A 55,923-nucleotide genomic window follows, 5' to 3' on the forward strand; every position below is an offset into this window, starting at 1 on the left:
GAACGTGCTGGGCTTTTTGCTTTTCTGTGCGCGGAGATTGAGGGCGGCGTCATGGGCTGGCAGTGCATAGGTGGCGATATTGAGCCATTTACCTCACGGCAATTCAGCATGAGAATGGATGCGCACGCCTTTCAGCCTGGAACGCCTCTCCAGCCCCCAAGCCTTAGCAACGGATATCAGCCTCTAAGCGGACCCCCGGCTCGCCCGGCTCAGCAGCTCCTGTGGCTCCTGAGCTTTAATAGGTTCTCGCCTGCCCAGGCTCCTGCGCTGCTCGGGTTCCTTCTCAAGCTACTCACACGCCGCGGCTACACATTTCGATCGACGGGCCCGCGACGCGCTATGCATTTCGCAATCGACCGTCGTGCCTGCTCGCCGCTGACGCCTGCACGAGTTCGTCGGCGAGTTGCCTCACCCAGGCGTGCCAGGGACGGGGCGCGAACCACCGCTGGTGCAGAAGCTGGAAATACGGCGTTTCGGCAGTCCACCGCAGCAGCACCGCTTCGTCAATTTCCTGCCATTCGAGCAGCTTGAACTTGAGCAGCACCTTTGCGGCGTAGCGGGCGTGGCGCAGCGGGTCGTTTCTGAACCCCTCCAGGCGGCTTCGTGCCCGGTGCAGGGCGTCGGTGACATCGGTGAACGCCGGTCCGTGCCCGGGCAGCACGACATGCGGATGCAAGCGTTCGATCAGGTCCAGAGTGGCGGCGACCTCATCGAAGGCGGCAACGCCGTCCAGTTCAGGGAACACCACTCCGAAACCATTTCCCCACAGCGCATCCGCGGAGATGAGCATTCGGTTGTCCGGTTCGAACAGGACTACCGAATGCGGATCGTGCCCCGGCGCAGAATGCACCTCCCAGCGGTGCGCGCCGACGGAAAGAACGGTGCCTGGTTGCAAGGCGCCATCGGCAGCGAAGGGTGGGCACCCCTGTCCCGTCGCGACGTAGCTGAGTGCGGCCGTGTCCCACTGCACGACAGCTTCGAACTCTGCTGCGGGCACCCACGTCCGTACGCTGGAATAGCGTTGCTGCAGGGCGGCATTGCCTCCGCAGTGGTCGCTATGCAGGTGTGTGTTGACGATCATGTCGAGGTCTCGGCCTGCCAGCGCGGTATCGACCAGCCGCAGCGTCTGGTCCGAGTGGGTGTGATAGCCGCTATCGACAAGGGCCAGCGGTCCCTTCCCGCCGGTGAGCAGCACACAGTTGGAAGATAGCCAGCCGCGCTCGAACAAGGTGACGCCGTCTGGCAGCACAAACCCGGTCATTGGAGGCAATCAGCGTCCGGTGCGCAGTTCCCGCCGAAGGATCTTCCCTACGTTGCTCTTGGGGAGTTCGTCGCGGAACTCGATGTGCTTGGGAATCTTGTATCCGGTGAGGTTCTGCCGGCAGTAGCGCGCGACGTCATCTTCCGTGAGCAGCGGGTCGGTCTTCACGACAAATACCTTGATCGCCTCGCCCTGTGCCGTATCCGGAACCCCGATCGCGGCGCATTCGACGACGCCAGGGCACAGTGAGATCACGTTCTCGAGCTCGTTGGGAAACACGTTGAACCCGCTGACAAGGATCATGTCCTTTTTGCGGTCGATGATGCGGGTGTAGCCGTGCTCGTCCATGATGCCGACGTCGCCGGTCCGCATGAACCCGTCGGCCGTAAAGGCCCTGGCGGTCTCTTCGGGCTGGTTGTAGTAGCCCTGCATCACGTTGGGGCCGCGGATACAGATCTCGCCAGAGGCACCCTGCGGCAACGTCTGGCCGTCGTCGTCCTTGATGGCGATGTCGATGCCGGGCAGCGGCAGCCCGATCGTGCCGGAGAACGACGTGGCGGTCACCGGGTTGTTGGTGCCGATGGCGCAGGTTTCGCTCATCCCCCAGCCCTCGACCATGGTGCAGCCGGTGGCCTGCTGCCACTGACGCGCCGTCCCTTCCGACGCGGCCATGCCTCCAGCCTGCGAGACGCACAGATGCGAAAAATCGACCGAGCGGAACTGCGGATGCGTCATCAGCGAATTGAATAGCGTATTCACCGCCGGCAGCATGTGGAAGGGACGCTGTTTGAGGACCTGCACGAACCGGCCGATGTCGCGCGGATTGGGCACCAGCGAGAGCCGCGACCCCGATCGGATGGCCAGCAGGCACAGCGTGAGCGCGAAGATGTGATAGAGCGGCAGCGCCATGATGGTGTTCGTGTGGCGCGCCTCGCCCACGCGCGACAGGGCGGGCGTGAACCATGCCTGGGCCTGCAGAATGGCCGCGACGATATTGCGATGCGTGAGCACCGCGCCTTTGGACAGTCCCGTCGTACCGCCGGTGTACTGCAGAAAGGCGATCGAATCGGGTCCCTGCCCGCCCGGGCGCAGCGTGAGGGACGCACCGGCGCGCAGCGCCTCCCTGAAGGCGGTGACCGTGCGTCCTTCATCCAAAGGCAAGCGGTAGGCGGGCACCATCTTGGCCAGGTGGCGCACCGCGAAAGTGGTCCAGTGCTGCCGCCAGTTGCCCAGCAAGTCACCGAAAGCCGTCATGACGACGTGCTTGACCGGCACCCGCTCGATCACCTTCTCGAGCGTATGGGCGAAGTTCTCGAGGATCACGATGGCCGTGGCGCCCGAGTCCCGCAGCTGGTGCTCGAGTTCGCGCGCGGTATAGAGCGGATTGACGTTCACGCAGGTGAAGCCGGCACGCAGGACGGCAGCCATCGTGACCGGGAACTGCGGAATGTTGGGCAGCATGATCGCAACACGCGCGCCAGGCTCAAGCCCCTGCTGCTGCAGCCATGCGCCGAGTGCGGCCGACCATGCATCGAGTTGGCCATAGCGCATGGAGCTTTCCATGCAGTAGGCGAAAGTCTGTGCTGCGTGCGTGCGAAAAGACTCCTCGAGCAGTTCGGTCACCGAGCGGTACTGGTCCGCATCGATGTCGTGCGGCACCCCGTCCGGATAGCTCTTGAGCCAATACCTGTCCATTGTGGTCTCCATGGCTGCGGATTGTCGAAGGCCATGCAGAGCTCCTGTGACCGGGCTTGTCCTAGGTAGGCACGCGTTCCGTCCCCCACGCGACATCGCAGCGGGCTACCTGTGCGCGACTCATCCAAGGGCGTCCGGGCGAGAGCCTCGCCCGGCCCTGCCGGCCCGGCCGGCAGGAAGTGCCGCAGCGGCAAGAAGGAGGTCCGGGAGATGGCGCGTACAGCGCGAGCTGCTCGGCGGCGGTTGTCGCGCGTTTCTCGCTACGCACAAACTACAACACCATCTGTTGCGACCAGTCGCTGTTTCTCGGTCCGTCGGGGGCGAGGGAGCCCGTGCGTGCCGTAGCGGAGCGCGAGGTGCGGAGCGCGGGGTGCAAGGGTGCGAGCCCGTGACGCCCAGCGCACGCACCGCGCCTGCGTCAACGGTCCGCCCGATGCGGCGTGATACTGCGCGTATGCCCCTTCGCAAGCATTCAAGCGTCGCGCGACTTCAGCAGTGCGTGGTGGCGCTGACGGTTCTCGCGGCCGTTGGCTGGCTGATCGCCGTCTGGCCGCGCTCCCCCAGTTGGGCCGTGATGGGCGCCGCGGCACTGCTGGTCGGCCACGCCTGGTTCCTGGCGGCCGAGCTCCTGCTGCTGCCGCATGTCGCGCGAAATGACCCTGCACCGCTTGCCTCACGCCGCCAGCGCCTGGCGGCCTGGGCCGCCGAGACGCGCGTGGCGCTGCAGGTGTTCGCCTGGCGGCAGCCTTTCCGCTGGCGATCGGAAGCCGACTGCCTGGACGACGCGCGCGGCGCAGGACGCACGGGCGTCGTCCTCGTGCACGGCTTCCTCTGCAACCGAGGCTTCTGGCGACCGTGGCTGCGGCGCCTGCGGGCCGACGGGCGCGCCTTCGTGGCAGTGAACCTGGAGCCCCCGTTCGCGAGCATCGACGACTATGCGCCGGCGATCCACGAGGCGGTGCATCGGGTTCGTCGGGCGACGGGCCGGCCACCGCTGCTGGTGTGCCACAGCATGGGTGGCTTGGCCGCGCGTGCATGGCTGGTGAGCTGCGGCCATGCGCCTGCCGGCCTTGTGCGGCATGTGGTCACGATCGCCACGCCGCATCGAGGCACATGGCTGGCCCGCTTCAGCCGACGCGAAAATGGCCGCCAGATGTCTCCGGACAGCGCCTGGTTGGCGTCGCTGCACGCCGCCACGCCGTGCTCTGCGGCGGCGCACTTCACCTGCTGGTGGTCCAACTGCGACAACGTGGTGATGCCGCCGAGCATGGCTACCCTCGAGGGCGCAGACAACCGCCTGTTGCCGGGGGCCGCCCACGTCGATCTGGCCTTCCGGCCCGAGGTGATGGAGGCTACTTTCGCGCTGCTGGAGCAGGCCGCCGAGTAGCGCGCGCGAGCCAGACGCGCCACGTCTGCGCTCAGGGCTGCGATTGCGTGGCGAGCACGCCTCGGCGCATCTGATCGAGCTCCATCGTTTCGAACAAGGCCTTGAAATTGCCTTCGCCGAAGCCTTCGTTGCCCTTGCGCTGAATGAACTCGAAAAAGATCGGGCCCAGCTGGTTCTCACTGAAGATCTGCAGCAGCAGCTCTTCGGAGTTGCCGTCCACCAGGATGTTGCGCTGCTGCAGCCCTGCGATGTCTTCCCGCAGGTCGGGAATGCGCTTGGGCAGGAGTTCGTAGTAGGTTTCGCTGGTGGTCAGCAGCTTCACGCCGGCCATCTGCAGCGCGTCCACCGTGTCGTACAAGTTGGTGGAGCCCAGCGCGATGTGCTGGATGCCCTCGCCGTGGTACTTGTCCAGGTACTCCTGGATCTGGCCGGCCTTGTCGTTGCCCTCCTCGTTGATCGGGATGCGGATCTTTCCGCAGGGGCTGGTCATGGCCTTGCTCTTGACGCCGGTTGCCTGCCCCTCGATGTCGAAGTAGCGGATCTCCCGGAAGTTGAACAGGCGCTCGTAGAAATCGGCCCACTCGGCCATCCGCCCGCGGTGCACGTTGTGCGTGAGGTGGTCGATGTAGGTGAGCCCGTAGCCCACCGGATTGAGTGCGCCCGCGCCTCGCGCATCGGGAAGCGGTTCGAAATCGACATCGAAGAACCCGATGTTGCCGATGTCACCTTCCTGCGCGCCATTCTTGCCGCGCCAGCGATCCACCAGGTAGATCAGGCTGTCACCGATACCCTTGATCGCGGGAATGTTGAGTTCGCCCGGCCCGGCCTGACCGGCGTAGCCCCAGGCTCCGAGCGAGACGGCGCGCTCGTACGCCGCCTTGGCGTCCTGCACCCGAAACGCAATGGCGCAGATGCTGGGGCCGTGCATCCGGGCAAAGCGTTGCGCGAACGAGTCGGGCTCGGCGTTCAGGATGAAGTTGATGCCGCCCTGGCGATACAGCACGACGTTCTTGTGCCGGTGGCGCGCGATCGGCCGAAAGCCCATGCGCTCGAACAGCGCGCCCATCGCGTCGGGGTCCGGCGCGGCGTACTCGATGAACTCGAAGCCGTCCGTTCCCATGGGGTTGTCCCAGGCCCCCGGCTGGGAGCTTGAGCGCGTGGCGGTATCGGGCAAGGGTGCGTTCATGGCGGCAATCTCGATGTGAAAGGCAATGGTGCACTTTATGCGGCGCGGCCAGCACGTTTATTGCGCTCCGTTGCCGAAGTTGCGAGCACCTTCGCAGGAAACCTGCGTCGTGTGAGAATTCCGTGCACACGCCCCAGCGGCGCACCATGCCACGCACATGCAAGCCCCCTCTCTCGACCGCCTCGACACGTCCATCCTGCGCTGCCTGCAGCACAACGGGCGCGAAACCTACGACGTCATCGGCGAGCAGGTGGGGCTGTCGCCCAGCGCGGTGCTGCGGCGCGTCAAGCGCCTGGAGGAGGCGGGGGTGATCGACCGCTACGTGGCCCTGGTGCGGCCCGAAGCGGTGGGGCTGGGGCTCACCGCCTATCTCAACGTGCGACTTGAAAAGCACACCGAGAGCCACAAGCGCAACCCCATGGACCTGTTCCGCGCCAGCGTGCAGACCTGGCCCGAGGTGGTCGAATGCGCGGCCCTCACGGGCGAGATGGACTACCTGCTGCGCGTGGTCGTCGAGGACATGGCGCACTACAGCCGCTTCATCATGGACACTCTCCTCAAGCATCCCAGCGTGCAGGACTGCAAGACGAGCTTCGTGCTCGACCGCGTCAAGACCACTACCGCGATGCCGATCTGAGACGGCGCATGCCACCGCGACCCATGCCCTTCATCGTTCCGATCCGCTCGCTCGGCCCAGGGCACCGGGAGCGAATCGCCGGGCATCTGCTGTCGCTGGACGCGCACGACCGTTACCTGCGCTTCGGCTACATGGCCACCGACGAGCAGGTGCGCCGCTATGCGGATCAGCTCGACTTCGAGCGCGACGAAATCTTCGGGATCTACAACCGCAGACTCGAACTGCTGGCCGTCGCCCATCTGGCCTTTGCATCGGACGCGCGCTTTGCAGGCTGCGCCGAGTTCGGCGTGTCCGTGCTGGCCAGGGCACGCGGACGCGGCTTCGGAGCGCGGCTGTTCGACCGTGCGGTCATGCACGCGCGCAACGAAGGCGTGGACATGCTGTTCATCCACGCGCTGAGCGAGAACGCCGCCATGCTCAAGATTGCGCGCAAGGCCGGCGCAATCCTGGAGCGCGACGGCAGTGAGACCGAGGCCCACCTGCGGCTGCCGCCGGCCACGCTCGACAGCCGGCTGAACGAAATGGTCGATGAGCAACTCGCCCGCGGCGACTACCGGCTCAAGCGGCAGGCGCGCAGTTTCTGGGACTTTCTCGACGGCGTGCAGGAAGTGCGCCAGGGCGTGCGCGAAGGGCGTCACAAGTCCGGCTCCTGAAGCGTCGCGCCGCGGCGCGGCCGTTCGGTGCGCCGCGTGATTGGGCTATCCTCGCTTTCCCCCAACTACCGCACGTCCTGCACACACGGCTGTGTCCGACCCGCACCCTGCGCGCACTTCCCTCGAAAAAGAAGACAAGCGCACCTTCCTGCAGAAGCTCGCTGAGTTCATCCACCCCGGCCCCGATTCGCGGGCCCAGCTGATCGAGACGCTGGCCGACGCCGAAGACAACGAGATCATCGGCGCAGACTCCAGGATCATGCTCGAAGGCGTCATCCGCATGGCCGATCTCACGGCCGGGGACGTGTTGGTGGCCGCTCCGCGCATGGACATGGTCAACATCGACTCGCCCTACGAGGACATCCTGCACCTGGTCATCGAGACGGCCCATTCGCGCTTTCCGGTGTTCGAGGGCGATCGCGAGAACATCATCGGGATCCTGCTCGCCAAGGACCTGCTCAAGCTGCAGCGCGCTCCCGAGCTGAACATCCGCGCGCTGCTGCGGCCCGCCGCCTTCATACCCGAGAGCAAGGGGCTGAACGACCTGCTGCGCGAGTTCCGGGGCAACCGCAACCACCAGGCCATCGTCATCGACGAGTTCGGCCGCGTCGCGGGGCTGATCACCATCGAGGACGTGCTCGAGCAGATCGTCGGCGACATCGAGGACGAGTTCGACGTCGCCGAGGACGAGGGTGACATCTTCGCGTTGGCCGACCGCACCTACCGGGTCAGCGGCGACACCAGCGTCGAGCGCGTGAACGAAGCCTTCGACGTACAGCTGCAGCCGACGGCGCACCATGACGCAGAAGAGGAGCCCCACCGCTTCGAAACCATCGGCGGCCTGATCGCCCACGAGATGGGACACGTGCCGCGCCGCGGTGAGTTCACCACGCTGGGCGGGCTCAACTTCATCGTGCTGCACACCAAGGGCGGCGCGGTGCGCTGGTTCAAGGTGTCCCCGGCCGTGGAACACGACAACACCGGCTGATGGCCTGGTTCCCGCGCACGCTCCCCTGGCTTCTGGCGGCGCTGGCCGGACTCGGCCAGGCGCTCTCGATTGCCGCCTTCTGGAACGGCCAGCCGCTGTGGTGGCTGCAGCTGCTGTCGCTCGCCGTGCTCGCCGCGGTGTTGCGGCGCCAGCCCTCGTGGCCGCGCGCCGCGCTGTGCGGCTGGCTGTTCGCCACCTGCTGGCTGACCGGGACCTGGTGGTGGCTGTTCATCTCGATGCACGTCTACGGGGGATTGCCGGCGCCTCTGGCGGCACTTGCCGTGCTCGGGCTGGCGGCCTTCCTCGGCAGCTACTACGCCGTCGCGGCCGCCACCTACTGGCGCCTCGGCCGCCACACGGTGCTGCCGGGTGCGCTCGTTTTCGCTGCCGCCTGGCTGCTCGCCGAGCTGATGCGCGGGGTATTCTTCACAGGCTTTCCCTGGGGCGCCGGCGGCTATGCACACGTCGAGGGCCCGCTGGCCGCGCTCGCGCCCTGGATCGGCGTCTACGGGATCGGGCTGGTTGCGGCGCTGGTGGCCGGCCTGCTCGGCGCACTGGACCGCAGTGGCCAGGCCGCCTGGCGCGGCGCGCTTGCGGTGCCCGTGCTGCTGCTGGCCATTGTCTCGCTGCCCACGGTCGAGGCGAACCAGCCGGGAGCGCGCCTGTCCGTGGCGCTGCTGCAGGGCAACATCCCGCAGGAAGAGAAGTTCCAGGGCAACTCGGGCATCCCGCAGGCACTCGCGTGGTACGCGCAGGAGCTCACGCAGGCACGCGCCAGCCTCGTCGTCGCACCCGAAACCGCCATTCCCCTGCTGCCACGAGACCTGCCCGAGGGCTACCTCGACGCGCTCGTGCGGCGTTTCGGGCAGGGCAACCAGGCAGCCCTGTTCGGCATGCCCCTGGGCAGCTTCGAGGGCGGCTACACCAATTCGGTCGTCGGCTTGCGCCCGGGCGCGGACTCCTACCGCTTCGACAAGCACCACCTCGTCCCGTTCGGCGAGTTCATTCCGCCGCTGTTCCGCTGGTTCACCGACCTGATGCACATTCCGCTCGGCGACTTCAACCGCGGCGAGGTCGGGCAGCCTTCGTTCGTCTGGCAGGGGCAGCGGCTCGCACCCAACGTCTGCTACGAAGACCTGTTCGGCGAGGAGCTGGGCGCGCGCTTTGCAGACCCTGCGTCCGCGCCCACCATCTTCGTGAACGTGAGCAACATCGGCTGGTTCGGCGATACGGTGGCGATCGACCAGCACCTGCACATCAGCCGCATGCGCGCACTCGAATTCCAGCGCCCGGTGATCCGTGCCACCAACACGGGTGCCACGGCAATCATCGACCACCGCGGCGTCGTCACGCGAGTCCTGCCGCGCCACACCCGGGGCGTTCTCGAGGGCGAAGTCGAAGGGCGGGACGGGCTCACGCCGTTCGCCCGCTGGGTCTCGGCGTTCGGGCTGGCTCCCCTGTGGATCCTGGCGCTCGCGGTGCTTCTTGCCGTGGCACTTGCGCAGCGCCGCAGGCCGCCACGCTGAGGGGAGGGCGGCCCCGGAACGGCCGAGGCCCGCCCGTAAAATCCCGCGATGCTCACCTTCCAGCAAATCATCCTGAAGCTGCAGTCCTATTGGGATGCACAGGGCTGCGCACTTCTGCAGCCCTACGACATGGAGGTCGGAGCCGGTACCTCGCACACCGCCACGTTCCTGCGCGCACTCGGGCCCGAGCCCTGGAAGGCGGCCTATGTCCAGCCCAGCCGCCGTCCCAAGGACGGTCGCTACGGCGAGAACCCGAACCGCCTGCAGCACTACTACCAGTACCAGGTGGTGCTCAAGCCCGCGCCGTCCAACATCCTGGAGCTGTACCTGGGCTCGCTCGAAGCCCTCGGCTTCGATCTGAAGAAAAACGACATCCGCTTCGTCGAGGATGACTGGGAGAACCCCACGCTGGGTGCCTGGGGGCTCGGCTGGGAGGTCTGGCTCAACGGCATGGAGGTGACGCAATTCACCTATTTCCAGCAGGTCGGCGGCATCGACTGCAAGCCCATCACCGGCGAGATCACCTACGGCCTGGAGCGCCTGGCCATGTACCTGCAGGGCGTCGATAACGTCTACAAGCTGCAGTGGACGCATGGCCTGAGCTACGGCGACGTCTATCTGCAAAACGAGAAGGAGCAGTCGGCCTACAACTTCGAGCACAGCGACGCCGACTTCCTCTTCACCGCCTTCGCGGCGCACGAGAAGCAGGCCAAATACCTGATGGAGCAGCAGCTCGCGCTGCCCGCCTACGAGCAGGTGCTCAAGGCGGCCCACAGCTTCAATCTGCTCGACGCGCGCGGCGCCATCAGCGTCACCGAACGTGCTGCCTACATCGGGCGCATCCGCAACCTGGCGCGCAGCGTCGCCCAGAGCTATCACGACAGCCGCGAGCGGCTGGGCTTTCCGATGGCCCCGCCCGAATGGGTGGCCCAGCTCGAGAAGAAGGCCGCCTGAAGACCATGAAGAAGACAGACAACCTGCTCGTCGAACTGCTCGTCGAGGAACTGCCGCCGAAGGCGCTGAACAGCCTGGGCCAGGCCTTCGCCGACACCCTGTTCGAGCAGCTGCGCACGCAGGGCCTTGCGACGCCCGAGTCCTCGCCCACCGCCTACGCGTCCCCGCGGCGGCTGGCCGCCCACGTCACCGCGCTGCTGGCGCAGGCACCCGACCAGGCCGTCTCGCACAAGCTCATGCCGGTCTCCGTCGGCCTCGACGCCAACGGCAACCCGACCCCCGCGCTGCACAAGAAGCTGCAGGCGCTCGGCTGCGATGCCTCCGCCGTGGGGCAGCTGCGCCGCGCCGGCGAGGGCAAGGCGCAGGCGCTGTTCCTGGACACCCAGGTGCGCGGTGCCACGCTCGCCGAAGGCCTGCAGAAGGCGCTCAGCGAGGCCCTCGCGCGGCTGCCGATTCCCAAGGTCATGACCTACCAGCTCGCCGACGGCTGGACCGACGTGAAGTTCGTGCGGCCCGCCCATGCGCTGGTGGCGCTGTACGGCAGCGAGGTCGTGCCGGTGCGCGCGCTGGGGTTGGCGGCGGGCGACACCACGCAGGGGCACCGCTTCGAAGCGGCATCGCGCACCGTGCGCATCCGCCACGCCGACGCCTACGCCGAGGTGCTCGCCGGCGAGGGCGCGGTGATCGCCAGCTTCGCCGCCCGCCGCGCCGATATCGTGCGCCAACTGGCCGAGGCGGCGGCCGTGGTCGGAGGTGGCGCCCGGCCCATCGACGATCCGGCGCTGCTCGACGAAGTCACTGCGCTGGTCGAGCGGCCCAACGTGCTGGCCTGCAGTTTCGAGCCCGACTTCCTGCAGGTGCCCCAGGAGTGCCTCATCCTCACGATGAAGGCCAACCAGAAATACTTCCCGCTGCTGGACGCGGCAGGGCGCCTGACCAACCGCTTCCTGGTGGTGAGCAACATCCGCCCCGAAGACCCGAGCGCGGTGGTCGAGGGCAACGAGCGCGTGGTGCGCCCGCGCCTGGCCGACGCCAAGTTCTTCTTCGAGCAGGACCGCAAGAAGCCGCTGTCTGCGCGCGTCGATGGGCTTGCGCGGGTCGTCTATCACAACAAGCTCGGCACGCAGGGCGAGCGCAGCCAGCGCGTGCGCCAGCTCGCCCAGGTGATCGGCGCACAGCTCGGCGACGACCACCTCGCACGCCAGGCCGACCTGGCGGCCAGCCTTTCCAAGGCCGACCTGCTCACCGACATGGTCGGCGAGTTTCCGGAGTTGCAGGGAACCATGGGCCGCTACTACGCCCTGGCCGACGGTCTGGACGCTGAGATCGCAGACGCGATCGAGGACCACTACCGGCCCCGCTTCGCCGGCGACCAGCTGCCGCGCGGACGCACCGGGCTGGTGGTGGCGCTGGCCGACAAGCTCGAAACACTGGCCGGCCTGTTCGCCATCGGCCAGCTGCCTTCGGGCGACAAGGACCCGTTTGCCCTGCGCCGCCATGCACTCGGCGTGGTGCGCATGCTGATGGAGCGCGATCTGCCCCTGTCGCCGTCCGAACTCGTCGTCGAAGCAGTTGGGCTGTTCCCGCAGGCGCCACCCGAGACGGCTTCGCTGCTGTCGGACTTCATCTACGAGCGTCTTGCCGGCTTGCTGCGCGAGCAGGGCTACAGCGCCCAGGAGACCGAAGCCGTGCTGGCACTCAAGCCGGGCCGACTCGGCGAGGTGGCGCGGCGGCTCGCAGCGGTGCGGGCCTTCGCCGCGCTGCCCGAGGCGCCCACGCTGGCCGCGGCCAACAAGCGCATCGCCAACATCCTGCGCAAGGCCGAGGAGCCGGTGCAGCCCCAGGTGGACGAGGCCTTGCTGTGCGAGCCCGCCGAGCGCGAGCTGCACGCCCAGACCCTGCGCATCGCCCGCCAGGCGAATGCGCAATTCGACGCCGGCGACTACACGGCCTCGCTGCAGACGCTTGCCGCGCTTCGCCAGCCGGTCGATGCCTTCTTCGACGGCGTGATGGTCAATGCGCAGGATGCAGCCCTGCGCCGCAACCGGCTCGGGCTGCTGTCGGTGCTGCATGGCGCCATGAACCGCGTGGCCGACCTGTCGCGCCTGGCCACCTGAAGATGCTCCGATGAAACTGGTCATCCTCGATCGCGACGGCACCATCAACGAAGACAGCGACGAGTTCATCAAGTCGCCCGAGGAGTGGCAGCCGCTGCCCGGCGCCCTCGAGGCGATCGCGCGCCTGAACCATGCGGGCTGGCACGTCGCTGTCGCCTCCAACCAGTCGGGGCTCGGGCGCGGTCTGTTCGATCTCTCCGCGCTCAATGCGATGCACGCCAAGATGCACAAGATGCTCGCGGCGGTGGGCGGGCGCATCGACGCGGTTTTCTTCTGCCCGCATACGCCCGACGACCGCTGCAGCTGCCGCAAGCCCCTTCCGGGCCTGTTCGAGCAGATCGGCGAGCGCTTCGGCGTGGAACTGCGCGGCGTTCCCGCCGTCGGCGATGCCCTGCGCGATCTGGAGGCCGCGGCCGCCGCCGGCTGCGAGCCCCACCTGGTGCTCACCGGCAAAGGCGCCGCCTGGCGCGGCCAGGCCCTGCCGGCGCATGCCCCCGCCGGAACCCGCGTGCACGCCGACCTCGGCGCCTTCGCCGACCACCTCGTCGCGCGCCCCGTTGCGCCTCGCTGAGTTTCCGTTTTCCTTTTTGTCCATGCTCGACTTCCTGCGCTCCGTACTGCACGCCCTCTGGATGCTGGTCACCGTCATCCCGTGGGCCTTGATCATGCTGGTCGCCTCGCTCTGGCGCAGGGGCGTGCCGCTCTACTGGATGGCCGTGCGCTGGCTGCGCTGGGCGACCGACGGCGCCCGCGTGCTGATCGGCATCCAGGTGCGCGTCACCGGCATGGAGCACCTGCCACAGGGCGAAACCAGCCCGGCGATCCTGCTGGTCAAGCACCAATCGACGCTCGAGACCTTCCTCATGCCCACGCTGATGCCGCACCCGCTGGCCTACGTGTTCAAGAAGGAGTTGCTGCACGTGCCTTTCTTCGGCTGGGCCATGGGCCGGCTCGACATGATCCACATCGACCGCAAGCAGCGCACCCAGGCCTTCAGCAAGGTGGTGGCCCAGGGCAAGCGGCTGCTGGCGCAGGGCATCTGGATCATCATGTTCCCCGAGGGGACGCGTATTCCGCGGGGCCAGGCCGGCGTCTACAAGTCCGGCGGCACCCGCCTGGCCATCGAGACCGGCGCGCCGGTGATCCCGGTGGCCGTCACGTCCGCGCGCTGCTGGCCCCGCAAGGCCTTCATCAAGCGCCCGGGTATCGTCGATGTCTCGATCGGCAAGCCGATTCCCAGCCAGGGCCGCGAGCCTGAAGAACTGATGCGCGAAGTCGAGACCTGGATCGAAGCCGAAATGCGGCGCCTCGACCCCGAGGGCTATAGCGAGGTGAAGCGCGATGCGCCGGCTTCTGCAGCTCACCCTTGACCTTTTCGATCCGCCGCCGACGGCCGCACCGGCACAGCCGCCGCAGCCGGAGCCGGCGCCGCTGATGCCACCGGGCTCGCCGGGCGACGGCGCGCCCGCCGAGCCGCTCACCCGGGTCATCGCCGCTCCCAGCTTCGTCCACCCGCGGGCGAGCCGCCAGACGATGCTCGGCGAGGTCCGGGTGGGCTTCGAATTGCGCCGCGCGCGCAGGCGCCACATCGGCTTCGTGGTCGATGACGACGGGCTCACCGTGAGCGCCCCCAAGTGGGTGCCGCTGTACGAGATCGAGGCGGCCCTGCAGAAGAAGGCCGCATGGATCGTTCGCAAGCTGGCGGAGGCACGCGAGCGTGCACAGCGCCGGGAGGCGAGCCGCATCGAGTGGCGCGAAGGCGCCACTTTCCCCCTCCTCGGCGAGCAGGTGATCGTGGTGCTCGACCCGCGCCATGCCTTCGACGGAGTCGGTGCCGTCCTGGACAGCAGTGCGCAGGCCCTGCCGGGTGTGCCGCGGCTCGTGCTGCGGGTCGGTCTGGCGCACGACGCCGGTGCGGCGCAGATCCGTGATGCGGTGCAGGCGTGGCTGATGCGCCAGGCCACGCGCATCTTCACCGAACGCCTGGACCACTATGCACCGCAGCTGGGGGTGCGCTGGCGCAAACTCAGCCTGAGCAGCGCCAGTACCCGCTGGGGAACGGCGCGGTCGGACGGCTCGATACGCCTGAACTGGCGCCTCATCCACTTCGGCCTGCCGGTGATCGACTATGTGGTCGCGCACGAACTGAGCCATCTGCGCGTGATGGACCACAGCCCCCGCTTCTGGGACACGGTGAGCACGGTGGTGCCCCAGTGGCCGCAACTGCGCGAGCAACTGCGCACCCAGCCGCTGCCGCCCTGGTAGGCCGCTGTCATCCTCGTGGGCTGGCGCCATCGCGGTGGGCCGCTGCCCCGCTCATGCGCGCCGCTGCACGGCGGTGCGCTGCTGCGCAGCGGGCAGGCGTCGCGGGCGCATGACCGCGCCGAGAGCCGTGTCGCGTCGGGCCGCGCGGCCCGCGTCCATTCGACCAGACAGACCCGCGTGAACGCATGGTGGAAAAATGCGTCGCGCCGGCGGCGCCCGGGGCCGCGCGCGCAGTCCGGCGCAGGAAGCTCAGGCCGCCACGAAGCGCCAGACGCCATCGTCGCCGCGCCGCCGCAGCAGGCGGCGCTCGAACCACAAGGCGTGCAGATGCGCCACCGCCTCGCCCATCGCGAACGTCGTCTGGTGCAGATCGAGCGGCCGCTTGAACATCACCGGCAGCATGTCGGCCGCGCTGCGTGGCGCGTCGGCGCAGGCGGCGAGCACCTCGTCGAGGCGATCCCGGTGATGCTCCTGCAGCTGGCCGATGCGCGTGTGCAGGCCGCAGAAGGGCTTGCCGTGCGAAGGCAGTACCAGCGTCCGGGCGGGCAGCGCACCCAGCGCGGCGATGGAGGCGAGGAACGCAGCGAGCGGGTTGGATTCGGGCTCGACGTCGTGCACGCTGATGTTGGTGGAAATGCGCGGCAGCATCATGTCGCCCGAGATCAGCACGCCCAGCGCCTCGCAATACAGGGCCATGTGCTCGGGCGCATGGCCGAAGCCCGCGATGCAGCGCCACAGGTTGCCGCCGATCGCCACCTGCAGTCCGTCGGTCAGGCGGTGGAAGGCCGGGGGCACGGAGGGCACCATGCTTGCGTAATAGCCCGAGCGAGCGCGCACCTTCTCCAGGGACGCGGGGTCGGTGAGCCCGTGCGAGGCGAAGAAGCCGGCCGCTGCCTCGCCGCCGTAGCCGGTGGTGCTGCCGCTCGCCACGCGCGCGGCGTAGTAGTCGGTTGCGCTGATCCACAGGCGGCAGTTCCAGCGTTCGCACAGCCATGCCGCCAGCCCGATGTGGTCGGGGTGCATGTGCGTGACCACCACCCGCAGTATCGGCAGACCCTGCAACTCGTCCGCAAACACCTGCTCCCACTGCGCGCGGGCCTCGTCGCGCGCGATGCAGCAATCGACCACGGTCCAGCCCTCGCGGCCATCGAGCCGGTCGCGCAGCAGCCACAAATTGATGTGGTCGAGCGCGAAGGGCAGCGCCATGCGGACCCAGCGCACGCCGGGCGCGACTTCCAGGGTAGTCCCGGGCGCAGGCAACCGGTCGGCGAAGGGGTAGGCGAGCTGGCTTTCCAGGGGAGTCATGCGGCGCGTCCGGTGGGGTGGGTCAGGTCCGGGATGGGTCTGCGATTGACGTTGACGTAAACGTCAGATGTAATGCGCCCATTCTAGGTGCCGGCCGTACGGAGGCTGTCGCCGGCAGCACATACCCGCACATGGCCACACCCGTTACCTTCACCATCAGCGACCTTGCCCGCGAGTTCGACCTCACCACGCGGGCAATGCGCTTCTACGAAGACATGGGCCTGCTGCAGCCCCAGCGCAGCGGCCCGGGCGGACGCAACCGGATCTACAGCGCGCGCGACCGCACCCGCCTGAAGCTGACCCTGCGCGCCAAGCGGCTGGGCCTGTCGCTGTCGGAAGCGCGGGAGATCATCGACATGTACGACAGCCCGCGCGACACCGGGCCGCAGCTCAAGAAGTTCCTCGCCATCCTCGCTCAGCATCGCAAGCAGCTCGAGGAGCAGATGGAGGACCTGCAGGCCAACCTCGACGAAGTGAAGGTCCACGAGAAGGAAGCCCGAACCTTGCTCGCGCGTACCGAAAAGGCGCCTCGCCGCAAGGTCAACGGAAGCTGAAGGCCACGAATGCCACCCACCGCGACGTCCTGCCACTGCAACCTCATCGGGACACCATTTTCATGAACGCCGCAGCGAGATTCGAGCCCCGCGACCCGCACTTCGAGCAGCGGGTGCGCGCCAGTTTCGCGCGCCAGGCGGCGATGGCCACGATCGGCGCCAGCCTCGAATCGATCGAGGCCGGCCGCGTCGTGATCGTGCTGCCCTACGCAACGGCGTTGACGCAGCAGCATGGTTTCCTGCACGCCGGCATGCTGGCCGCCGCCCTCGACTCGGCGTGCGGCTATGCCGGCTCCACGCTCATGCCTGCCGATGCCGGCGTGCTCACCATCGAATTCAAGATCAACCTGCTGGCTCCGGCCCAGGGGCAGCGCTTCCGGATGGTGGGCGAGGTGATCAAGCCGGGACGCACCGTGACGGTGGCCGAAGGCCGCGCCTGGGCCATCGACGACGCCGGGCGCGAGCGGCTGGTGGCCACCATGGGCGCCACGCTGATGGCCGTGACCGGCCGCGACAACATCCTGCACTGAAACCAAGGGGAGATGCACACCATGAACCTGCCAGGCCTGAACTTTCAGCTCGGCGAAGACATCGACGCGCTGCGCGACGCCGTCAGCGATTTCGCACGCAGCGAGATCGCGCCGCGGGCCGCCGAGATCGACCGCAGCGACCAGTTCCCCATGGACCTGTGGCGCAAGATGGGCGAGGTCGGCGTGCTCGGCATTACCGTGCCAGAAGAGTACGGCGGCGCCGGAATGGGCTACCTCGCCCACATGATCGCCATGGAGGAGATCTCGCGTGCCTCCGCGTCGGTGGGCCTGTCCTACGGTGCGCACTCCAACCTGTGCGTCAACCAGATCAAGCGCAACGGCAACGAAGCCCAGAAACGCAAGTACCTGCCCAAGCTCATCTCGGGTGAGCACGTCGGCGCCCTGGCCATGAGCGAGCCCGGCGCGGGCTCGGACGTCATCTCCATGAAGCTGCGCGCCCAGGACAAGGGCGGGTTCTACGTGCTCAACGGCACCAAGATGTGGATCACCAACGGCCCCGATGCCGACACCCTGGTGGTCTACGCCAAGACCGAGCCCGAGCTCGGGGCGCGCGGCGTCACGGCCTTCCTCATCGAGAAGGGCATGCCGGGCTTCTCCATCGCCCAGAAGCTCGACAAGCTGGGCATGCGCGGCAGCCACACCGGCGAGCTGGTGTTCGACAACGTGGAGGTGCCCGCCGACAACGTGCTGGGCAGCGTGAACGGTGGCGCCAAGGTGCTGATGTCCGGCCTCGATTACGAGCGTGCGGTGCTCGCCGCAGGCCCCGTGGGCATCATGCAGGCGGTGATGGACAACGTGGTGCCCTACATCCACGAGCGCAAGCAGTTCGGCCAGAGCATCGGCGAGTTCCAGCTAATCCAGGGCAAGGTCGCCGACATGTACACCGTGCTGCAGGCCGCACGCGCGTTCTGCTACACGGTCGGCAAGAACCTCGACCTGCTGGGCGCCGAGCATGTGCGCCAGGTGCGCAAGGACTGCGCCTCGGTCATCCTGTGGTGCGCCGAGAAAGCCACCTGGATGGCCGCAGAAGGCATCCAGGTCTTCGGCGGCAACGGCTACATCAACGACTACCCGCTCGGGCGGCTCTGGCGCGACGCCAAGCTGTACGAGATCGGAGCCGGTACCAGCGAAGTGCGGCGCATGCTCATCGGGCGGGAGCTGTTCGCCGAAACCATGTGAAGTGTTCGCTGCCTTGGTCCGGGGCAGCACTGCCGCACCGCCACGTGCCGCCGCGCGGCTGCCGCCCGGCACGTGCGGCAGCAGGACCCCGGCACGGCAACGGTCACCGTCGTGCACGTGCGGCAGGGCGCCTGCGCCACCACGTGCCGCTGCCGTGCACGCACGCAGCCGAGCCGGTGGTGCCCTGCCACCGTTGCCGGGCGCGCCCTCGCCATTCGCTATCTGCTATTCGCCACACCACAATCGATGCCATGACCGCCGAGCTCAAGGACCTCTTCGAACACAACCGCCGCTGGGCCGCCGAGATGGAGCGTGAACGCCCCGGCTTCTTCACCCGGCTGAAGGCGCAGCAGAAGCCCCGCTACATGTGGATCGGCTGCAGCGATTCGCGCGTGCCCGCCAACCAGATCACGGGGCTGGAGCCCGGCGAGGTGTTCGTGCACCGCAACGTGGCCAACGTGGTGGTCCCCACCGACCTGAACTGCCTGTCCACGGTGCAGTACGCCATCGACCAGCTGCGCGTCGAGCACCTCATGGTGGTCGGCCACTATGGATGCGGCGGCGTGCTCGCGGCGCTGCAGGGGCTGCGCGTCGGCCTCGCGGACAACTGGCTCAGCCACATCCGCGACGTGATGCACCTGCACCGCGGGCTGCTCGACCAGGTGCCGCCCACGCACCGCGGAGACCTGCTGTGCGAGCTCAACGTGATCGAGCAGGTGGTGAACGTCGCGCAGACCACGGTGGTGCAGGACGCCTGGGCCCGGGGCCAGTCCGTCACGCTGCACGGCTGGGTCTACGGACTCTCCGACGGGCTGCTCAAGGATCTGCACATGAGTGTCGATGCGGCCGGTGCGGTGGAGCAGGCCTACCGCGCAGCGGTCGAGCGGGCCGGCTCCGCCCGCCGCAGCTGAGAGACCCGCACCGCACGCGCATGGCCACCTTCCCGCAGCGCCTCGACTCGCCCCTGGCCTACGGCATCGCCGAGGCCCTCATGGACGGCTTCGACCGGCACTACCGGCTGTTCCGCCTCGAATCGGCTCGCGCCAAGCAGCGCTTCGAGAAAGCCGACTGGCACGGTCAGCAGCGGGCGCAGCGCGAACGCATCGAGTTCTACGACCTGCGGGTGCGCGAGGCCTCGCAGCGCCTGGAGACCGAGTTTCGCGCGCACGAGCAGCCCATGGAGGTCTGGCACCAGGTGAAGCTGCACTACATCGGCCTGCTGATCGACCACCACCAGCCGGAGCTGGCCGAGACCTTCTTCAACTCGGTCACCACCAAGATCCTGCACCGCACCTACTTCCACAACGACTTCATCTTCGTGCGCCCGGCCGTCAGCACCGAGTACATCGAGAACGACGAACCCGCCTCCGCCGCCACCTACCGCGCCTACTACCCCACGCGGGAGACGCTGCACGAGACGCTGGTGCGCATCATCGACAACTTCCGGCTGCAACACCCCTTCGAGGACCTGCAGCGCGACACCGCCTGCGTGCTCGAGGCGATGGCGCAGCGCCTGGCGCAGGTGCGCCTGCGCGCCAATTTCCAGATCCAGGTGCTGTCGTCCCTGTTCTTTCGCAACAAGGGCGCGTACGTCGTGGGCAAGATCATCAACGGCTTCAACGAGGTCTCGTTCGCACTGCCCATCCTGCACTCCGAAGACAGCGGCCTGCTGGTGATCGACACCTGCCTGTTCGGAGAAGACGAGCTGCAGATGCTGTTCTCGTTCGCGCGCGCCTACTTCATGGTCGATATGGAAGTGCCCTCGGCCTATGTGCAGTTCCTGCGTTCGCTGATGCCGCGCAAGCCGCGTGCCGAGATCTATAACGCGCTGGGCCTCGCCAAGCAGGGCAAGACGCTGTTCTACCGCGACTTCCTCTATCACCTGCGCCACTCCAGCGACAAGTTCCGCATCGCACCGGGCATCAAGGGCATGGTGATGCTGGTGTTCGACCTGCCGTCTTTCCCCTACGTCTTCAAGCTGATCAAGGACCACTTCCCGCCGCAGAAGGACACCACCCGCGAGCAGGTCAAGGGCAAGTACCTGCTGGTCAAGCAGCACGACCGGGTCGGGCGCATGGCCGACACCCTGGAATACAGCGAGGTCGCGTTCGCCCGCGAGCGCTTCGAAGACGACCTGATCGAGGAGATCCGCCGCCACGCGCCGAGCCAGCTCGAGATCTCCGACCGCGACGGCGACGGACAGGAGGAGGTCATCATCAAGCACCTCTACATCGAGCGCCGCATGATCCCGCTCAACATCTATCTGCAGGAGGCCTTCGACGCCGGTGCCGCCGAGCAGGTCGAGCGCGCGGTGGTCGAGTACGGCAACGCCATCAAGGACCTGGTGGCGGCCAACATCTTCCCTGGCGACATGCTCTGGAAGAACTTCGGCGTCACCCGCCACGGCAAGGTCGTGTTCTACGACTACGACGAGATCGAATACCTCACCGACTGCAACTTCCGCAGCGTGCCGCCGGCCCGCAATGAAGAGGAAGAGCTCTCGGGCGAGGTCTGGTGGCCGGTCGGCCCGCGCGACGTGTTCCCCGAAACCTTCGGTCCGTTCCTGCTGGGCAACCCCTCGGTGCGCGAAGTGTTCCTGCGCCACCATGCCGACCTGCTCGACGCTGGCTTCTGGCAGAGCCACAAGGCGCGCATCCAGTCGGGCCACGTGTTCGACGTGTTCCCCTACGATGCCACCAAGCGGTTCGCCCACACGCGCACACCCGCCCCCGCGGAGGCCCCAGCATGATCAGCATCAGCCGCGAAGACTGGGAACTCGCCAGCTTCATCGTCACTGCCCTGGGCCTGCCCCTGGCCATCGCGTTCTTCGCGTGGGAGCAGCACAAGGAGCGCGACAACGAGGAAGAGGCCGCCTACCAGCTGCTGTCCGACGCCTACAACGAGTTCCTGCGGGTGGTGCTGGAGCACGCCGACCTGCAGCTGCGTTCGGCCGCGCCGCTGCCCGACCCCACGGCCGAGCAACGCGAGCGGATGCTGGTGATCTTCGACATGCTCGTCTCGCTGTTCGAGCGCGCCTACATCGTCGCCTACCGGCCCCGCATGCGCGAGACCGAGCGGCGGCGCTGGAACAGCTGGGACGACTACATGCACGAGTGGTGCCGCCGCGAAGACTTCCGCAATGCCCTGCCCCTGCTGCTGCGCGGCGAGGACCCCGAGTTCCAGGACTACCTGCGCCGTGTCGCCGAGGAAGAAGGCGGCGCGCTGATCTTTCCCCACCGTTTCACTGAAGGAGCCTCACATGCCTGATTCCATCGTCATCGTCGGTGCCGCCCGTACGCCCATGGGCAGCTTCCAGGGCGACTTCGCCACGCTCGCCGCGCACGACCTGGGCGGCGCCGCCATCCGCGCCGCGGTCGAACGCGCCGGCGTGCCGTCCGACGCCGTGGGCGAAGTGCTGTTCGGCAACTGCCTGATGGCCGGACAGGGCCAGGCGCCGGCTCGCCAGGCCGCATTCAAGGGCGGGCTGCCCAAGAGCGCCGGCGCCGTCACGCTGTCCAAGATGTGCGGCTCGGGCATGAAAGCCGCCATGATGGCCCATGACATGCTCCTGGCCGGCAGCCACGAGGTGATGGTCGCCGGCGGCATGGAGAGCATGACGAACGCGCCCTACCTGCTGCTGCGCGGCCGCGGCGGCTACCGCATGGGCCACGACCGGGTGTTCGACCACATGATGCTCGACGGCCTGGAGGACGCCTACGAGCCGGGGCGCTCGATGGGCACCTTCGGCGAGGACTGCGCGGCCAAGTACCAGTTCACGCGCGAAGCCCAGGACGCGTTCGCCATGGCCAGCGTGCAGCGCGCGCAGGCCGCCACGCAGTCGGGCACTTTCGCCCGCGAGATCACGCCGGTCACCGTCACCACCCGTGCGGGCGAGCAGGTGATCTCACAGGACGAGGGCCCCGGCAAGGTCAAGCTCGACAAGATCCGCACGCTCAAGCCGGCTTTCAAGAAGGACGGCACCATCACCGCCGCCTCCAGCTCCAGCATCAACGACGGCGCCGCCGCCCTGGTGCTCATGACCGAATCCACCGCCGCGCGCATGGGCGCGAAACCGCTCGCACGGGTGCTGGGCCACGCGATGCATGCACAGGAGCCGAACTGGTTCGCCACCGCCCCCGTCGGCGCCACCCAGAAGCTGCTGGGCAAGGTCGGCTGGAAGGTCTCCGACGTCGATCTCTGGGAAGTCAACGAGGCGTTCGCCGTCGTGCCGATGGCGCTCATGTCCGAGCTGAAGCTGTCGCACGAGATCGTCAACGTGCACGGCGGCGCCTGCGCGCTGGGCCACCCCATCGGCGCGTCGGGTGCGCGCATCGTGGTCACCCTGATCCACGCGCTGCAGGCGCGCGGCGGCCGGCGCGGCGTGGCCACGCTGTGCATCGGCGGCGGCGAAGCCACCGCCATGGCGGTCGAGCTGGTCTGAGCCATGGCCAGGGTGCTGGTGATCGGCGCCTCGCGCGGCATCGGCCAGGAGCTGGTGCGCCAATACGCCGCCGAAGGCGCGCGCGTCATCGCCACCGCGAGGTCCGACGAGGGCCTCGGGCGCATCGCTGCGCTGGGCGCCACCGCGCTGCCGCTCGACGTGGCCGACCCTGCCAGCCTGGGCGGACTACGCGAACGGCTGGGCGGCGAGCCGCTCGACCTCGCCTGGTACGTTGCCGGTGTCTACAGCACCGCAGGCGCGACCGAGGCTCCCAATGCCGATGCGTTCGACCGCGTGATGCACGCCAACGTGCTGGGGGCCATGCAGACCATCCCGCAGGTCGCGCCGCTGGTGCAGGCGGCAGCCGGCCGCTTCGCCTTCATCACCAGCCAGATGGGCTGCATCGGCGAGGTGCATTCCAGCTTCGGCTGGACCTACCGCGTGAGCAAGGCGGCGCTCAACATGGCGGTCGCCGCCGCCCGCCACGACTACCCGCGCGCCACCTTCTTGGCCATCAGCCCGGGCTGGGTGCGCACCGACATGGGCGGGCCGTCTGCGCCGCTGTCGGTGCAGGACAGCGTGGGCGCGATGCGCAGCACGGTGGCGGCGCTCGCACCGGGGCCCGAGGGCTTCGCCTTCATGAACTACGATGGCCGGCCCTTCACGAGCTGGTGAACCATGCTGCTGACCCCTGACCAGGAAATGATCCGCGAGGCGGTGCGCGCGTTCGCGCAGGAACAGTTGTGGCCCCATGCGGCGCGCTGGGACCGCGAGCACACCTTTCCACGCGAAGCCCACCGGGGCCTGGCCGCGCTCGGCTGCTATGGCGTGGTCGTACCCGAATCGCTGGGTGGCGCGGGGCTGGACTACGTGAGCCTCGCCCTGGTGCTCGAGGAGATCGCCGCGGGCGACGGCGGCACCAGCACCGCCATCAGCGTCACCAACTGCCCGGTCAACGCCATTCTGATGCGCTACGGCAGCCCCGCGCAGCAGCAGCGCTGGCTGGTGCCGCTGGCGCAGGGCGAACTGCTCGGGGCCTTCTGCCTGACCGAGCCCCACGTCGGCAGCGACGCCTCGGCCCTGCGCACGAGTGCCGTGCGCAAGGGCGACGAGTGGGTCCTCAACGGCGTGAAGCAGTTCATCACCTCCGGCAAGCACGGCCAGGTCGCCATCGTGATCGCGGTGACCGACCGGGGCGCGGGCAAGAAGGGCATGAGCGCCTTCATCGTTCCCACCAGCGCGCCCGGCTATGTCGTCGCGAGGCTGGAGGACAAGGTGGGCCAGCACTCCAGCGACACCGCGCAGATCCGGCTGGAAGACTGCCGGGTGCCGGCCGATCATCTGATCGGGCAGGAAGGCGAGGGCTACCGCATAGCCCTGAGCGCGCTCGAAGGCGGGCGCATCGGCATCGCCGCCCAAAGCGTGGGCATGGCCCGCAGCGCCTTCAAGGTCGCCTTGGCCTACGCGCGGGAGCGCGAGAGTTTCGGCACCGCCATCGTCAATCACCAGGCGGTCGGATTCCGGCTCGCGGAATGCGCCACCCAGATCGAGGCCGCCCGCCAGCTGATCTGGCATGCAGCGAGCCTGCGCGACGCCGACCGGCCTTGCCTCAAGGAGGCCGCGATGGCGAAGCTGTTCGCCAGCGAGATGGCCGAGCGGGTGTGCAGTGCGGCCATCCAGACGCTGGGCGGCTACGGCTACGTGAGCGACTTCCCGCTCGAGCGCATCTGGCGCGACGTGCGCGTCTGCCAGATCTACGAAGGCACGTCCGACGTGCAGAAGATCATCATCCAGCGCGCCCTATGAGGATCGTCGTACTCGGGGCCGGCCGCGTCGGGGAGAGCGTCGCCGAGAGCCTCGTATCCGAGAACAACGACATCACCGTGATCGACCCGGACCCGCAGCGCCTGCGCTGGCTCGAGGAGCGCCTGGATCTGCGCGGGGTGGCCGGCAACGGGATCCTTCCCGAAGTCATGGAGCGCGCAGGCATGCGCGATGCCGACATGCTGGTGGCCTGCGCCACCCGCGACGAGACCAATCTCGTGGCCTGCAAGATCGCCCACGACCGCTTCGGGGTGCCCTCGACCGTCGCCCGCCTGCGCTCGTCCGAGTTCGCCGAAGGCGACCCGCTGCTCGGGCCCGAGGGCTTTGCGGTGCAGCATGTCATCTGCCCCGAGGAATCGATCGTTGGCTACATCCAGAAGCTGATCGACTACCCCGAAGCGCTGCAGGTGCTGGAGTTCGGCAGGGGCCGGGCGCACCTGGTGGCCGTGCGCGTGGTGCCGGGCAGTGCCTTGGCCGACGGCAGCATCGCCGACTTCCGCCGGCGCTTTCCCGACGCGCCCATGCGGGTCGTCGCGATCTACCGCAAGGAAGCCGAGGTGGGCTGCACCGCCGACACGCGCATCCGCGTGGGCGACGAGGTCTTCCTGCTGGCAGAAAAGGGCAAGCTGCGCGACGTGCTCAAGGCCGTGCACGGCGGCGACCAGCCGGTGCGCCGCATCATGATGGCCGGCGGCGGCAACGTCGGCTCGCGCCTGGCGCAGCGGCTGTCCGGGCAGGTGGAGATCAAGCTGATCGAGCGCGACGCCCGCCGCTGCGAATTCCTCGCGACGCAGCTGCCCGGCGAGGTGCTGATCCTGCAGGGCGACGGCACCGACGAGGAGCTGCAGGCCGACGAAAACGTCGCGCGCATGGACCTTTTCCTCGCGCTCACCAGCGACGACGAGGACAACATCCTGTCGTCCATGCTGGCCAAACGCCTGGGCGCGCGCAGGGTGGTGTCCCTGATCAACCGGCGGGCCTACGCCGACCTGATCCAGGGCAGCACGATCGACATCGCGATCTCGCCGGCGCAAACCGTCATCGGCGAGCTGCTGGCGCACGTGCGCCGCGGCGATGTGGTGGCGGTGCACAGCCTGCGGCGCGGCGCGGCCGAGGCGCTGGAGGGCGTGGCCCGGGGCGACGCGCGCACCTCGCGCCTGGTGGGGCGCACCATCGAGCAGATCGAGACCGCGCTGCCGCGCGGCGTGCAGGTGGGCGCCATCGTGCGGGGCGAGGAGCCGCGCATGCAGGTGCTCATGCCCACGCACGATCTCGTCATCGAGACCGACGACCACCTGGTGCTTTTCATTCCCAGCAAGCGCCAGGTGCGCGAAGTCGAGCGCATGTTCCAGGTCAGCGCCACCTTCTTCTGAACGCCCGCACATGAACACGCTCGCACCGGTACTGGTGCTGGTCTCCCGGGTGCTGGTGGGTTTCGCCTTTGCGTTCCTGGTGCCCCTTGTCTGGGCCGTCGCCCTCGACGAGCCGGCGCTGCGCCGGGTCTGGATCGGCGGCTTCCTCGCCACGGCTACCGTGGGTCTGGTGCTCGCGCGCGTGGTGCGGCGCCACGCGCGCGAGCTGCAGCCGAAGGACGGCTTCCTGCTCGTCGCGCTCGTGTGGGTGCTGCTGCCCGCTTGCGCCGCGGTACCGCTGCTCTACACCGTGCCCGACATCACGGTCGCCAAGGCCTATTTCGAATCCATGAGTGCGCTCACGGCCACCGGGGCCACCGCGATCGCCGGCCTCGACGCGCTGCCGGTGTCGGTCAACGTGTGGCGCTGCTTCCTGCAGTACATCGGCGGCCTCGGCATCATCCTGCTGGTGGTCGCGGTGCTCCCGCTGCTGGGGCTGGGCGGCATGCAGCTGTACCGCGCCGAGGCGCCGGGGCCGATGAAGGACACCAAGCTCACGCCGCGCATCGCCGAAACCGCGCGGGGCTTGTGGACGGTCTATTTCCTGCTGTCGGGCCTGTGCCTGCTCGGCTACCGCTTGGCCGGCATGAGCTGGGCCGACGCCTTCATGCACATGTGCAGCACCATGGGGCTGGGCGGCTTCTCCTCGCACGATGCGAGCTTCGCCTACTGGGATTCGCCCGCCATCGACACCGTGGCTATCGTCTTCATGGCGCTCTCGGGCGTGAGCTTCGCGCGCTATTTCATCGTCTGGCGCAACCGCTCGCTGACCACCCTGGTGCGCGACCAGGAGGTGCAGGCGTACGCGGCGGTCCTGGCGCTGTCCGCGCTCACGCTCACCGTGCTGCTGCTGCAAAACGGCGTCTACGAAGACTTCTGGCGGGCGCTGCGCATGGCCACCTTCCAGGTGGTCTCGCTCGCCACCACGACGGGCTACGCATCCACCGACTACACGCTGTGGCCGGTCTTCGCGCCGATCTGGCTCATCTTCCTGGGCTGCTTCGCTTCCTGCGCGGGCTCCACGGGCGGAGGCATCAAGATGATCCGCATGATGCTGCTGGTCAAGCAGGCGCGGCGCGAGCTGGTCCGCATCCTGCACCCGCGCGTGGTGAACCCGGTCACCGTGGGGCACACCATCATCGCCCCGGTGGTGATCGCCAACGTGCTGGCCTACATGCTCATCTATGGCGCCAGCCTGGTCGGGCTGACCATGCTGCTGCTGTTGTCGGGGCTCGACCTGGTGACCGGCTTCTCGGCGGTGATCGTCTGCGTGAACAACATCGGCCCGGGGCTCGGCCTCGTCGGACCGGCCGGCAATTTCGCCGAGCTCACCGGCTACCAGCTCTGGGTGCTCAGCTTTGCGATGCTGCTCGGCCGGCTCGAACTGCTCTCCGTTCTGGTGCTGTTCACCGCCGCGTTCTGGCGAAAATAGCGCGTGCCTTCCGCTCCCGCGTCCCTTCCCGCCCGAACAGCGCCTGATGCGCCCGATGCCAGCTGCCCCTGCGGGCGACGTGGCGCGGGAGGCGCGCCGCTGGCGTTCGCACGCTGCTGCGGCCCCTGCCTGCACGGGGAGGTCGTCGCCGCCGACGCCGAAGCCCTCATGCGCTCGCGCTACAGCGCGTTCGTGCGCGGCGACGCCGACTACCTGCTCTCAACCTGGCACCCCCGCACCCGCCCGGCGCAACTGACGCTGGAGCCGGCGGTCAAGTGGCTGGGCCTGGACGTGCGAGCGCACTACAGCGGCCCCGCCGGCCGCGCCGAGGTGGAGTTCGTGGCCCGCTCGCGCGGTGCGGGCGGGCGCGCCGTGCGGCTGCACGAGCGCAGCCGCTTCGAGCAGGACGCGAGCGGCCGCTGGCTCTATGTCGATGGGGACATGCTGTGAGCTCCGCGCCGCGATTCGATGCCGTGCTGTTCGACTGCGACGGCGTGCTCGTGGACAGCGAGCCCATCACCAACGGCGTGCTGCGCGACATGCTGCAGGAGGCGGGCTGGACGCTCACGCCCGCCGAATGCATGCGCATCTTCGTGGGCAAGGCGGTGCGCGACGAGCGCGCACGCATCGAGGCCCACACCGGACGGCCGCTCACCGAGGCGTGGATGGAGCAGTTCCGCGCGCGCCGCAACCGCGGCCTCATCGAGCGGCTCACCCCGATCCGCAACGCCCCCGAGGCGGTCGCCGCGGTGCACGCACGGATGCACGGCCGCATTGCCTGCGCCTCCGGGGCCGACCTGTTCAAGGTGCGGCTGCAACTCGAGAAAACCAACCTGATGCGCTGGTTCGAGGGCCATGTCTTCAGCGGCCACGACCTGCCCCGCTCCAAGCCCTTCCCCGACGTGTACCTCGCGGCGGCCGCCTCGCTGGGCGTTGCGCCGAGCCGCTGCGCGGTGGTCGAGGACACCGTCACCGGTGTGCGCGCCGGGGTCGCCGCCGGTGCGACGGTGTTCGGCTACAGCCCGCCCGAGATGGGGCACCACGCCCCCGACGCCCTGCGCGAGGCCGGCGCTGTCGAGGTGTTCGGCGACATGGCGGTGCTCGCGCGCCTGCTGGGGTAGTGGTGCGTATCGCCGGGCTCGGACAGCGGCTGCGGCAGTGGGCGGCCCGCATCAAGCGCGATGGCGTCACGCTCTGGTTCGCCTTGCGCCACCCCGACACGCCCTGGCCGGCCAAGGCGCTCGCGTTCCTGGTGGTGGCCTATGCGCTCAGCCCGATCGACCTGATTCCCGACATGATCCCGGTGCTGGGCTACGTCGATGACGTCCTGCTGCTGCCGGTGCTGATCTGGCTGGCCGTGCGCCTGGTGCCGCCGCTGGTGCTGACGCAGTGCCGCGCACGTGCCGACGAATGGCTGGTCCTGACCGGACGCACGCCCACGATGTGGCAGGGTGCCCTGCTGGTGTTCGCCGTCTGGCTGGCGCTCGGGTTGGCCCTGTGGTTCTGGCTCGAGCCAGGCCGGCTCGGCTGGTGGGGCTAGGAGCGGCGGACTGCGCGTGCGCGCGCGCAAACGGCAAACGGCAAGCGGCAAGCGGCAAGCGGCAAGCGGCAAGCGGCAACCAACGGCACGTCGCCAGCCGCCGGCCACAAGCCGGCAACCGCTACGTGCCTGCGTTCGAATGGAACCCCTTCTTCCAGTCGTCCACCGGCCGGAAAGCGGGGTCTGCACGGCAGGCGGCCTCGGTCTCCTCCCACAGCTGCTGGTCGCTCTTGTCCAGGTCCAGCGGATCGCCATGCGGCTGGGGCACGTACCACGGGGTGTCCAGGTAGACCTCTACGGTGTTGCCTTCGATGTCGGAAAAGTAGATCGACAGCGCGTTGCCGTGGTTCATGCCGCGCATCTGGGTGGCGCCGGCCGCCAGAGCGCGCGCTCGCACCTGGCGCAGGTGGTCGATTTCCGCCACCTTGAAGGACAGCTGCATCACGGTGCTGGGCGCGTCCGCTGCACGGCCGCTGGCCAGTACCAGCTGGTGGTGCTGCTCGGGCGATCCGCTCAGGAAATGCAGCTTCACCTTGAAGTTCCGGCCCTCGCCCTGGTCGGTCAGGCGCAGGCCGAACACCTCGGTGTAGAAGCGGGTCATCGCATCGATGTCGCGCACGTAGATACCGAAGTGCGAAAGCTGGGGAACGCAGTCCAGTTGCATGGAGACCTCAGGGGTGAAGGATGATTTTTCCGAGCGTGTCGGGCGCGTCGAGCAGGCGATGCGCCTCGCGCGCCTCGGCCAGCTTCAGCACGCGGGCTGCGGGGGCCTGCACGCGGCCGCCCGCCATCGCCTCGATGCTGCGGCTCATGAGTCCGCGGCGCAGCGCCGGGTCGGCGTCGAAGGTGTGCATCGAGAACACGCGCACGCCCAGGCTCTTGCCCAGGTGGTGGCGCAGCGCGGCGAAGACGTCGCCCGCCGGGGGGCCCCCCACGACGTTGTAAGAAACCGCGGTGCCCAGCGGCGCCAGGCAGTCGAGGCACTGCATCAGCAGCGAGCCGCCGACCGGGTCGATGGCCAGATCGACGCCCCGGCCGTCTGTCAGCCCGTGCACCTGTGCGGCGAGATCGCCGGCGGCGGGGTCGAGCGCCGCATGCGCCCCGTTCGACATGGCGAACGCGCGCTTGGCCTCGGTGCTGGCCGTGACGATCACCTGCAAGCCACTGGCCCGCGCCAGTTGCACCATGGCCGACGCCACGCCGCCGGCAGCGCCGGTCAGGAGCACGGAGCGCGGCTCGCGGGTTCCTCCGCAATGAAAGAGCAGCGCCTGCGCCAGCTGGAAGTTCGGCAGGCTCACCGCCTCGTCGAAACCGATGCCCTCGGGCAGCGGGTAGAGGGCCGCGGCCGGGGCGCAGGCGTACTCGGCGTAGCAGCCGCCGCGCTGCGGCAGCTCGCGCGAACTGAGCAGCACGCGCTGCCCGGCCTGCAGCTCGGTCACGCCTTGACCCAGCGCATCGACAATGCCGGCCATCTCGTTGCCGGGAACCGCCGGCAGCGGCGGCATCCACTTGTAGCGACCGGTACGGATCAGCGCATCCGGCCGGCCCACCCCGATCGCCATCGCGCGCACCCGCACCTGCCCCGGGCCGGGCTGCGGCAGGGGCAGGTCCTGGAGCTCCAGGACCTCGGGGCCGCCCGGAGCCCGCAGCACGATTGCCTGCATAGCGCCGGCCTCAGCCCATGCGCGGAATTCGCGCGTCGGCCACCACCTGCGTCCATTTCTGAAGCTCGGCACTCATCATCGAACGCATCTCCTGCGGCGTGCCGCCGCGTGCCTCGCCGCCCATCTCCTCGAGGCGGCTCTTGACTGCCGGCACCTGCAGCGCCTTCTGCGTCTCGGCGTTGAGCCGCTGCACGATGGCTGCGGGGGTGCCCGCCGGCACCAGCCAGCCGGCCCACGAGCGCACGTCATAGCCGGCTACGCCTTGCTCCGCCACTGTCGGCACCTCGGGCATGGCGGCCCAACGCTCCGGACCCGTGGCGGCGATGATGCGCACCTTGCCGGCGCGGGCATGGGCGAGCACCGCCGTCGGCGGCGCGATCACCAGCGGGATGCTGCCTCCCAGCAGCGCCGGGATCGAGCCGGCGTCGCCGCGATAGGGCACGTGCATCAGCCGGACGTTGGCCATCTTCGCGAGCAGCTCGCCCACCAGGTGGTGCGTGGAGCCCACGCCGGCGGTGCCGTAGCCCACCGTGTTCGGCGCGGCGCGGGCGGCCGTGAGCACGTCCCCGAGGTTGCGGAACTTCGAGTCGGCCGGCACCGCCAGCAGGAACGGGAAGAACGTGATGGTGGAGACCGGCTCGAAACTCGCGATGGTTTCGTACGGCAGCTTCTCGAACAGCGCGCCGGCGACCACGTGCCCGCCGGTGGCCAGCAGCATCGTGTGTCCGTCGGGTGCGGCGCGCGCCACGGCGGCGGACGCGAGCGTGCCGCCGGCGCCGGTCACCGCCTCCACCACGATCGGCTGGCCCAGGCCCTTGGCCATCTCGTTGCCAACCAGGCGGGCGATCGCGTCGGCGTTGCCGCCGGCTGCGAAACCCTGCAGCGCCCGGATGGGGCGGTCCGGCCAGGCCTGTGCCGATGCGGCGGCGGGGATGCCGCCGGCAAGCAGGGCGCCGAGGCCGCCCGCCATGAAGTCACGTCGATCCATTTTTGTCTCCTTGCTCTCTTTGGGGGAAGGTGTGTGTGCCGCTGCGGCCGGCTCAGGCCTGCGCCACCACCGGATTGCGCAGGACACCGATGCGCTCGATCTCCACTTCCACCGTGTCGCCGGGCTTCATGAAGCGCGGCGGCTTGCGGCTCCAGCCGACGCCGGCGGGCGTGCCGGTGACGATCACGTCGCCCGGCACCAGGGTGAAGATGGTCGAGGCGTAGCTGATCAGGCGCGCCGTGGGGAAGATCATGTGGCCGGTGTGGCTGTCCTGCACCACCTCGCCGTTCAGCCGCGTGACCAGCTTGAGCGGCTCGGCCGGCGCGATCTCGTCGGCGGTGACCAGCCACGGGCCGAAGGCGCCGGTACCTTCGAAGTTCTTGCCCGAAGCGATCTGCTTCGCGTGGAATTGCCACTCGCGCACGCTGGCGTCGTTGTAGATCGAGTAGCCGGCCACGTGTTCGTAGGCGCGGTCTTCCGGGATGTCGCGGCCGGCCTTGCCGATGACGACGGCAAGCTCGCCTTCCCAATCGAGCGACTCCGACACGTGCGGCCGCACGATGGGCTGGCCGTGTGCGACCTGCGAGCGCCACACGCGCAGGAAGATCGGCGGCTGCTCCGAGAGCTCGCGGTGCATGCCCGCCGCGAGGACTTCCTGGTGGTGGTCCATGTAGTTGCGCACCGCGCAGACGATTTTCTCGGGTCTCGGAATGACGGGCAGCAGCGTCACCGCCGACAGCTCCAGAGCGCCCGTGGAACCCTGGGCCCACTGGCCGCGTTGCTGGAACTGCTCGCTGCCCAGGAACGACGCCAGGTCGGGACAGCCGGTGCGCTCGGCCAGGGGCGTGATGCGCTCGCCGTCGATGGCGCCCCAGCCTTCACGCCCTGCGTGAACATACGAAACGAATCTCATGATGACCTCTTGCGAATTGAGCGGTCACAGTATGTTTTGTGCACAAAACGCGATATAGGCACAAACACCAATTCGCGCGCGGTTCGATGCGGCACAATCGCGACCGTGAAATCCGCCCCTTCCGCCGCCGCCGCTTCAGCCGAGCCGCTTGCCGAGCACGTCTATCGCGAACTGCGAAAGGCCATCGTGCGCTGCGAGTTCGAGCCCGGCACCCGGTTGCGCGTCGAGGAGCTCACGCGCCGCCTGGGCGCCAGCAGCAGCCCGGTGCGCGAGGCGCTGAACCGGCTGGCCGAGCAGGGCATGGTGCGCACCCTCGAAAACCGGGGCTTCCGGGTGGCGCAGCTCACTGCCGAAGGCGTCGAAGACCTCGTGCGCGTGCGGCTGCTGGTCGAGTGCGAGGCGCTGCGCGACTCGATCGCGCACGGCGACGACGCCTGGGAGGCCGGAGTGGTCGCGGCTGCCCACTCGCTCGGCTTGGTCGAGCGCCGCCTGGGCGAGGGGCCGCGCGCCCTCGACGACGACTGGTCGGCGCGACACCGCGCCTTTCACCTGAGCCTGTACGCCGGCTGCACGTCCGAGATCCTGCGCGGCCTGGTCGATGTCCTGTTCGACCGCGCCGAGCACTACCGCCGCTGGACCGCCAAGCACCGCCAGGCGCCCCGACGCAAGCACGACGAGCACCAGAAGCTGATGGCGGTCGCCCTCGCCCGCGACGCTGACAAGGCCTCGGAGCTCCTGCGCCGGCACATCGCGCGCACGAGCCAGCTGGTCACCTCGGTCCTCAACGGCGATCCGCCCGAATGGGTGCAATGAAGCTGGAGCACGCGAACGCCATGGAACACAAGATCCGCAAGTCCTTCTACTGCGAAGAAACCCTGCACCACGACGGCGGCGCGCCACAGTCTCAGCCGCTGCGCATCGGCGTTGCCGCGGTGGTCATGGAAAACCCCTTCGCCGGGCGATTCGAAGGCGACCTCATGCCCTTCATGAACTCGCTCAAGCCGGTGGCGGTGTCCCTCGCGCAGCAGCTGCTGCAGCGCCTGGGGGTGGAGAAGTCCGCGATCCAGGTGTTCGGCAAGGGCTCGATGGTGGGCACCGACGGCGAGCTGGAACACGCGGCGATGTGGCATGCGCCGGGCGGCGCCGGGGTCAAGGAGGTGCTGGGCGCCAAAGGCTTCGTAAGCGCCGGCAAGATGGTCGCGACGCTCGGGTCGCGGCTGCAGATCCCGCTCATCTACGTGAATTCGCCCTGGGTGCGCAGTCACTACAACACCACCGAGCTGTGCATCCACGACGCCCCCAAGCCCCGCGAGCTGGTGTTCGCCCTGGCGATGGGAACCGGGCCCCGGGTGCACGCGCGCCTGCAAGGCCTCACCCGCGAGCAGGCAGATGCGGGGCAGGGTCCGGCGTTCTAGAAGCGACGAGTCGGGGGGCGGGTCCGCGCGCTGGCGCTCGCTCGCGAGCTGCGGCTAGCCGGCGCCCGCGGCGATGGCGTCGGCGACGTCCTGGTGCCGCACCGCCGGCAGCACCACCTCGAAGCGACTGCCCTGGCCGACCCCGGCGCTGTGGGCGCTGACCGCACCGCCATGCGCTTCTACGATCGACTTCACCACCGCCAGGCCCAGGCCCAGGCCCCCGCGCGGCTGGTCGGGCCGCGACGGCGACTGGTAGAAGGGCTCGAAGATGCGACCGAGCGTCTGCCGCGACATGCCTTCACCGTCGTCCTCCACCGTGACGCGCACGCGCTCTGCGAGCTGCTCGAGCCGCAGCCGGATGGGCTTGCCGGCGCCATGGCGCAGCGCATTGCTCAGGAGGTTGGTGAAGACCTGGGACAGGCGCCGGGCATCTCCCAGCACCCAGGCCTGTTCGCCATCGCTCTCCAGGACGATCGGCGAGGCCGCCGGCGCCTGCGCCTGGCGCAGGTCGTCCAGGATGGCCGCGAGCTCGCGCGCCAGGTCCATCGGGCGCGGCTGGATCTGCACCTTGCCTCGGGTGAGCCGGGCCACGTCCAGCAGGTCATCGACCAGGCGGCGCATATGGTCGAGTTGCCGGCGCAGGATGGTGCGTTCACGCAGGGAGGACGGGTCCGCCCGCGCATCGAGCAGGTACATGGCCGAAACCATGGGCGCGAGCGGGTTGCGCAGCTCATGGCCCAGCATGGCGAGGAATTCGTCCTTGGCGCGGCCCGCCTCGCGTGCCTGATCGAGCGCGGCGGACTGCGCCGACTGGGCAGCGTGCAAGCGGCGGCCGGCATCGCGCAGAGCCCGGCCGAGGCGGTCTATTTCGGCGATGCGGCTCGATGCGGGATCGATCGGCTGGCCTTCGCCCAGTACCGCCGCCGCGTCCGCCGCCCCACCGATGTCGGTGCTGATGCGCCTGGCCAGGCGCATTGCGAGCACGACGCAGATCAGCATGGAGCCGACGGCGCCCACCATGTACAGGGCCAGCGTGGGCGTGAAGAACGTGGCCAGGGGCGTCGTCGGCGCGCCCACCGCAACGGTCCAGCCGAACTCCGGCGTGCGGCTGAAGCCGGTGACCACCTGTGCGCCCTCCTGGCTGAGCGACACGCCCGTGCCTTCGGCGGCAGCCGAGCGGGCCATGGCCATGAGCCCGGGCGTGGCCGGCCGCAGCAGGAAGTCGGCATGGCGACTCGAGCGGGCGAATATCTGCAGTTCGTGATCCAGGATGGCGATCACCCAGCCGTCCGGCACGCGCTGGCGCAGCAGGATCGACAGCAGCCGCTCGGGCGTGATGGCCGCCGAGAGCACATAGCGCAACTTGCCTGCACCGTCCGCGACGGGGTAGCGCACCGCTACGGCCGCGCGGCCGTTGGGGCCGCGGGTCGCCTTTCCGATCAACGGCTCACCGGTGCGCACCGCCGCCTCGAGGCTGTCGATATCGGCCGGCTCCAGACTGGGCGCCGGAAAGGGGTAACTGCTGCTGAACACCATGCGACCCGTGGCATCGCTGAGCGTGATGGCCAACCATTCAGGCTGGATTTCCATCAGGCGCTGCGCCCGCTCGTGGAACGCGGCGATGTTGCCCGTCGCCAGGTCGCTCGAACGGGAAAGGCCCGCAAGGCTCATCAGCGTGCCGTCGAACTCCGACTGCACCGCGCTCGCCACCGCCCGGGACAGATCGATGGTCGAGCGCTCCAGTTCGGCCCGGTGCGCCTGCGCAGCGTAGGCCAGAGCCAGCGCGGCGAAGATGGCCAGCGGAACCAGGCCCAGCAGCGTAAGTTGGAAAAGGTGGTGACGCAGCGGCCGGACAGAGGGGCGAAACATGTGTCGGGGATGCTAACTGAGGCGCATGTCCACGCTGTGATCCGGCTTTTCCGGCAGGGCCATAAGGCGACGTCCTACAAACCGACGCGCTGCGCGCTTCTAGTATGGATGAGTCGCATTCCTGCTCAGCTTCTGGAGATCGCCCGATGAGGCTTTCGCAACCGCGCAGACCCGCTGGAGGCGGCGGGCACTGCGTGCAGCCCGCCGCAGGGCTCGTACAGACCGACGCGCAGGGACAGGTCTGGTTGTGCGAGGCGGTGATCCGCAATGGCGAAATCGCAGACTGGTACCTGGTGCGGCTGTCGCGGCTGGAGGGAAGCCAGCCGGTAGGCGAGCCAGTCGTGCTCAGCCGCACCGAGTACGAGCGCTTCAGCACCAGCCGCGGGCTGCAGGCCGTGCTGCTATAGCAGCCCTCGCATCAGCCGAAGCGCAGCTTCATCGCCAGCACCGCGCAGGACAGCGACAAGGTGATCGCGTTGGCCACGACGATCGGCCAGGCGCCGTTCAGCAGGCCATAGACCAGCCAGCCCGCCACGCCCACGGTGAACGTCGCATACATCCCGAGCGAGATGCCGCTCACGTCGCGCGAGCAGAACGTCTTCCAGACCTGCGGCACGAACGACAGAGTCGTGAGGGTCGCGGCACCGAAGCCGATGAGTTCTGACCAGGGAAGGGGCATGTGAAAGGGCATTCTGTACGGCTCTCAACGCTGCTCGATCCGCTCGACCAGCAGGTCCACGAAGTCCTCTTCGCCCATGCGCACGCGGATACGAACCGGCAGGTACTGCAGGCTCGGGGCGAACCAGATGTCGGCAGTGAAGTTGCCCCGTGGCTTGTTCAGTCGGCGCGGCGTGAGCCGGAAGGCTTCCACCGTCCCGTGCTGCTGCAGCGTGAGCGTCTCGCGCTCGGCCACGTCGTAGGTCCAGAGGTCGATGCCGCCCGGGCGTGCCAGCCACACGGAGATGCTGCGGCCCACCTCGAGCGTGTCGCGCCCGGTGGCGAAACGGTGCCCCAGGTCCACGAACTGGCTGGCCGTGTCCTGCAGGTCCGGCGGACGGCTCGCGACGCCGCCGCCCTCCAGCTGGACCGTCTGCGGGTCCATCCGCACCGAGCGGCGGCTGCCGCGCCGGGTTTCTTCGTAGACGCGCGGCACCAGGCCCTGCGGCGTGACCTGCCCCTGGCTGGTCAGCACGCGGGTGCCGGCCAGGCTGACATCGATCGCCACACGCGTCTGGTACTGCTCGCCATCGCGATGCCATTGCACCTGCGCGCCGCCATACAACGGACCGCCGCGGTACTGACCGGTCAGCGCATAGCTCAGGCGTGAGTCGCCAGGCCAGCGGTCGATGGGTCCCGAGCCGCCGTCTTTCGCACCGGATTCCGGCGCCTGGCCGAGCGACGGCGCCTCTTCACTCGGGGCTTGTCCCGCCGGCGGCTGCGGGGTGGTCGGGGCACCCTGCGCACCCGGGGTGGCAGGAACTTCTTCGGGCATCGCAGGCACGGCAGCGCTGTTGGGCTGCAGCTGCGGCGTCAGCGCGGCCACTGCGGGGTCCGCAGAGGGCGCAGCCGGGGGCTCCGGCGGCGTGGGGGCGGGGGGCACGGCGGCTGTTTCGAGCTCGTCGGGCCGGGAAGGCGGATCCGCCGGCGTTGGCTCGGCGCGCGTCAGTTCCGGTGGCGGCTGCGGCGGCTCCGGCTGCGGCGGCTCCGGCACTACGGTGTCCGTGTCGGTGTCCGGCGCGGAAGCGACTTCGGTGTCGCGCTCGGGTGCCGAGGCGGGCGGCACCGCTTGCGGCGGCAGCATCGTGATGGTGGGGCGGGGCGCGGACGCCGGCGCTGCCGTGGCGGCGGCCGCACCGGGTCCGGGTGGCGGCGGCGCCTCGGGGGCCAGCAAACGGGTGAACATCGGCTCGGCCACCTGCTGCAAGGCGCTGGGCTGGCGGTGCTGGCGCGCGACCCACTCCAGCGCCAGCGCATGCACCAGCAGCACCAGTGCCACCAGGGCCACCCTGCGCAGCAACGGGCGGCGCGCCCTCAGGTGCGTGCGTCGAGCCATGTCTGGGCGAGCGCAGCATCGCGCAGCACCAGCCGCCAGGTGGACGCTGCCGCGGGCAGCTGCACGTCCAGCCGCAGCAGCCGGCGATCACGCGCGACCAGCGCAGTAAAGCGCCGGTGGTTGCCGCAGTACAGCAGCACATCGTCCAGCTTGACCAGTCGCCAGCCGCTTCCCGCAACCTCGACTCCCAGCCACTCGTCGCCCGCCGCGAAGCCCGCCTGTTCGGCGGCTCCGCCGCGCAGCACCGTCTTGACCTGCACGCTGCCGCCGGTCTCGCTCGCGCGCAGGCCCAGCCGCTGCGAAATCGCAGCGGGGTCCTGCGCCACGCTCACCCCACGGCTCGCAAGCAACTCCTCCAGCGGCAAGTCGCGCGTGCCGTGCACCCACGCGGCGATCTCGCGGGAGAAGCTGCGCCCGCCTAGCTCCTTGAGCACCGCGGCGAAGTCGGCCTCGGTCATGGGCCCGCCCTTGCAGCGCGCCCACAGCCCGCGCATCACCTCGTCGAGCGTCGTGCGGCCCTCGGCGCGCAAGGTGAGGTCGAAGCACAGCGCGACCAGCGAACCCTTGGTGTAGTAGCTGATCGTCGCGTTGGGCGTGTTCTCGTCCTGCCGGTAGTACTTCACCCAGGCGTCGAAACTGGCCTGCGCGACCGACTGCAGCTCGCGCCCCGGTGACTGCAGCACCTGGTTGATCGCCTTGCCCAGCAGCTTCAGATAGACGGCGTCATCGACCAGGCCGCAGCGGCGCAGGAACAGGTCGTCGTAGTAGCTGGTGAAGCCCTCGAAGAACCACAGGAGCTGGGTGTAGTTCTCATGCGCGTAGTCGTAGCGGCTGAACTCGGCCGGGCGCAGGTACTTGACGTTCCAGGTGTGGAAATACTCGTGGCTGATCAGACCCAGCAGGGTCGTGTAGCCATCGTGCTGGCGGGCGTCGCCCAGGCGGGGCAGGTCGCGCCGCGAGGCGATCAGCGCCGTGGAGTTGCGGTGCTCCAGGCCGCCATAGTTGTCGTCCACCACGTTCAGCATGAAGAGGTAGCTGGCGTGGGGCGGCTTCTTGCGGTCGTGCCAGAAGCGGATCTCGGCCTCGCAGATGCGCTGCGTGTCCGCCACCAGGCGTTCGCCATCGAAGGACTCGGGCGCGCCGGCCACCACGAAGCGATGCGGCACCCCGCCCGCCTTGAACTCGGCGCTCCAGAAGGCGCCCATCTCCACCGGGCAATCGACCAGTTCGTCGTAGTTGTCGGCGTAATACGTGCCGAAGCCGCGCTTGAGCGGCTTGTGCGGCGCCAGGCCGGTGGCGGCCTCCCAATGGGCAAGCGGCGCCACCAGCTCCAGCAGGTGGGGCTGAGACTCCTGGCCGTGCACCCGCAGGCACAGGCTGGTGCCGTTGAAGAAGCCACGCTGAGCATCGAGCCAGGCAGTGCGCACGGAGTTGTCGAACGCATAGACCTCGTAGCTCAGCGTCAACGGGCTGCTGGCCATGCACTCGGCCATCCAGGTGGCCTTGTCCAGCTGGTGCAGGGCGACGGGGCGCCCGTCCTGGCGGGCGCTCAGGCGCTGCAGGTTCTTGGCGAACTCGCGCACCATGTAGCTGCCGGGGATCCAGGCCGGCAAGGACAGGCGCTGCGGCGCCGCCGGCTGCTCGATCACCAGGGTCACGCGAAAGAGGTGGGCATGCAGGTCCGCCGCCTCGACCCGGAAGGCGATGGACGCGGGGCGCGCCGGGCTCACTTGCCGGCGCCGGCCAGGTGCTTCTCCACCTGCGCTGCCGTCAGGGCACCGGGCACGCGGCTGCCGTCCGCGAAGATAAGGGTCGGCGTGCCGCTGATCTTGTACTTGCGGCCGAATTCGACGTTGCGCCCCAAGGCGGCGGCATCGCAGCTGCCCGCCGCCTCGGGCGGCAGCTGGTCGCGCACCATCCAGTCGGTCCAGGTCTTGCCCTTGTCCTTGGCGCACCAGATGTTGCGCGACTTTTCCGTGCTGTCGGCCCCGAGGATGGGGTAGAGGAACATGTGGATGGTGACGTTGTCGACCTTCTGCAGGTCGCGCTCGAAGCGCTTGCAATAGCCGCAGTTCGGGTCCTGGAAGACCGCCAGCTTGCGCTTGCCGTTGCCGCGCACCACGGTGAAGGCATCCTTCAGCGGCAGCGCGTCGAAATCGACCGCCATCAGCTTGTCCATGCGGTCTTCGGTGAGGTTGCGCTTGGTCCGCAGATCCATCAGGGCGCCCTGGATCAGGAAGTTGCCCTGCGCATCGGTGTAGAGGATGTCCGAGCCGATGCGCACCTCCCAGAGGCCGGGCATGGGCGTCTTGCTCACTTCCTCGATGGCGCTGAGCTGGGGGATGCGCTCTGCCAGGTTCTTGCGGATGGTCGCCTCGGGCGACTGCGCGTGCGCGGCCCCCACAAAATTGGCGGCCAGCAGGGCCGCCATCAGGGCGCGCTTCATGGTGTGCATGGTCACGTGTTCACTACTTCGGGGAAAAAAAGAGTTCGGATCGCGTTCACAGCCGGCCCGCAGCCTGCCGCGCCACCCAGGTCTTGAGCGGGCCGCTGCGCTCGAAGCCGCGCATGCCCCAGTTGCGCAGCCAGCTGAAGGGCCGCGCGTCCTGCGCGAAGAGCTGCTGCAGTCCGTCGGTCGCCCACTGCATGGTGGCCACCTGCGCCTTGCGGGCCCGCTCGTAGCGGCGCAGCAGCTTCTCGTCGCCGACGGGTCGCCAGTACTCGCGTGCGTGCAGCACCCGGGCCAGCTCGCGCACGTCGGCCAGCCCCAGGTTCAGCCCCTGGCCGGCGAGCGGGTGCACGGTGTGGGCCGCGTCGCCTGCGAGGGCCCATCCGGGGCCGCACCAGCGCGAGGCGCGCGACAGCTGCAGCGGCCAGCGGGCCCGCTCGCCCTCCAGGCGGAGTGCGCCCAGGGCATGGTCACTGGCGCTGGCGAGGGCCTCCTCGAACTGCGCCGCAGGCAGCGCCATCAGTTCGTCGGCGCGTGCCTGCGCGACCGACCACACCAGCGCGAGCGCCGTGCCGTCGGGTCCGCCGAGCGGCAGCAGTGCCAGCACGTCGCCGTCGATGAACCACTGCCGTGCCACCTGGCCATGCGGCGCGGTGCCGTGCAGGCGCGCGGCGATCGCGTGCTGGGCGTAGTAGGTGACTTCGAAATCGATGCCCTGCGCGTCCCGGCTGGCGCTGGCCTTGCCTTCGCACACCACCGACAGTGCGGCGGCCGCGGGTTCGGTGAGGCGCTCGACGAAGGGCTGGAAGCGCAAGGCGTCGTCGAGACGTTCGAGCAGCGCGGTGGCGCCGGTGATCCAGGCCAGCGCCTCGGTGCCCTGCTCCTCGGCGCGGAACTGCACCAGGCCGCCGTCGTCGCCGTGCACGTCCATGCGCAGCACGGGCGTCGCGGCGTGGACTTCGTCGGGCCAGGCCCGCAGGGTGGCGAGCAGGTCGCGGGAGGCGGCGTTCAGGGCGTAGGCGCGGACATCGACCCCCGCAGGCTCGGCCGCCTGCACGAGGCCCACGCGCAGGCGGTCGCGCGCCAGCAGCAGCGCGAGGGTGCGCCCCACGACGCCGTCGCCGCGAATACAGACATCAAGAGGCGCAGCCATCGGGCCATTGTAGGAGCCGGGCACAATTCCGGCGGAATCCGCCTCCCCCCGGGGGAATTTGTCTCCCCATGCACAGGAAAGCAGTACATGAGCAGCTCCGCACCCTCCGCCTCGTCCACCGCCGCGCCCGCTGAAGTCCACGCCCACATCGCCCGCCTGTTCGTCTACCCGGTGAAATCCTGCGCGGGTGTCGAGGTGCGCGAGGCGCTGCTGACCGACACCGGCCTCGATCTGGACCGGGCGTGGATGGTGGTCGATGAAGCCGGCGAATTCGTCACGCAGCGCGAGCTGCCGCGCATGGCGCTGGTGCGGCCGCAGATCCGGCTCAGCGACGTGGTGCTGCGCGCGCCCGGCATGCTGCCGCTGCACCTGCAGATCGACACGGTCGAAGAACCGGTACGGGTGCGCGTATGGGACGACGAGGTGCCCGCCTACGACATGGGCGCTGTCGCCGCGCAGTGGTTTTCCGATTTCCTCGGCCGGCGCCTGCGCCTCGTGCGCTTCGACCCCGAGCACCGGCGGCTGTCGGACCGGCGCTGGACCGGCGACGTCGAGGCCACCAACCAGTTCTCGGACGGCTTTCCGCTGCTGCTCGCGAGCGAGGCGTCGCTGGACCTGCTGAACGAGCGGCTGGCCGCCGGCGGCCTGGAGCCGGTGGGCATCGAGCGGTTCCGTCCGAACCTGGTGCTGGCCGGTGTGGAGCCGCACGTCGAAGACCGGCTGGAGTGGCTGCGCATCGCAGGCGACGACCCGGTCGAGCTGCTGCCGGTCAAGCCCTGCACGCGCTGCACCATCCCGGACGTCGATCCCGCGACCGGCGAGGCCGGCACCGCCGTCGGCGACACCCTGCAGGCGTATCGCCGCAACGAGCGCCTGAATGGCGCGGTGTGCTTCGGCATGAACGCCATCGTTCGCGCCGGCGAGGGCCAGTGGCTGCGGGTCGGGCAAGCCGTCGAGGGCGGCTGGCGCTTCGACTGAAGCCGGCCCGCGGCGATCAGGCCCGCCGCGCGGCCAGGCGGGAGCACGCCAGCAGCCCCAGCAGCGGCCCCGCCGCGATGGGAACGAACCACAGCGGCAGCGGCAGCACGGCCGCCAGCGCCGTGGCCACGTGCAGGCTCAGCACGCTGATGGCGAAGCCGATGCAGTTGGCGATGGTGAGTGCGGAGCCCACGAACTCGCGCGGCGCCAGCGCGGCGTTCAGCGCCGAGAACTGCGGCGAGTCGCCCGCCACCGTCACGCCCCAGAACAGCATGAATGCGAGAAAGCCCGCGGGCGGCAGCAGATAGGCGAGCGGCGACAGCAGGCAGCACAGCCCCGAGCAGCCCAGCTGTCCGAAGGCCACCCGCGCGCTGCCCAGGCTGCGCGAAAGCATGCCTCCGCCCACGCAGCCGAGGCTGCCGGCACCGATGATGCAGAACGCCCAGAAGCCGATGTCGAGTGCCTGCTCGTGCCGCTGGCCGTACGCCGCCAGCATCAGCGGCACGAACGCCCACAGCGTGTAGAGCTCCCACATGTGGCCGAAGTAGCCGAAGGCGCTGGCGCGGAAGTCGCGGCTGGCGAAGGCCCGCGCCGCAGCGGTGATGCGCAGGCGGGGTGCGGGTGCCAGGTGCGGGCCTTCGCCGACCAGCGCGTGCAGCAGCAGCCCACCGCCCACTGCCAGCAGCGACACCGTCGCGACCACCGCCTGCCAGTGCGTTCCCGGCAGCGTGCCGGCCAGCAGGTGGGGCAGCGCGGTGCCCAGCACCAGCGCGCCCAGCAGCCAGCCCAAGGCGCCGCCCAGGCCTTCGCGCCACCAGCTGGCAGCGATCTTCATGCCCACGGGATAGATGCCGGCCAGGAAGAAGCCGGTGGCGAAGCGCAGCGCGAGCAGCAGCGCGTAGCGCCCCTCCAGCCCCGGCAGCAGCAGCATGCCGGCGTTGGCCGCGGCGCCCAGCAGCGTGCAGGCGAGGAACACGTCGCGGGGGCGCCAGCGGTCGGCGATGTTCAGCAGCGCGAACACCAGCGTGCCGGCGATGAAGCCGAGCTGTACCGCCGAGGTGACCGCCGCCAGCGGCTGCCCGTCCAGCGCCAGCGCCTGCGCGAGCTGCGCCAGGATCGCATTGCCGGAGAACCACAGCGAGGTGCCCGCGAACTGCGCGATCACGATCACGGCAAGGATGTGGCGGGGGCGGGGCGGATGCATGGCGGTTCGGCGCAAGCGCGAGCATGCCAGAGCGGCGGCGTTTGGCCGCAGCGCCGCAGCGCGGCGTCCGGACGCCGCAGTGCGGGCCACGCGCTGCTGGCCGGGGGCCGGGAGCGTGCCGGGATGCCGTGGGGGCAGGCCGCGGCGGCCGACGGGCCTGCCCCGCCTGTCGTACGCGGCTGCCCGGGTTCGTGCCGCCCGAACGGGGAGGGTGCCGCAGGTGCGCCGATACAATCGTCCCCCATCCCACCCACCCCTTGCGCGCGGTCGCGCCCGCGGCGCAGCGGACCCCGCGGCCTTCGGGCGCGGATGCACACCTTGCTTGAGAGAAGCCTCCCATGAGCCTCAAATGCGGCATCGTCGGCCTGCCCAACGTCGGCAAGTCCACCCTCTTCAACGCGTTGACGAAGGCGGGCATCGCCGCCGAGAACTACCCTTTCTGCACCATCGAGCCGAACACCGGCGTGGTCGAGGTGCCTGATCCGCGCCTGGCGCAGCTGGCCGAGATCGTGAAGCCCGAGCGTGTGGTGCCGGCCATCGTCGAGTTCGTCGATATCGCCGGGCTGGTAGCCGGCGCGAGCCAGGGCGAGGGGCTGGGCAACCAGTTCCTCGCGCACATCCGCGAGACCGACGCCATCGTCAACGTGGTGCGCTGCTTCGAAGATCCGAACGTGATCCACGTCGCCGGCAAGGTCGATCCCATCGCCGACATCGAGGTGATCCAGACCGAGCTCTGCCTGGCCGACCTCGGGACGGTCGAGAAAAGCCTGCAGCGCTATGCCAAAGCCGCCCGCAGCGGCAACGACAAGGAGGCGGCCAAGCTGGTGCCCCTGCTCGGGCGGGTGCAGGCCGCATTGAACGAGGGGCGGCCGGCGCGCACGCTGGAACTCTCGGCCGAGGAACAGGCCCTGCTCAAGCCGCTGTGCCTCATCACCGCCAAGCGGGCCATGTTCGTGGGCAACGTCGCCGAGGACGGCTTCGAGAACAATCCGCTGCTCGAGCGGCTCCAGCAGTACGCGGCCGGCCAGAACGCGCCCGTGGTCGCCATCTGCGCCAAGATGGAAGCCGACATGGCCGACATGGGCGAGGAAGACAAGGCGATGTTCCTGGCCGAGATCGGCCAGACCGAGCCCGGCCTGAACCGCCTGATCCGCGCCGCCTTCACGCTGCTGGGCCTGCAGACGTACTTCACCGCCGGCGAAAAGGAAGTGCGCGCCTGGACCATCCACATCGGCGACACCGCACCGCAGGCCGCTGGCGTAATCCACGGCGACTTCGAACGCGGCTTCATCCGCGCCCAGACCATCGCCTTCGACGACTACGTCCGCTGCAAGGGCGAGCAGGGAGCCAAGGACGCCGGGAAGATGCGCAGCGAAGGCAAGGAATACGTCGTCAAGGACGGCGACGTGATGAATTTCCTGTTCAACGTTTAAGCTGGCCCGGAGCGTGTCCGACGCGCGGCCATCTTTCTGTCGTCGGCAATCGATCCCCGCACTTTTCAGGTCTTCGTCGAAGGCCAGCGTCGTCTTGTACGCGAGACGGCTGCGACCCAACCGAGGAGTTTGCATGGTCGAGCAGGGCATTCGGCGCTCGCGTCCGGCGCTTACGATCCTGGTTCGATTACCGGAGACCCCCATGCAGTTGCCCCAGGACCCCGCCGTGCAGGCTGGCCTCGCGACCCGACGCGCCGTGCTCGGCGACGACTATGTGCAAAACGCGCTCGACAAGGCCACGGCCTTCACCGCACCGCTTCAGGAACTCGTCACGCGGCACGCCTGGGCCAACACCTGGCAGCGCACCGGTATCGATCTGCGCACCCGCAGCATCGTCACCGTGTCCATGCTGGTGGCGCTCGGACGCATGCACGAGCTGAAGATCCATGTGCGCGGCGCGCTGAACAACGGCGTCACACCCGAGGAGCTGCAGGAGATCTTCCTGCACGCGAGCGTCTACTGCGGCTTTCCGGCGGCGGTGGATGCGTTCCGAACGGCCTCGGAGGTCATCGAAGCGGCCGGCGCCGCGGCCGCCCCCGCCCCGCCTCAGCGTCCGTAGGTCGCAGCGACCCGCTGGCGCAGGTACTCGCCCGCCGTGATCGGCGGCTGTCGCGGCGCTTCGCCCGCCGGCACGCAGTCCGGTAGTGCGCTGACCAGCGCGTCCGGATTCGGGTCGAGGAAGAAGGCGAGCGAGTACCGTTCGCGCGCCGGGGGCAGCACCCGGTGCGGGGTCGATACGTAGACGTCGTTCGACCAGCGCATCAGGCAGTCGCCGATGTTGCACACGAAGCGGCCGGGCAGCGCCGGCACGTCGATCCAGCCGCCGCCGCGTCCTTGCACCTGCAGGCCGGCCACGCCGTCGGTCGCCAGCAGCGTCACGTTGCCGTAGTCGGTGTGGGTGCCGGCACCCGGGCGGCCGGCCGGCGTATCGCCCGCGAACTCGGCCGGGTAGCGCAGCATGCGCAAGGTGGCCTGGGGTTGGTCGAGCTTGTCGTCGAAGTAGTGCTCGGGCTGGCCGAGGTCGAGTGCGAAGGCTCGGTGCAGGCGCCGCCCCACCGCCAGCGCCGCATCGAAATACGGCTGCACTGCCTCGCGCCAGCCGTCGATCGGGGGCCAGACGTTGGGCGGCCGGCTGCGCTCGTCGGTCCAGATGAGGTTGAAGGCTTCCTTGAGGTCGGGCTGGGCCCGCTCGTCCAGCGACTCCACGCCCAACGCCACCCAGCCGCGGTTGTGGCCATGGCGTCCGATCGCCAGTGCCTGCTTGGCCTCGGGCGCGAGCGCGAACAGCGCCTGTGCGGCGGCGAAGGCGGAGGCGACGGTCGCTTCGGCCACGCCATGGCCTTCGATGGCGAAGAAGCCGGTGTCGCGGCAAGCGCGGCCGATGGCGACGGCGACCTGTGCGCGGGCCGCTGCGTCGGCACCGGCGAGCGGGGCGATGTCGATCAGGGGAATGTCCATGGGCGCAAACCGTAGCACGCCGCGATTCGCGGCCGCGCCGTCCTCCGCGGTAGCGACGACGAAGCGGGGCTCACCGTTGAGGACGCGACCCGCGCGGCCATGGAGCCGGGCTCGTGCCCCTCGCGATCGCCATGGGTCGAAGCGCCTGGTGCCCGACCGGGCAAACGTAACGGGCGGCTGATCCTTGTTGCAGCGGCCCCCCTGGGGACGCCGTCGCCACTAGAGTGGGCTGGAAACCTCGTCAGGAGTAAACCGGATGAATTCGCGCTCCCCGGCGCCCGGCGGGCGACTGCTGTCGCTCGGCAGCATCAACGCCGACTTCCAGGTCCGCGCCGACCGGCGGCCCGAAGTCAGCGAGACCTTGATCGCGCGCGAGTTCACGCGCCTCGGCGGTGGCAAGGCGGCGAACCGGGCGCTGCTCGCCGCGCGCATGGGCCTGGAGGCGGCGTTGTTCGGCCAGGTGGGGGACGACGACCTGGCCGCCCAGGCGCTGGCCGCGGTGCGGGAGGCGGGCGTCCGGCTGGAGGGCGTGCACCGGCGTGCCGGGCACGACACGGCCGTGTCCATGATCACCGTGCCGCCCGATGGCAAGAAGGGCATCGTGCTGGCGGCCAATGCCAACGATGCGCCGTGGTTGCAGGACGACCTGCGTGCGCTCGACGACGCACTGCGGGCGGCGCCGCAGGGCTCGGTGTTCGCGGTCGATGCCGAGATCGATGCCGAGGCGCTGCGGCGGGCCCTGTGCACCGCGCGTGCCGCCGGACTGCGCACGGTGCTCGACCCTTCCCCGGCCGACCGCGTCGATGAATCGATCCTGGCGCTGTGCGACCTGGTGCTGCCCAACGCCGGCGAAGCGCAGGCGCTAACCGGCATCGCCGTCGAGGACTTCGCGTCCGCCGGCCGGGCCGCGCGACGCCTGCGGCAGCTGGGCGCCCGCGCCGCCTGCGTGAAGCTGGCCGACGGAGGCTGCGTGTTCGACGACGGCCAGCAGCTGCTGGCGGTCGAGGCCGGGCCCGAGGTCGAGGTGATCGACACCACCGGAGCAGGCGACGCCTTCGCCGGCGGGCTGGCCGCCGCCCTGGCGCTCGGCCGCCCGCTCGAGCAGGCGCTGCGGATGGCGGTGGCGGCGTCGCGCTGCACCGTCACGGGCTGGGGCTCCCAGCCCGCCTATCCGGAGCTGGCGGCGGTCGAGTCGGGGGCGCAGGCGCTGCAGGTGAGGCGGGATGTCGTTGCACGCGACTGAGGCGCCGCCCGGCGACGATCCCTGGTCGCTCACCTACTGCCGCTTCGATCCGGCCGACGAAGGGCGCAGGGAGTCCCTCTTCGCCCTCGGCAACGGGGTGCACGTCACCCGCGCCGCGACGGTTCACGCGGGGCCCGAAGGCCCGCACTATCCGGGCACCTACCGCGCTGGCTGCTGGGGCCGTACCGGCGCCACCATCGAGGGCGAGCACGACGAGACCGACACGCTGGTCAACCTGCCCAACTGGCTGCGGCTGGACCTGCGCCTGCACGGCGAGGCCGACTGGTTGCGGCTGGACACCGCCCGGCTGCTGCAGTACGAGCACCGCCTCGATCTGCGCGGCGGCTGCTCCTGGCGGATGTTCGTCTGCGCGGACAGCGAGGGACGGCGCCTTCGCGTCACCGAACACCGGCTGGTCAGCATGGCCCGGCCGCAGCTCGCAGCGCTGCGCCTCGAGGTGTCGGCGCTGGACGAGGGCCTCGGTCCCGTGGCGCTGCGCGCATGGCTGGACGGCCGCGTGGCCAACCGCAACGTGGCGCGCTACGAAGGCTACAGCGCGCACCATCTGCATGATCTGCGCACCGCCTGCGCCGCGCCTGGAGAGGCCTGGCTGCAAGCGCGCATCGCAGCGACGGGCGCGCGGCTCGCGCTGGTCCAGCGGCTGTGCGTGGAAGGCGCCAGGGCCGCACCGGAACCCTGGCTCGAGGGCGCTGATCGCTGTGGACATGCGGTGGAAGTGATGCTGGCTTGCGGCGCGACGGCCGCCATCGAGAAGACCGTTGCCCTGTGCACCACCGGCAGCCAAGAAGCGCAGGACGACCCGCTGCGCAGTGCCGCGGACGTTCTGGCGCAGGCACCCGGCTTCGATGCGCTGCTGCAGGAGCACCGGGCGTGCTGGGCCGAACTGTGGGAGCGCATCGGGCTGGCACTCGACGATCCGGCGTGCGGCCAGCCGGCGCACCTGCATGCCTTCCACCTGGTGCAGACCGCCTCGCCGCACGTCACGACGCTGGATGCCGGCGTTCCGGCGCGGGGTTGGCATGGCGAGGCCTACCACGGGCACGTTTTCTGGGACGAAGCCTTCGTGCTTCCCTTCTTCCACGGCCGCATGCCCGAGGTCTCGCGCGCATGCCTGCTGTATCGGTGGCGTCGGCTCGACGTCGCCCGTGCACGGGCCCGGCAGGAGGGGCTGCGCGGTGCGATGTTTCCCTGGCGCAGCGCCGCGAGCGGCGAGGAGGTGACGCCGCGCTTCCAGAAAAACCAGCTGAACGGCGCGTGGATGCGCGACCACACGCACCTGCAGCGGCACATCGGCGCAGCCATCGCATGGAACGTCTGGCAGTACGTGCAGGCGAGCGGCGATCTCGAGTTCCTCGCCGACCATGGCGCCGAGATGGTCCTGGAGATCGCGCGCTTCTGGGGCAGCCTGGCGCAGCCCACGGGGCCCGAGGGCCGCTACGAAATCCGCGGCGTGATCGGGCCCGACGAATACCACAACGCCTATCCGGGGCGTGACGCGCCGGGGCTGGACAACAACGCCTACACCAACGTCATGGCGGTCTGGACGCTGTGCTGCGCGCGCGAGGTGCTGGAGGCGCTCCCGCCGGAGCGCTGCGAGGCGCTGCGCCGGCGGCTCGCCCTGCACGACGACGAGCTGGCCCTATGGGACCGCATCAGCCGCCGCATGGTGGTGCCCTTCCTCGCCGATGGCGTCATTGCGCAGTTCGACGGCTTCGACCGGCTCGCGCCCTTCGACGCCCAGATGCTGCCGCCCGCGGTGCGTGGCGAGCGCCTCGACTGGGCGCTCCATGCGATCGGCCGCAGCGCCGACGAGTTCCAGATCACCAAGCAGGCCGACGCCCTCACGCTCTTTCACCTGTTGTCCGAGGAGGTGGTGTTCGCCATGCTGAAGCGCCTGGGCTATAGCTTCGACCGCGAGGCCCTGCTGCGTACGGCGCGCTACTACATGGACCGCAGCACCCACCGCTCCAGCCTGTCGCGGGTGGTCTACGCAGGGGCCCTGGCGCGGGCGGCGCCGCAGCAGTCGTGGGACCTCTTTCGCCAGGCGCTGCACACCGACCTGCAGGTGCTCGAAGGCGAGAGTGTGGCCGAGGGCATCCACCTGGCGGCCATGGGCGGAACGCTCGACACCCTGCAGCGCCACTACCTGGGGCTGGGTGCCGCCCCCGAGGGCCTGCGGGTCGAACCCGCGCTGCCGCCGCAGCTGGGGCCCGTTCGGCTGTCGCTGTGGCTGCGTGGCCAGCGCCTGCATGTCGCGGCCGTTGGCGACGGCCCCTTCGACATCCAGGCGGACCGCGCCAATCGCGACACCGTGGTGCTGCTGCACCGCGGCGAGCGCATCGCGCTGCGGCCCGGCGCCACGTGGCGCAGGCCCGTCGGATGAGGCCACCACGGCTGGCTCGTCTGGCACGACCGCGAACGGGGGGTCGTCGGCGCGGTGGCGCGGGCGCTGCACCCTGGCCGAACGCGGCGCCTGGGCGACAGCGCGGCAGCGGCGCGACGGGCCAGAATGGTGCGTCCGCAGCGCGCCGCGCGTGCTTGCACCTGCCCCCGCATTTGCCGTCGTGTCCATGACCCCGCAGCCGCCTTCGCCCGCCCCGGAAACCCGCCACTTCGCCCACTGGCCGCCCGGGCAGCCGCGCCAGCTGACGCTGCCGGCCACGCACCTGTTCTTCAACGCCGAAGTCTCGGCCGCGCGCTACCCCGACAAGCCCTTCCTCGTCTTCTACGACAGCACCGTCCGCTTCGCCGAATTCAAGGCGGAGGCCGAGCGCATCGCCGGCTACCTGCAGCAGGAGCTGGGCGTGCGGGCGGGCGACCGCATCCTGCTGGTCATGCAGAACAGTCCGCAGTGGGTGCTGGCCTACTACGGCATCCTGCGGGCCGACGCGGTGGTGGTGCCCGTCAATCCGATGAACAAGCGCGAGGAACTGCGCCACTACGTGAGCGACTCGGGCGCCCGGATCGCCTTCGTTGCGCAGGACCTGCTGGACGAGATGCAGCCGCTGCTGGGCGCGGGCGGGCTGGACCACATCGTGGTCGCCACCTACGGCGACTACCTGCGCGGCCCGAGCGAACTGCCGGTGCCGCCCTTCATCGCCGCGCCGCGGCGCGCGCTGCAGGGCGACGGGCTGGTGTCCTGGGCCGACATGCTGGCGGCGGCCCGCGTGCCTGGGCCGCTGCGCACGGGCCCCGACGACCTGGCCGTGATGCCCTACACGTCCGGCACCACCGGGCGCCCCAAGGGCTGCATGCACACGCACCGCAGCGTCATGAGCACGGCCGTGGGCGGCGTGCAGTGGTTCGGCCGCAGCCAGGACTGGGTGATGCTCGCCACACTGCCCTTCTTCCACGTCACCGGCATGTCCGGCAGCATGAACGGGCCGCTCTATGCGGGCGGTACCGTCGTGCTGCTGCCCCGGTGGGACCGGGAAGCGGCGGCGCGCTGCATCGAGCGCTATGGCGTGAACACCTGGCAGGCGATCGCCACCATGGTCATCGACTTCGTCTCCGACCCCGGCGTGTCGCAGCGCGACCTGCGCAGCCTGGTCGGCATCCGCGGGGGCGGCGCGGCCATGCCGGCGGCGGTGGCGGCCCGGCTCAAGGCGCTCACCGGGCTCGATTTCGTGGAGGGCTACGGCATGTCCGAGACCTTGGCGGCCACCCACATCAACCCGCTGCATCGGCCCAAGCCGCAGTGCCTGGGCATCCCGGTCTACGACGTCGATGCCCGACTGCTCGACCCCGCCACCGGCGGCGCCGTCGAGCCCGGCGGCACCGGCGAGATCGTGGTGCACGCGCCCCAGGTCATGCAGGGCTACTGGCGCAACGAGGAAGCCACGCGCGAGGCTTTCGTCGAGATCGAGGGCAAGCGCTTCCTGCGCACGGGCGACCTCGCCCGCATCGACGAGGACGGCTACTTCTTCATGACCGACCGCCTCAAACGGATGATCAATGCGAGCGGCTTCAAGGTCTGGCCGGCCGAGGTGGAGGCCGAGATGTACCACCACCCCGCCATCCAGGAAGCCTGCGTCATTGCCGCGCGCGACGCACGGCGTGGCGAGACCGTCAAGGCGCTGGTCGTGCTCAAGCCGGGGCTGGCCGAGCCGGCCGATGCCGCGCAGATCGCCGCATGGTGCCAGTCGCGCATGGCCGCCTACAAGGTGCCGCGCATCATCGAGTTCGTCGCCGAACTGCCCCGCAGCGGGAGCGGCAAGGTGATGTGGCGCGAGCTGCAGGAGCAGCAGGACGCCCGCGATGCGGCGGCCGCCGGCGGCGGCAGCGACAACTCGGGCAACGCCAGCGCAGGCGCCGCATGACGCTGCTGGACGCCTCCACCCCGTTCCGCCCCCTGGGCGAGTTGCTGCGCGCGCATGCCGCCGCGCGGCCCAACCAGCCGGCGCTCGTGCAGGGCGACGACCGGCTCGACTGGGGCGAGCTCGACGCGCTGATGGACCGCATCGCGGCCAGCCTGCAGCGCGACGGACTGCGCCGCGGCGATGTCATCGCCCTGTGCGGGACCATGCGGCCGCTGCAGGCGGCGCTTTTCCTGGGCGCGCTGCGCGCCGGGATCGTGGTGGCGCCGCTCGCCCACAGCGTCACGCCCGAGACCTTCGCCGCGATGCGCCGCGACGCCGCACCGCGCCTGCTGTTCGTCGATGCGCTGGGGGCACCGCTTCTGCCCGCAGGCGCCGACCCGGCGCTGGTGGCCCTGGAGGACGGCGCTCCCGGACGACCCTTCGCCGAGTGGCTCGCGCCCGAGGGCACGCAGCCGCAGCCGGTGGAGATCGGCCCCGCCGATCCCTTCAACATCATCTATTCGTCGGGCACCACCGGCATGCCCAAGGGCATCGTGCAGCCGCACGGCATGCGCTTCGCGCACATCCAGCGCGGGCTCGCCTACGGCTGGGACGAGCACAGCGTGGCCCTGCTGTCCACGCCGCTGTACTCCAACACCACGCTGGTGGTGTTCTTTCCGGCGCTCGCCTTCGGCGGCACGGTGCACCTGATGGCCAGGTTCGAGGCGGGCCGGTGGCTGGAGATCGCCGAACGCGAGCGGGCGACGCACACCATGCTGGTGCCGGTGCAGTACCGGCGGCTGCTGGCGCACGCCGACTTCGACCGGCGCGATCTGTCGGCCTTTCGCATGAAGTTCAGCACCAGCGCGCCCTTCGACGCCGCGCTCAAGGCCGACGCGCTGCGCCGCTGGCCCGGCGGCCTGGTGGAGTTCTACGGCATGACCGAGGGCGGCGGCACCTGCATCCTGGAGGCGCACGCGCACCCCGGCAAGCTGCACACGGTGGGCCGGCCCGCTGCGGGCCACGACATCCGCCTGATCGGCGAGGACGGGCGCGAGGTGGCACCGGGTGAGGCCGGCGAGGTGGTCGGCCGCTCGCCCGGCATGATGACCGGCTACCACAACCAGCCCGAGCAGACGCGCGAGGCCGAGTGGTTCTCGCCGGAGGGGCTGCGCTTCATCCGCACCGGCGACGTCGGCCGCTTCGACGCCGATGGCTTCCTGCTGCTGTTCGACCGCAAGAAGGACATGATCATCTCGGGCGGCTTCAACATCTACCCGAGCGACCTGGAGGCGCAGCTGCGCGCGCACCCGGCGGTCCACGAGGCGGCCGTGGTGGGCGTGCCCAGCACCGAGTGGGGCGAGACGCCGGTGGCCTTCGTCGAACTGCGCGCCGACGGCGAGGCGGTGACGCCCGAGGATCTGCGCGCCTGGGTCAATGCGCGCGTCGGCAAGACCCAGCGCCTGGCCGCGGTGGTGGTGATCGACGAGCTGCCCCGCAGTGCCATCGGCAAGGTGCTCAAGCGCACGCTGCGCGAGGCCTATCAGGGCCGGCACTGAGGCCGGCCAGCCGCAACCGCATCGCCGCACCGCCCCACCGGACAGCCCGAACGGATTGCCCGAACACCGCTTTCCACAACGACCGGAGACCTCCGCATGCAACGCCGCCAGTTCACCGCCGCACTTGCCGCCGCCACCGCCGCACCCTTGCTGGCGCGGGCGCAGACCGCCTGGCCCAGCCGCCCGATCCGCGTGCTGGTGGGCTACCCGCCGGGAGGCTTCACCGACGTCACGGCGCGCCTGATCTGCGACCGCCTGCAGGCGCGGCTCGGCCAGCCCGTGCTGGTCGAGAACAAGCCCGGCGCCAACAGCATCCTGGCGGTGGACACGCTGGCCAAGGCCGCGCCGGACGGCCACACCTTCGCGGTGGTGATCGCCGCCTATGCGGCCAACACCACGCTGTACAAGAAGCTTCCCTACGACCCGAAGAAGGACCTTGCCGCGGTGTCGCTGATCGGCCAGTCTCCGCTGGTCGCCGCCGTGTCCAACGACGCGCCCTACAAGAGCGTGGGCGAGCTGCTGGCGTACGCCAAGGCCAATCCCGGCAAGATCAGCTACGGCTCCAGCGGCATCGGCTCGGCAGTCCACCTTTCCACCGAGATGCTGAAGTCGCTGACCGGCACCTACATGGTCCACATTCCCTACCGGGGCGCGGCGGCCGCCCTGACCGACCTGATGGGCGGGCAGATCCAGCTGTTCCTCGATGCCGCCTCCGGCCAGATCGCACCGGGCAAGGGCGGCAGGATCCGCCTGATCGGCGTTGCCAGCGACAAGCGCCTGCCGGTGCTGCCCGAGGTGCCGACCTTCGTCGAGCAGGGCGTGCCCGGTTTCGTGGCCAGCACCTGGGCCGGCATGCTGGCGCCGGCGCGCACGCCCGAGCCCATCGTGCGCCGCATGGCCGAGGAGATCGCCGCCGTGGTGCGGCAGGACGAGGTGCGCGCGCGCCTCGAAGCCATGGGCACCATCCCGGTCGGCAGCACGGCGCCGGAATTCGAGCGCTTCATCGCCGACGAGACGCAGAAGTGGGGCAAGGTGATCCGCGAAGCCAAGGTCACGATGGACTGAAGGTTCGCGACAGAGCGGGCCGGCCGCATCGCAACGCACGGATGTGCGCGCCCGCGGCGGCGCATATGCGCACGGTCCCGCTGGTAGGCCCGTGCCGACCCGGCAGCGCCGCTGCTTGCCGCGCCGGTCCGATCGGTCCCTATTCCACCGGCGGCGGCGTCGGTTGCGGCCCGCGCGGCGGCTGCGGGTCGGGCCCGAGCGGCGGCTTGGGCTGCGGCGGAATGGACGGTTCGGGGCGGGTGCTCATGGGGCTCACTCCAGTGGGCAGCGGTTGGCCAGGTCGCTGCCGGTGCGCGGCAGCGTGCGGCTGTCGGGCGGGCGGTGCTGGCCCCGCGTCTCGACCCAGGTCTCCAGCGCCGCGAAGGCCGCGCGCCAGCACGGCGCGATGGGGCGCAGCCGGTCGGGGAAGACGTCGTACAGCTGGTCCACGTGGTTGCCGCCTTCGACCACGTAATAGCGGTGCAGGTGTCCGCGTCCGCTGCCGCGCACGCGCTGCACGTACGCGTCCGAGTTGGTGCGGATCGGCAGCAGCGCGTCGAGGTCGCCATGCAGGGTGATGAGGGGCTTGCCGATGCGGCCGGTGAGTGAGATCCGCGCCACCGCGTCCTTCACCGCCTGCGGGCGCTGCGCGTAGACGTAGTCGGCGTCGCAGGCGGGCAGCCCCGAGAGGCAGAACGGCAGTCCGGCGGCCAGGCTGCCGTCGTAGCCGGGGTCGATCTCCTCGCGGTAGGTCCGCTGGGTCAGGTCCCAGTACACCAGGTAATGGTGGTCCCACAGGAACTCGGAGCCCGGCGCGAAGCCGGCATCCAGCATGCGCTGGCGCGCCAGCGGGTCGAGTCCGCTGCGCCAGCGCGGGTAGTCGCGCAGCGCCGTGGGCAAATAGGTGAACAGGTTCGGGCCCTCGGCGCGCCACAGCGCCCCCTCCCAGTCGACGCCGCCGTCGTAGAGCTCGGGGCTGTTCTCCAGGGCCCAGCGGGTGAGGTAGCCGCCGTTGGAGATGCCCGTGATGTAGGTGCGCTCGGGCGCGCGGCCATAGCGCTGCGCCACCACCTCCCTGGCCGCCTGGGTGAGCTCGGTGACGCGCAGGTGCCATTCGGCGATGGCGTCGCCGGGGGCGGCGCCGTCGCTGTAGAAGCTGGTGCCGCTGTTGCCTTTGTCCGTGGACGCGTAGGCATAGCCGCGCGACAGCACCC

52 protein-coding genes (1 of these 52 only partly in view) are annotated in these 55,923 nt (G+C 69.7%); 35 read left to right on the plus strand and 17 right to left on the minus strand.

Annotation, left to right across the window (positions count from 1 at the left end):
* Positions 1–337 precede the first annotated feature (337 nt).
* Positions 338–1,261 carry an MBL fold metallo-hydrolase gene (locus tag WG922_RS13620; protein WP_340283234.1) on the minus strand — a complete coding sequence of 308 codons (924 nt, stop codon included), beginning with the start codon at positions 1,259–1,261 and terminating at the stop codon, positions 338–340.
* A gap of 9 nt (positions 1,262–1,270) precedes the next feature.
* Entirely contained in the window at positions 1,271–2,956 is a 1,686-nt protein-coding gene (locus WG922_RS13625; RefSeq protein WP_340283235.1) for an AMP-binding protein, read from the minus strand.
* A 502-nt stretch (positions 2,957–3,458) separates the two neighbouring features.
* Between WG922_RS13625 and WG922_RS13630 the strand changes: the two genes are divergently transcribed.
* Positions 3,459–4,343 carry an esterase/lipase family protein gene (locus WG922_RS13630; RefSeq protein WP_340283236.1) on the plus strand — a complete coding sequence of 295 codons (885 nt, stop codon included), beginning with the start codon at positions 3,459–3,461 and terminating at the stop codon, positions 4,341–4,343.
* Positions 4,344–4,374: 31 nt separating this feature from the next.
* Here WG922_RS13630 and hppD read toward each other — a convergent pair whose 3' ends face one another.
* Positions 4,375–5,529, minus strand: coding sequence for a 4-hydroxyphenylpyruvate dioxygenase (hppD, locus tag WG922_RS13635; RefSeq protein ID WP_340283237.1), 1,155 nt, complete (start codon positions 5,527–5,529; stop codon positions 4,375–4,377).
* 157 nt (positions 5,530–5,686) lie between these two features.
* Here hppD and WG922_RS13640 point away from each other — a divergent pair, with 157 nt between their 5' ends.
* The 9 genes from WG922_RS13640 to WG922_RS13680 all read left to right on the plus strand — a co-directional run bounded on the left by WG922_RS13640 (position 5,687) and on the right by WG922_RS13680 (position 14,669).
* Positions 5,687–6,166 carry an Lrp/AsnC family transcriptional regulator gene (locus WG922_RS13640; RefSeq protein ID WP_340283238.1) on the plus strand — a complete coding sequence of 160 codons (480 nt, stop codon included), beginning with the start codon at positions 5,687–5,689 and terminating at the stop codon, positions 6,164–6,166.
* Between the two features lie 8 nt (positions 6,167–6,174).
* Positions 6,175–6,819, plus strand: coding sequence for a GNAT family N-acetyltransferase (locus WG922_RS13645; protein WP_340283239.1), 645 nt, complete (start codon positions 6,175–6,177; stop codon positions 6,817–6,819).
* Positions 6,820–6,910: 91 nt separating this feature from the next.
* The gene (locus WG922_RS13650) at positions 6,911–7,807 is read left to right on the plus strand and encodes an HlyC/CorC family transporter (protein ID WP_340283240.1); all 897 of its coding nucleotides are present in this window, start codon (positions 6,911–6,913) and stop codon (positions 7,805–7,807) included.
* A complete protein-coding gene (gene lnt, locus WG922_RS13655) occupies positions 7,807–9,333 on the plus strand; it encodes an apolipoprotein N-acyltransferase (RefSeq protein WP_340283241.1) in 1,527 nt (508 codons plus the stop codon). The genes WG922_RS13650 and lnt overlap by 1 nt, the downstream gene beginning before the upstream one ends.
* Before the next feature lie 48 nt (positions 9,334–9,381).
* Positions 9,382–10,287 (plus strand): glycine--tRNA ligase subunit alpha, encoded by a 906-nt coding sequence (glyQ, locus tag WG922_RS13660; RefSeq protein ID WP_340283242.1) that lies wholly within the window; start codon positions 9,382–9,384, stop codon positions 10,285–10,287.
* Positions 10,288–10,292: 5 nt separating this feature from the next.
* Positions 10,293–12,404: a glycine--tRNA ligase subunit beta gene (glyS, locus tag WG922_RS13665; protein ID WP_340283243.1), complete on the plus strand. Its 2,112-nt coding sequence runs from the start codon at positions 10,293–10,295 to the stop codon at positions 12,402–12,404.
* A 10-nt stretch (positions 12,405–12,414) separates the two neighbouring features.
* The gene (gmhB, locus tag WG922_RS13670; RefSeq protein ID WP_340283244.1) at positions 12,415–12,975 is read left to right on the plus strand and encodes a D-glycero-beta-D-manno-heptose 1,7-bisphosphate 7-phosphatase; all 561 of its coding nucleotides are present in this window, start codon (positions 12,415–12,417) and stop codon (positions 12,973–12,975) included.
* 22 nt (positions 12,976–12,997) lie between these two features.
* Positions 12,998–13,774 (plus strand): lysophospholipid acyltransferase family protein, encoded by a 777-nt coding sequence (locus WG922_RS13675; protein ID WP_340283245.1) that lies wholly within the window; start codon positions 12,998–13,000, stop codon positions 13,772–13,774.
* Positions 13,746–14,669: a M48 family metallopeptidase gene (locus WG922_RS13680; RefSeq protein WP_340283246.1), complete on the plus strand. Its 924-nt coding sequence runs from the start codon at positions 13,746–13,748 to the stop codon at positions 14,667–14,669. Before WG922_RS13675 ends, WG922_RS13680 begins: the two co-directional genes overlap by 29 nt.
* A gap of 249 nt (positions 14,670–14,918) precedes the next feature.
* Here the strand turns inward: WG922_RS13680 and WG922_RS13685 are convergent, their stop codons facing one another.
* Positions 14,919–15,974, minus strand: a complete 1,056-nt coding sequence (locus WG922_RS13685; protein WP_340283247.1) for an MBL fold metallo-hydrolase — start codon at positions 15,972–15,974, stop codon at positions 14,919–14,921.
* A 131-nt stretch (positions 15,975–16,105) separates the two neighbouring features.
* Here WG922_RS13685 and WG922_RS13690 point away from each other — a divergent pair, with 131 nt between their 5' ends.
* The 14 genes from WG922_RS13690 (at position 16,106) to WG922_RS13755 (ending at position 28,907) form a co-directional block, all read left to right on the plus strand.
* Positions 16,106–16,528 carry a MerR family transcriptional regulator gene (locus WG922_RS13690; RefSeq protein ID WP_340283248.1) on the plus strand — a complete coding sequence of 141 codons (423 nt, stop codon included), beginning with the start codon at positions 16,106–16,108 and terminating at the stop codon, positions 16,526–16,528.
* Positions 16,529–16,590: 62 nt separating this feature from the next.
* A complete protein-coding gene (locus WG922_RS13695) occupies positions 16,591–17,058 on the plus strand; it encodes a PaaI family thioesterase (protein ID WP_340283249.1) in 468 nt (155 codons plus the stop codon).
* 12 nt (positions 17,059–17,070) lie between these two features.
* Positions 17,071–18,258, plus strand: a complete 1,188-nt coding sequence (locus WG922_RS13700) for an isovaleryl-CoA dehydrogenase (protein ID WP_340283250.1) — start codon at positions 17,071–17,073, stop codon at positions 18,256–18,258.
* Positions 18,259–18,509: 251 nt separating this feature from the next.
* Positions 18,510–19,169 carry a carbonate dehydratase gene (gene can / locus WG922_RS13705; RefSeq protein WP_340283251.1) on the plus strand — a complete coding sequence of 220 codons (660 nt, stop codon included), beginning with the start codon at positions 18,510–18,512 and terminating at the stop codon, positions 19,167–19,169.
* Between the two features lie 20 nt (positions 19,170–19,189).
* On the plus strand, positions 19,190–21,007 hold the full coding sequence (gene aceK / locus WG922_RS13710) for a bifunctional isocitrate dehydrogenase kinase/phosphatase (protein WP_340283252.1): 1,818 nt from the start codon (positions 19,190–19,192) through the stop codon (positions 21,005–21,007).
* The gene (locus WG922_RS13715) at positions 21,004–21,525 is read left to right on the plus strand and encodes a hypothetical protein (protein ID WP_340283253.1); all 522 of its coding nucleotides are present in this window, start codon (positions 21,004–21,006) and stop codon (positions 21,523–21,525) included. Before aceK ends, WG922_RS13715 begins: the two co-directional genes overlap by 4 nt.
* Complete coding sequence (locus WG922_RS13720) at positions 21,518–22,699, plus strand: acetyl-CoA C-acyltransferase (protein WP_340283254.1); 1,182 nt, start codon at positions 21,518–21,520, stop codon at positions 22,697–22,699. Before WG922_RS13715 ends, WG922_RS13720 begins: the two co-directional genes overlap by 8 nt.
* A 3-nt stretch (positions 22,700–22,702) precedes the next feature.
* The gene (locus tag WG922_RS13725) at positions 22,703–23,374 is read left to right on the plus strand and encodes an SDR family oxidoreductase (RefSeq protein WP_340283255.1); all 672 of its coding nucleotides are present in this window, start codon (positions 22,703–22,705) and stop codon (positions 23,372–23,374) included.
* A gap of 3 nt (positions 23,375–23,377) precedes the next feature.
* On the plus strand, positions 23,378–24,505 hold the full coding sequence (locus WG922_RS13730) for an acyl-CoA dehydrogenase family protein (protein WP_340283256.1): 1,128 nt from the start codon (positions 23,378–23,380) through the stop codon (positions 24,503–24,505).
* Positions 24,502–25,896 carry a Trk system potassium transporter TrkA gene (trkA, locus tag WG922_RS13735; protein WP_340283257.1) on the plus strand — a complete coding sequence of 465 codons (1,395 nt, stop codon included), beginning with the start codon at positions 24,502–24,504 and terminating at the stop codon, positions 25,894–25,896. Before WG922_RS13730 ends, trkA begins: the two co-directional genes overlap by 4 nt.
* Positions 25,897–25,906: 10 nt before the next feature.
* Positions 25,907–27,367, plus strand: a complete 1,461-nt coding sequence (locus WG922_RS13740; RefSeq protein ID WP_340283258.1) for a TrkH family potassium uptake protein — start codon at positions 25,907–25,909, stop codon at positions 27,365–27,367.
* 3 nt (positions 27,368–27,370) lie between these two features.
* The gene (locus WG922_RS13745) at positions 27,371–27,817 is read left to right on the plus strand and encodes a YchJ family protein (RefSeq protein ID WP_445322833.1); all 447 of its coding nucleotides are present in this window, start codon (positions 27,371–27,373) and stop codon (positions 27,815–27,817) included.
* Complete coding sequence (locus WG922_RS13750) at positions 27,814–28,488, plus strand: HAD family hydrolase (protein WP_340283259.1); 675 nt, start codon at positions 27,814–27,816, stop codon at positions 28,486–28,488. The genes WG922_RS13745 and WG922_RS13750 overlap by 4 nt, the downstream gene beginning before the upstream one ends.
* Positions 28,488–28,907: a YkvA family protein gene (locus WG922_RS13755; protein WP_340283260.1), complete on the plus strand. Its 420-nt coding sequence runs from the start codon at positions 28,488–28,490 to the stop codon at positions 28,905–28,907. The genes WG922_RS13750 and WG922_RS13755 overlap by 1 nt, the downstream gene beginning before the upstream one ends.
* A gap of 121 nt (positions 28,908–29,028) precedes the next feature.
* On the opposite strand, the gene WG922_RS13760 is transcribed toward WG922_RS13755, so the two are convergent.
* The 4 genes from WG922_RS13760 to WG922_RS13775 are packed head-to-tail and all read right to left on the minus strand — an operon-like array spanning position 29,029 to position 32,472.
* Positions 29,029–29,571 carry a VOC family protein gene (locus WG922_RS13760; RefSeq protein ID WP_340283262.1) on the minus strand — a complete coding sequence of 181 codons (543 nt, stop codon included), beginning with the start codon at positions 29,569–29,571 and terminating at the stop codon, positions 29,029–29,031.
* A gap of 7 nt (positions 29,572–29,578) precedes the next feature.
* Entirely contained in the window at positions 29,579–30,571 is a 993-nt protein-coding gene (locus WG922_RS13765; RefSeq protein ID WP_340283264.1) for a zinc-dependent alcohol dehydrogenase family protein, read from the minus strand.
* Between the two features lie 10 nt (positions 30,572–30,581).
* Positions 30,582–31,559, minus strand: a complete 978-nt coding sequence (locus WG922_RS13770; RefSeq protein WP_340283266.1) for a tripartite tricarboxylate transporter substrate binding protein — start codon at positions 31,557–31,559, stop codon at positions 30,582–30,584.
* Positions 31,560–31,611: 52 nt separating this feature from the next.
* Entirely contained in the window at positions 31,612–32,472 is an 861-nt protein-coding gene (locus WG922_RS13775; protein ID WP_340283268.1) for a fumarylacetoacetate hydrolase family protein, read from the minus strand.
* A 105-nt stretch (positions 32,473–32,577) separates the two neighbouring features.
* On the opposite strand from WG922_RS13775, the gene WG922_RS13780 reads away from it, so the two are divergent.
* Entirely contained in the window at positions 32,578–33,285 is a 708-nt protein-coding gene (locus WG922_RS13780; RefSeq protein WP_340283270.1) for a GntR family transcriptional regulator, read from the plus strand.
* A complete protein-coding gene (locus WG922_RS13785) occupies positions 33,282–33,887 on the plus strand; it encodes an amino acid synthesis family protein (protein ID WP_340283272.1) in 606 nt (201 codons plus the stop codon). The genes WG922_RS13780 and WG922_RS13785 overlap by 4 nt, the downstream gene beginning before the upstream one ends.
* A gap of 54 nt (positions 33,888–33,941) precedes the next feature.
* On the opposite strand, the gene WG922_RS13790 is transcribed toward WG922_RS13785, so the two are convergent.
* Entirely contained in the window at positions 33,942–35,756 is a 1,815-nt protein-coding gene (locus tag WG922_RS13790) for a cache domain-containing sensor histidine kinase (RefSeq protein WP_340283273.1), read from the minus strand.
* Between the two features lie 146 nt (positions 35,757–35,902).
* Here WG922_RS13790 and WG922_RS13795 point away from each other — a divergent pair, with 146 nt between their 5' ends.
* Positions 35,903–36,163 carry a hypothetical protein gene (locus WG922_RS13795; protein WP_340283274.1) on the plus strand — a complete coding sequence of 87 codons (261 nt, stop codon included), beginning with the start codon at positions 35,903–35,905 and terminating at the stop codon, positions 36,161–36,163.
* An 11-nt stretch (positions 36,164–36,174) separates the two neighbouring features.
* Here WG922_RS13795 and WG922_RS13800 read toward each other — a convergent pair whose 3' ends face one another.
* Genes WG922_RS13800 through WG922_RS13820 form a run of 5 tightly spaced genes read right to left on the minus strand, consistent with a single transcriptional unit; the run spans position 36,175 to position 41,411 of the window.
* Positions 36,175–36,435 (minus strand): SemiSWEET transporter, encoded by a 261-nt coding sequence (locus WG922_RS13800; RefSeq protein WP_340283275.1) that lies wholly within the window; start codon positions 36,433–36,435, stop codon positions 36,175–36,177.
* 24 nt (positions 36,436–36,459) lie between these two features.
* Positions 36,460–37,809 carry a DUF3108 domain-containing protein gene (locus tag WG922_RS13805; protein ID WP_340283277.1) on the minus strand — a complete coding sequence of 450 codons (1,350 nt, stop codon included), beginning with the start codon at positions 37,807–37,809 and terminating at the stop codon, positions 36,460–36,462.
* Entirely contained in the window at positions 37,788–39,539 is a 1,752-nt protein-coding gene (locus WG922_RS13810) for a M61 family metallopeptidase (protein WP_340283278.1), read from the minus strand. Before WG922_RS13810 ends, WG922_RS13805 begins: the two co-directional genes overlap by 22 nt.
* Complete coding sequence (locus WG922_RS13815; RefSeq protein ID WP_445322834.1) at positions 39,536–40,264, minus strand: DsbC family protein; 729 nt, start codon at positions 40,262–40,264, stop codon at positions 39,536–39,538. Before WG922_RS13815 ends, WG922_RS13810 begins: the two co-directional genes overlap by 4 nt.
* Before the next feature lie 46 nt (positions 40,265–40,310).
* Positions 40,311–41,411 carry an FAD-dependent monooxygenase gene (locus tag WG922_RS13820; protein ID WP_340283279.1) on the minus strand — a complete coding sequence of 367 codons (1,101 nt, stop codon included), beginning with the start codon at positions 41,409–41,411 and terminating at the stop codon, positions 40,311–40,313.
* A gap of 87 nt (positions 41,412–41,498) precedes the next feature.
* On the opposite strand from WG922_RS13820, the gene WG922_RS13825 reads away from it, so the two are divergent.
* A complete protein-coding gene (locus WG922_RS13825) occupies positions 41,499–42,389 on the plus strand; it encodes an MOSC domain-containing protein (protein WP_340283280.1) in 891 nt (296 codons plus the stop codon).
* A 16-nt stretch (positions 42,390–42,405) separates the two neighbouring features.
* On the opposite strand, the gene WG922_RS13830 is transcribed toward WG922_RS13825, so the two are convergent.
* A complete protein-coding gene (locus tag WG922_RS13830; RefSeq protein ID WP_340283281.1) occupies positions 42,406–43,593 on the minus strand; it encodes an MFS transporter in 1,188 nt (395 codons plus the stop codon).
* A gap of 338 nt (positions 43,594–43,931) precedes the next feature.
* Between WG922_RS13830 and ychF the strand changes: the two genes are divergently transcribed.
* Together ychF and WG922_RS13840 are read left to right on the plus strand one after the other, a co-directional pair.
* Positions 43,932–45,026 (plus strand): redox-regulated ATPase YchF, encoded by a 1,095-nt coding sequence (gene ychF / locus WG922_RS13835; RefSeq protein WP_340283282.1) that lies wholly within the window; start codon positions 43,932–43,934, stop codon positions 45,024–45,026.
* A 202-nt stretch (positions 45,027–45,228) separates the two neighbouring features.
* The gene (locus WG922_RS13840; protein ID WP_340283481.1) at positions 45,229–45,645 is read left to right on the plus strand and encodes a carboxymuconolactone decarboxylase family protein; all 417 of its coding nucleotides are present in this window, start codon (positions 45,229–45,231) and stop codon (positions 45,643–45,645) included.
* On the opposite strand, the gene WG922_RS13845 is transcribed toward WG922_RS13840, so the two are convergent.
* The gene (locus WG922_RS13845) at positions 45,633–46,544 is read right to left on the minus strand and encodes an isopenicillin N synthase family dioxygenase (RefSeq protein ID WP_340283283.1); all 912 of its coding nucleotides are present in this window, start codon (positions 46,542–46,544) and stop codon (positions 45,633–45,635) included. The genes WG922_RS13840 and WG922_RS13845 overlap by 13 nt on opposite strands.
* 256 nt (positions 46,545–46,800) lie before the next feature.
* On the opposite strand from WG922_RS13845, the gene WG922_RS13850 reads away from it, so the two are divergent.
* The 5 genes from WG922_RS13850 (at position 46,801) to WG922_RS13870 (ending at position 54,730) form a co-directional block, all read left to right on the plus strand.
* A complete protein-coding gene (locus WG922_RS13850) occupies positions 46,801–47,787 on the plus strand; it encodes a PfkB family carbohydrate kinase (RefSeq protein WP_340283284.1) in 987 nt (328 codons plus the stop codon).
* The gene (locus WG922_RS13855) at positions 47,768–50,191 is read left to right on the plus strand and encodes a glycoside hydrolase family 65 protein (protein ID WP_340283285.1); all 2,424 of its coding nucleotides are present in this window, start codon (positions 47,768–47,770) and stop codon (positions 50,189–50,191) included. Before WG922_RS13850 ends, WG922_RS13855 begins: the two co-directional genes overlap by 20 nt.
* A 187-nt stretch (positions 50,192–50,378) precedes the next feature.
* Positions 50,379–52,127: a long-chain fatty acid--CoA ligase gene (locus WG922_RS13860; protein ID WP_340283483.1), complete on the plus strand. Its 1,749-nt coding sequence runs from the start codon at positions 50,379–50,381 to the stop codon at positions 52,125–52,127.
* Positions 52,124–53,665, plus strand: a complete 1,542-nt coding sequence (locus WG922_RS13865) for a class I adenylate-forming enzyme family protein (RefSeq protein WP_340283286.1) — start codon at positions 52,124–52,126, stop codon at positions 53,663–53,665. The genes WG922_RS13860 and WG922_RS13865 overlap by 4 nt, the downstream gene beginning before the upstream one ends.
* A gap of 96 nt (positions 53,666–53,761) precedes the next feature.
* Positions 53,762–54,730: a tripartite tricarboxylate transporter substrate binding protein gene (locus WG922_RS13870; RefSeq protein WP_340283287.1), complete on the plus strand. Its 969-nt coding sequence runs from the start codon at positions 53,762–53,764 to the stop codon at positions 54,728–54,730.
* Positions 54,731–54,982: 252 nt separating this feature from the next.
* On the opposite strand, the gene WG922_RS13875 is transcribed toward WG922_RS13870, so the two are convergent.
* A protein-coding gene (locus tag WG922_RS13875) for a tannase/feruloyl esterase family alpha/beta hydrolase (RefSeq protein ID WP_340283288.1) crosses the window boundary here: on the minus strand, positions 54,983–55,923 show its 3' portion. 439 nt of this gene lie beyond the right edge of the window; 941 of the gene's 1,380 nt are visible here — the last part of the coding sequence; its start codon lies off the right edge, out of view — the gene reads right to left on this strand; it ends in the stop codon at positions 54,983–54,985.

Source organism: Ramlibacter sp. AN1015 (assembly GCF_037726105.1).
In the GTDB taxonomy this organism is placed as follows: Bacteria; Pseudomonadota; Gammaproteobacteria; order Burkholderiales; family Burkholderiaceae_C; genus Ramlibacter.

Excerpts from the sequence above, each read along its gene's own strand:
- WG922_RS13690 (WP_340283248.1), top strand. The coding sequence starts at position 16,106 with ATGGCCACACCCGTTACCTTCACCATCAGCGACCTTGCCCGCGAGTTC.
- WG922_RS13760 (WP_340283262.1), bottom strand. The coding sequence starts at position 29,571 with ATGCAACTGGACTGCGTTCCCCAGCTTTCGCACTTCGGTATCTACGTG.
- trkA (WP_340283257.1), top strand. The coding sequence starts at position 24,502 with ATGAGGATCGTCGTACTCGGGGCCGGCCGCGTCGGGGAGAGCGTCGCC.
- lnt (WP_340283241.1), top strand. The coding sequence starts at position 7,807 with ATGGCCTGGTTCCCGCGCACGCTCCCCTGGCTTCTGGCGGCGCTGGCC.
- WG922_RS13815 (WP_445322834.1), bottom strand. The coding sequence starts at position 40,264 with ATGCACACCATGAAGCGCGCCCTGATGGCGGCCCTGCTGGCCGCCAAT.
- can (WP_340283251.1), top strand. The coding sequence starts at position 18,510 with ATGACCGCCGAGCTCAAGGACCTCTTCGAACACAACCGCCGCTGGGCC.
- WG922_RS13830 (WP_340283281.1), bottom strand. The coding sequence starts at position 43,593 with ATGCATCCGCCCCGCCCCCGCCACATCCTTGCCGTGATCGTGATCGCG.
- WG922_RS13720 (WP_340283254.1), top strand. The coding sequence starts at position 21,518 with ATGCCTGATTCCATCGTCATCGTCGGTGCCGCCCGTACGCCCATGGGC.
- WG922_RS13620 (WP_340283234.1), bottom strand. The coding sequence starts at position 1,261 with ATGACCGGGTTTGTGCTGCCAGACGGCGTCACCTTGTTCGAGCGCGGC.
- glyS (WP_340283243.1), top strand. The coding sequence starts at position 10,293 with ATGAAGAAGACAGACAACCTGCTCGTCGAACTGCTCGTCGAGGAACTG.
- WG922_RS13765 (WP_340283264.1), bottom strand. The coding sequence starts at position 30,571 with ATGCAGGCAATCGTGCTGCGGGCTCCGGGCGGCCCCGAGGTCCTGGAG.
- WG922_RS13640 (WP_340283238.1), top strand. The coding sequence starts at position 5,687 with ATGCAAGCCCCCTCTCTCGACCGCCTCGACACGTCCATCCTGCGCTGC.
- WG922_RS13685 (WP_340283247.1), bottom strand. The coding sequence starts at position 15,974 with ATGACTCCCCTGGAAAGCCAGCTCGCCTACCCCTTCGCCGACCGGTTG.
- WG922_RS13725 (WP_340283255.1), top strand. The coding sequence starts at position 22,703 with ATGGCCAGGGTGCTGGTGATCGGCGCCTCGCGCGGCATCGGCCAGGAG.
- WG922_RS13695 (WP_340283249.1), top strand. The coding sequence starts at position 16,591 with ATGAACGCCGCAGCGAGATTCGAGCCCCGCGACCCGCACTTCGAGCAG.
- WG922_RS13790 (WP_340283273.1), bottom strand. The coding sequence starts at position 35,756 with ATGTTTCGCCCCTCTGTCCGGCCGCTGCGTCACCACCTTTTCCAACTT.
- WG922_RS13675 (WP_340283245.1), top strand. The coding sequence starts at position 12,998 with ATGCTCGACTTCCTGCGCTCCGTACTGCACGCCCTCTGGATGCTGGTC.
- WG922_RS13645 (WP_340283239.1), top strand. The coding sequence starts at position 6,175 with ATGCCACCGCGACCCATGCCCTTCATCGTTCCGATCCGCTCGCTCGGC.
- WG922_RS13680 (WP_340283246.1), top strand. The coding sequence starts at position 13,746 with ATGCGCCGGCTTCTGCAGCTCACCCTTGACCTTTTCGATCCGCCGCCG.
- WG922_RS13740 (WP_340283258.1), top strand. The coding sequence starts at position 25,907 with ATGAACACGCTCGCACCGGTACTGGTGCTGGTCTCCCGGGTGCTGGTG.
- WG922_RS13855 (WP_340283285.1), top strand. The coding sequence starts at position 47,768 with ATGTCGTTGCACGCGACTGAGGCGCCGCCCGGCGACGATCCCTGGTCG.
- WG922_RS13840 (WP_340283481.1), top strand. The coding sequence starts at position 45,229 with ATGCAGTTGCCCCAGGACCCCGCCGTGCAGGCTGGCCTCGCGACCCGA.
- hppD (WP_340283237.1), bottom strand. The coding sequence starts at position 5,529 with ATGAACGCACCCTTGCCCGATACCGCCACGCGCTCAAGCTCCCAGCCG.
- ychF (WP_340283282.1), top strand. The coding sequence starts at position 43,932 with ATGAGCCTCAAATGCGGCATCGTCGGCCTGCCCAACGTCGGCAAGTCC.
- WG922_RS13860 (WP_340283483.1), top strand. The coding sequence starts at position 50,379 with ATGACCCCGCAGCCGCCTTCGCCCGCCCCGGAAACCCGCCACTTCGCC.
- WG922_RS13775 (WP_340283268.1), bottom strand. The coding sequence starts at position 32,472 with ATGAGATTCGTTTCGTATGTTCACGCAGGGCGTGAAGGCTGGGGCGCC.
- WG922_RS13785 (WP_340283272.1), top strand. The coding sequence starts at position 33,282 with ATGAAGCTGGAGCACGCGAACGCCATGGAACACAAGATCCGCAAGTCC.
- WG922_RS13795 (WP_340283274.1), top strand. The coding sequence starts at position 35,903 with ATGAGGCTTTCGCAACCGCGCAGACCCGCTGGAGGCGGCGGGCACTGC.
- WG922_RS13715 (WP_340283253.1), top strand. The coding sequence starts at position 21,004 with ATGATCAGCATCAGCCGCGAAGACTGGGAACTCGCCAGCTTCATCGTC.
- WG922_RS13825 (WP_340283280.1), top strand. The coding sequence starts at position 41,499 with ATGAGCAGCTCCGCACCCTCCGCCTCGTCCACCGCCGCGCCCGCTGAA.
- WG922_RS13850 (WP_340283284.1), top strand. The coding sequence starts at position 46,801 with ATGAATTCGCGCTCCCCGGCGCCCGGCGGGCGACTGCTGTCGCTCGGC.
- glyQ (WP_340283242.1), top strand. The coding sequence starts at position 9,382 with ATGCTCACCTTCCAGCAAATCATCCTGAAGCTGCAGTCCTATTGGGAT.
- WG922_RS13870 (WP_340283287.1), top strand. The coding sequence starts at position 53,762 with ATGCAACGCCGCCAGTTCACCGCCGCACTTGCCGCCGCCACCGCCGCA.
- WG922_RS13845 (WP_340283283.1), bottom strand. The coding sequence starts at position 46,544 with ATGGACATTCCCCTGATCGACATCGCCCCGCTCGCCGGTGCCGACGCA.
- WG922_RS13820 (WP_340283279.1), bottom strand. The coding sequence starts at position 41,411 with ATGGCTGCGCCTCTTGATGTCTGTATTCGCGGCGACGGCGTCGTGGGG.
- WG922_RS13800 (WP_340283275.1), bottom strand. The coding sequence starts at position 36,435 with ATGCCCCTTCCCTGGTCAGAACTCATCGGCTTCGGTGCCGCGACCCTC.
- WG922_RS13730 (WP_340283256.1), top strand. The coding sequence starts at position 23,378 with ATGCTGCTGACCCCTGACCAGGAAATGATCCGCGAGGCGGTGCGCGCG.
- WG922_RS13865 (WP_340283286.1), top strand. The coding sequence starts at position 52,124 with ATGACGCTGCTGGACGCCTCCACCCCGTTCCGCCCCCTGGGCGAGTTG.
- WG922_RS13770 (WP_340283266.1), bottom strand. The coding sequence starts at position 31,559 with ATGGATCGACGTGACTTCATGGCGGGCGGCCTCGGCGCCCTGCTTGCC.
- WG922_RS13625 (WP_340283235.1), bottom strand. The coding sequence starts at position 2,956 with ATGGACAGGTATTGGCTCAAGAGCTATCCGGACGGGGTGCCGCACGAC.
- WG922_RS13805 (WP_340283277.1), bottom strand. The coding sequence starts at position 37,809 with ATGGCTCGACGCACGCACCTGAGGGCGCGCCGCCCGTTGCTGCGCAGG.
- gmhB (WP_340283244.1), top strand. The coding sequence starts at position 12,415 with ATGAAACTGGTCATCCTCGATCGCGACGGCACCATCAACGAAGACAGC.
- aceK (WP_340283252.1), top strand. The coding sequence starts at position 19,190 with ATGGCCACCTTCCCGCAGCGCCTCGACTCGCCCCTGGCCTACGGCATC.
- WG922_RS13700 (WP_340283250.1), top strand. The coding sequence starts at position 17,071 with ATGCACACCATGAACCTGCCAGGCCTGAACTTTCAGCTCGGCGAAGAC.